Genomic DNA, 48,253 nt, shown 5'->3' with positions numbered 1-48,253 from the left:
CTTGTCGGTCTTCGGCCGGCCCGGCAGGTGCTTGACATCGCGAGCGTTGACCAGCCACACCTCGAACCCGGCCGCCTCCAACAAGTAGAACGGCGGCTTCCAGTACTCCGAGGTCGCCTCCATCACCACCCGGGTCACCCCCAGCCCGGCCAGCCACTCACCCAGCGCGATCAACGACCGGGTCATCGTCGGGTACGTCCTGACCTCCTGCGCCCGCCGTCCCGACCCGCTCGGGCTGGGCACCCGCACGCAACAGACCACCTCGGCCTTGCCGATATCCAACGCCGCGACCCGCTCAACGATCTCGTCACGGTCCCGCGTCTCTTCCAACATCACAGACCTCCCATCCCAGCCGACCGATACCAGGCCGGTCGCCCGCAGGAGCCGCAAGGGCGAAGCGAAGCTAATCCGCGTGCTCGAAGCAACAGTGAAGGGCCCAACAACGCGGCTCCCAGCATCCGACTAGACGACGGCCTCAACGGGGCCAAGGAGCAACGATGTCAACGAGCGACCGGACCCCCATTTTCAGCCCGGAACGGGCGCCCCAACCAGGGGAAACGTGACTAGACGCTCGAAAGCGCGTCGCCGGCCGCCGGATCGCAGTCGCGCAGGAACTGGGCGCACCGGGCCGCCTCGTCCGACTCGCCGATCTCGTCGGCCGCTCGGGAGAGGGTGTGCAGCGAGCGGAGGAAGCCACGGTTGGGCTCGTGCGACCACGGCACCGGGCCGTGCCCCTTCCAGCCGCTGCGGCGCAGCTGGTCGAGCCCTCGGTGGTAGCCGGTGCGGGCGTACGCGTACGCCGTCACGTACCGGCCCTCGGTCAGCGCCCGGGCCGCCAGCGTGGCCCAGGCCGCGCTGTACGTCGGGAAGTGGCCCGCCACATCGGCGTACGCCTCGTCGGTGTCGACCCGCTCCGCCTCGGCCAACGCCACCGCGGCTTTGTCGTCGGCGGGCAACAGCGTGGCGGGCGGTTCGGGCAACAGGTTCTGCATGGGCACATTCAACCCGCATCCTCGCTCATACAGTGCCTGAAAGGCTGAGGGATTCGTCACGCGAGCGGCCGGTGTGCGGGGCTCGTCACTGGACTACAAATGGAAGTCCGGAGCCTCCCCAGGACCCGGTAACGGGAGCCCGGTGGCTAGCGCCGCCGGGCTCTCTCTTGTGGTGATACGGCAGGATTGGCACGTGCCGTCCCTCGATGTCCTTCAGCCGTTTGACACCACGCCGGAAGAAGTGGAGTCCCGCGCCGAGCTAGACCTGCACCTCAAGGGCGGCAGCCTGGCCGGGCTCGCGGTCCAGGGCCTGCGCCTCGATGTCGAGCCGGTGCCCGACCTGGCGCACGTCGATGTCACCGGCACGCTCTTCATCGGCTGCCACTTCGCGTCGGTGGAGGCCGAGGCCGACGTAGTGCGGCGCGGCGCGCACGTGGTGCCGCCCTTCCGCGACCTGCCCTTCCCGACCCACCCCTCGCACCTCTACACTGCGGAGGAGCTGGCTGCGGGCTTCGCGACCGGCGGCTTCGCGGGTATGTACGACACGGTGGTGTACGAGCACTTCCTGGCGGCGGGCGGCGCGCTCCCGGCCGTACGCGAGGCGCTCGCCCAGCGGCTGCACGACCACGGCATCGACAACGCGCTCGCCGACTCGATGGTCTCCTGGCTGGCCGACCACGGACCGGCCTCGGTGATCGGCGTGATGGGCGGCCACGCGGTGCCCCGCGGCTCGTCGGCGTACCGGCTGGCGGCCGCACTCGGCTGGGAGCTCGCGCGGGCCGGCCGGCTCGTGGTGACCGGTGGCGGCCCGGGCGTGATGGAGGCGGCCAACCTCGGCGCCTACCTGTCGACCCACGACGCGGAAGACCTCACCACCGCGATCGACCTGCTCAGCGCCGCGCCGGACTTCCTGGACCACGACGCGTACACGGCGGCGGCGCTGGACGTGCGGGTCCGTTACGCGCCCACCGGCGACGAGGTCGACTGGCCGAGGCGCGGCGGGCTGGCGATCCCCACCTGGCTGTACGGGCACGAGCCCGCCAACCTCTTCGCCGGCCGGATCGCCAAGTACTTCTCCAACGCGATCCGCGAAGACACGATCCTGCGGCTCGCCCGTGGCGGCATCGTCTTCGCCGCCGGGCGGGCCGGCACGGTGCAGGAGGTCTTCCAGGCGGCGACCAAGACCTTCTACGGCACCGACGGCGCGAGCGGTGCGTACGTCTTCCTCGACCGTGCATTCTGGACGGAGACGCTGCCGGTCGAGTCGCTGCTCCGGCCGCTGCTGGCGCTCTCCCCGGCCGGCGACCTCTCCGGCACGATCCACGTGACCGACGACGTGCACGAGGCCGTTCGCGTCCTGACCGCCGAGCGGTAGGTCAGGCGATCGGCACGCGGCACCAGAAGCCGACCGGCAGGTCGACCTCGGTCTCGTCGGTGATGCCGTTCTCGTCCAGCGCGTTGTAGATCGCCAGTCGCGAGCCCTCGAAGAGGAACTCGACCGCGTGCAGGACGCGCGGGCGCCAGTGCGAGGGCATGATCCGCTCGATCACGTTGACCTCGCGCAGCCGCCGGCCGCGCGCGCCCAGCAGCGCCTGATGGGCGTCGGCGCGCCAGTCGAGCGTGAGGCCGGGCCAGTCCAGTGGCATGGACATGTCGACCTGGCCCCAGGTGATGCCGCATTCGTCGAACTTGCGGTGGGTCACCTCGACGTTCACGTCGCCGAAGCCGAGGATCACCGGACCGTCCGCGAACCACTGGCGGCGCTCCAGGTCCCACATCAGCCAGGCACCCTCCAACGTCCGCCCGACGATCCGGGAGAAGCGGGGACGGTGTACGGCTGCCAGCGTCTTCCCGCTGTGACACCACTGCGGCTCGTACCCTTCGATGCCGAGCACGACCGACCTCCAGGGGGCATTCAGATCGGACGATCGTACCGAAAAGCCGCCCATGACCACGGAACGGCACGCGGCCGGCCCCCAAACGGGGACCGGCCGCGGACCGACCAGAAGCTCTTGATCGTTACTTGGAGAGGGTGGTGCCGGTCGAGCGAAGGTGCTCGCACGCCTCGACCACGCGCTTGGCCATGCCCTCCTCGGCCGCCTTGCCCCAGGTGCGGGGGTCGTACGACTTCTTGTCGCCGACCTCGCCGTCGATCTTGAGTACGCCGTCGTACTTGGTGAGCATGTGCCCGGCGACCGGGCGGGTGAACGCGTACTGCGTGTCTGTGTCGATGTTCATCTTGACCACGCCGTAGTCGAGCGCGGCCCGGATCTCCGACAGCAGCGAGCCGGAGCCGCCGTGGAAGACCAGGTCGAGCGGCTTCTCCTTGCCGTACTTGGCGCCGAGCGCGTCCTGGATCTCCTTGAGGATCTCCGGCCGCAGCTTGACGTTGCCCGGCTTGTAGACGCCGTGCACGTTGCCGAAGGTGAGGGCGGCGATGTAGCGGCCCTTCTCGCCGAGGCCGAGCGCGGCGACCGTGGCGAGGCCGTCTTCGACGGTGGTGTACAGCTTCTCGTCGATCGCCCCGACGATGCCGTCTTCCTCGCCGCCGACCACGCCGACCTCGATCTCCAAGACCACGTGCGCGGCGGCCGCCTCGGCCAGCAGCTCCTCGGCGATCTGGAGGTTTTCGTCGAGCGGCACGGCCGAGCCGTCCCACATGTGCGACTGGAACAGCGGCCCCTCGCCCCGCGCGACCCGGTCCTTCGAGATCGCGAGCAGCGGGCGGACGAAGCCGTCGAGCTTGTTCTTCGGGCAGTGGTCGGTGTGCAGAGCGATGTTGACCGGGTACTTCTTGGCGACCTCCGCGGCGTACGCCGCGAACGCGACCGAGCCGGTGACCATGTCCTTCACGGTGGGGCCGGAGAGGTACTCGGCGCCGCCGGTGGAGACCTGGACGATACCGTCGCTTTCCGCCTCCGCGAAGCCGCGCAGCGCCGCGTTGAGCGTCTGCGACGACGTCACGTTGATCGCTGGGTACGCGAACGCGCCGGCCTTGGCGCGGTCGAGCATCTCGGAGTAGACCTCAGGGGAAGCGATAGGCATTCGAACGCTCCTAAGTATTCGGGCTTGAGTGCGCCGGACCGCGCTGTCCTCCAGCCGGAAGTATCGCGCAGGTCACCAGCGGCCAGGCCACCGGCCCACACGGTGTCCAGACTGGCCCGCCACGCTCGCCCACCGGAGGTGGCGGGACCTAATGCTTGCCCTCCCACCGGTCCGGGATCACGAGGCTGATCAGCCAGCTGACCACCGCCATCACGATCGCCCCCCAGAACGCGGGCCAGAAGCCGTCAATGTGGAACGGCAGGTCGAGCTGGCCGCTGATCCAGTCGGTGAGCAGGAAGAGGAGCGCGTTGACCACGAGCGCGAAGAGCCCCAGCGTGAGGATGTAGAACAGGCACCCCACGACGTGGATAATCGGCTTGAGGACGGCGTTGACCAGGCCAAATATCAGCGCGACGATGATCAGGGTGAGCGCGTTGCGACCGCTGGAACTGCCGGTCACCTCGATGTTGGGCACCACCAGCGTGGTGATCCACAACGCCACGGCGTTGATCGCCCAACGAACCAGAAAACCCACCACTCCATCCTGACACCCCAGCACCGGACCCGAGGCCGGTTTCCCCACCTTGATCAGCGGGCACCCTGCCCGCCATACCCCGGGAAGAGCGGAAGGAGGCCGTCATGGCCGACCCCGACGAAGACTTCGAGATGGAAACCCACGTCGCGGCGGAGGAACGCGACCTGGAGGCGCCGGCGGAAGACACAGTGGAGCAGGCGACGGTGGCCGACCCGGCCGAACAGGAGCCGGAGGTGCGCCGCGGCCTCGAGGTGAACGACTGGGACGCGCTGGAACAGGCCCGTGTCGTCAACCTGGACGACGACTACCGGTAGCGCCGTCAGCCTTCGCGAGGCGCGGCGCCGGATTTTCGGGAGCGTCACGTGGCGGTTGCCATCGCCGACGCGCCATGGTGCCGAGCCGGATGGAGCCGGCCGCACAGGGCGCCAGCCCTCCCAGGTTTGATCAAACCTTGGTAGCTACCGCCTGTGATGGGCGATGCCGCGCGCCAAGGGCACACGAGACATGAGGAAATCGCCCGACGTCACTGAAGCTGCTCAGCAATCTCGGTGCCGCCGGGCGATTCCGCGCTAACTCAGCGAGCCTTCTTGGTGGCCCGCTTACGCGGTGGAGTCAACAAGTCCGCGATCGTAGCGATCGCGGAAGGCACCAGCCGGTAGTAAGCCCACACACCGCGCTTCTCCCGCTCCAGCAAGCCGGCTTCGGTGAGGATTCGCAGGTGGTGGCTTACCGTCGGCTGCGAGAGGCCGAGCGGTGCGGTGAGGTCACAGACGCACGCCTCGCCCTCCGGGGCCGACTGGATGAGGCTCAAGAGCCGCAGTCGGGCCGGATCGGCGAGTGCTTTCAGGACCCCAGCGAGGCGCTCGGCATCAGCGCGCTCGATCGGCTCGCCGCCAAGCGGCGAGATCTGAGGCATGGTCGTTTCAGCCAACGCAGTTCCCACGTACTCCATCCTTCCACCTACACCATCGATCCGCCTGCATATCAGCAGGTCCGAATCGACAAACTTGTTAGACCTAAAGGCCGAGGTCGCCCAACGTGTAGGCAGCGCGGTACGGGAGTCCCACGTCCCGAACCACCTCGCCCGCACCCCGATCAACGATAACCGCGACACCCACAATCACGGCTCCGGCCTGTTTCAATGCCTCGACCGCGGTCAGCACACTGCTGCCCGTCGTCGAGGTGTCTTCCACCGCCACCACTCGGCGGCCCGCCACATCGGGACCTTCGATCCGCCGCTGCAACCCGTGCGTCTTCTCCGCCTTGCGCACCACGAAGGCGTCGAGCTGCCGCCCCGTGGCCGCCGCCGCGTGCAGCATCGCCGCAGCGACCGGATCCGCGCCCAGCGTCAGGCCACCAACCGCGTCGAACTCCCAGTCGGCGGTGAGGTCGAGCATGACCCGACCCACGAGCGGGGCTGCCGCGTGGTGCAACGTCACGCGGCGTAGATCGACATACCAATCGGCCTCGCGACCTGAGGACAGCACCACGCGGCCCCGGACAATGGCCAGTTCAGTGATGGATTTACGCAGGTCGTCATGGTCCCCCATGGCGCACAAGGGTACTTGCCGAATGCCCGGTTCGTACCGTCGACCCGGTCACATCGCTAATTACTGTTCGTCGCGACCGGTGCGTCCTCGCGTGTCGCGGGCGACCGCCTGCAACAGAGCGCGTGGCAGATGCCGCATGCCGAAGACCGCGACCTTGTACTTCCAGTCGGGCACGCTCACCACTTTGCCCCGGCGCAGGTCGCGCAACGCATCGACGACCACCCTGTCGGCCTGGAGCCACATCCACTCTGGAGTTTTGGACATGTCGATGCCAGCCCGGTCGTGAAACTCGGTGTGCGTGTAGCCAGGACAGAGGGCCATCACCCGCACTCCGTGGCGCCGCACGGAATGGGCCATGGACTCGCTGAAGTTGGTGACCCACGCCTTGCTCGCGGGGTATGTGGAGCCAGGCATCACGGCGGCGAAGCCGGCGACCGAGGAGACATTTATCACCTCACCCCGCCGGCGCTCGATCATGCCAGGCAGAGCCGCGTGCGTGAGCCGCATGACCGCGTGCACGTTGAGCCGCAGCAGTCGCGTCTGATCCTCCACGGTGGACCCGGTGAACGAGCGATTGAGGCTGATGCCCGCGTTGTTGACCAGCATGTCGACCGGGTCGGCGAGGCGCCGCTCCACGACCGCGCACCCCTCGTCGGTGGAGAGGTCGGCAGGGATGACCTCGGCCGCGACGCCGTGCCGGGACGACAGGTCGGCGGCCAGGTCGGCGAGCCGCCGCTCGTCGCGGGCGACCAGCACCAGGTCGTACCCCTCAGTCGCCAGCCGCTGGGCGAACGACGCCCCGAAGCCGCTGCTGGCACCGGTGATCACGGCCGTGCGGGAGGCTGCCAATCGGAGTTCCTCACTTCGGGGAACGGGGGCGGTGCGGTGGGCAGGGGCGGTGCGGTGGGCAGGGGCGGTGCGGGCGGAAGTGCCGCAGGGAGCTGTTGCCGGCGGAAGTACGGATGCGACGCGGGCAGCGCGAGCAGCAGAGCTACTACAAGGTAGCCCAACGCCTGGCCCGCGGTAACCACGCCGCTGAGACCGATCCACCAGCCCGGGTACGCGTCGGTCAGCGCCTGCGTGAGGTCTTCGGAGCGATCGTCGGTCGAGACGTTCCAGGAGAGGGCGCTCTGGCCGATCACGGCGAGGAAGCCGCAGCAGCCGCAGAAGAGGCCGAGGCCGCTCACGAACCAGGTGGCGATGCGGGCGCCGCTGCTGCCCCGGAGTACGCCCACGGCCAGCACGATCAGCAGGGCGGCGAGGATGACAGAGAGCACCGCTCCGGCGATCACCGTGCCCCAGGCGACCCCGGCCAGCCCGTCGATGTCAGAGCGACTGGCGCCGGTGGCTTCGGCCGCGTCGCGGAAGCGGTCGACAACTCCCCCGATGGCGGCCAGGCCGACGACCGCGTTCACCAGGCCGGCGACTCCCATGAAGATCATGATCGCTGCGGCGGCGGTGACGGTCGTCGGCCGTGGCCGGGCCGGCTCGGTGATCGAGACGTCGGTCATGCAGTTAGAACTACAGGACCGACGGCTTGATCACTGACCTGGGGGTTAATTCGGGTTGTCCTTACTTGTCCTCTGCCGGCGGTGCCGGAGGAGCAGCCGGAGGCGTGGCGGGCGGAGCGGCCTGAGGTGGCGGCGGAGCGGCCGGCGGGGCGCCGGTGCCCGGTGCCGGCGGTGCGCCCGGAGCCGGGGCCGCGGTCGCCGGCGGTGCGCCCGGAGCCGGGGCCGCCGGCGGGTACGCGGGGTACGCCGAGCCGGGCACCGGGGGCTCCCAGACCGGGGCGGGCTTGCGGAAGAACTCGTTCGACGGCGGGAGCGCCAGCAGGATGAGCGCCACCAGCAGCGCGAGCAGGCTGATCACGGAGATCGCGATGGTGGCCGGCGTGTACCAGCCCGGCAGCGCCGCCTCGAGCCGCTCCTGGATCTCGGCCGCATCCGGCACGTCGGTCTGGCCCGACTCGAAGCTCATCGAGCTGGTGACCGCCGAGCCGGCCAGCGAGATACCGGAGCAGCAGAGCGAGACGCCGCCCAGTACCCAGGTGACGATCCGGGACGCGTTCTTGCCCCGGTTATTGAAGATCGCCAGCACCACGAACGCGGCGGCGAAGAGCAGGCCGAGGACCGCCACGATGACCGACGTGACGGTCACGATTGCTTCGGTGCCCTCGGCGGACGTGCCCTCGTACGCCTCGCGGTACACGTCGGCGGTCTTGCCGATCACGGTGAGGCTGAGGATCACCCCGATGAGCCCGAGTGCGGCGTAAAGGTAGAGCAGGTAGCTGGAGACGGTGACGGTCCGCGGACGCGCGGGGGCGGCCGGGTTCGTGGGATCAGCCACGACGCTCCTTCCCTAGATCACGGTCAGTACGTACCAATACCCTGCCAGCCATTCGCCGGAAACGGCGCCCGTGGTCCACAGTGGCTTTTCGTGGCGCCCGGTCAGACGGCTGTCAGCTGGCCGGTGGCGTACTGCCCCAGCGTCGTGCGATCGATGATGCAGCCGTGGAAGGTCGTGAATTCGGCCGCCTCGTGGCTCAGGGCGCCCCACGCCGCGCGGGCGGCCTCAGGGTCGAAGACGGCGAGCAGCGTGGCGGCGTACGCCTTGCCGGCCGGCGAGCCGTTGGCCAGTAACCAGGCGAGGTGTGGGCGCACCTCGTCGGCGCGCTCGGGCAGCGCCTCCTCGATCGTCTGAAAGGCCTCGGTGACCGGGAGGATGCGGCCGGCCAGCCCCACGCCGCCGAAGGCGACGACCTCCGCGCTCGCCAGCTCCCGTACCGCTACGGCCACCGTTGCACTCATACCCGATTCTTACCCGCTCTGACCTGCACTTACTCGTAAACTTGACGATCAAGGGACCGGCCCCCGCCGGGACGGGGGCCGGTGTCGAGCGTGCCGCGAGACGGGCCGGTGCCTCAGCGGGCCGCGGAGACCGTGAGGCCCTCCTTGGAGTCGGCGAGGTCGACCCGCACGGTGTCGCCGTCGCGGATCTCGCCGGCCAGCAGCGCCTTGGCGAGCCGGTCGCCGATCGCCGACTGCACCAGCCGGCGCAGCGGCCGGGCGCCGTAGATCGGGTCGTATCCGTGCTCGGCCAGCCACGTCCGCGCGGCGTCGGCGACGTCGACGGTCAGCCGGCGGTCGGCGAGGCGCCGGCGCAGGCGGTCGAGCTGGATGTCCACGATGGACGTCAGCTCCGGCCCGGTCAGCGAGTGGAAGACCACGATGTCGTCGAGCCGGTTGAGGAACTCGGGCTTGAAGTGCGACCGCACCACGGACAGCACCGCCTCGCGCCGCTCGTCCTCGCTGAGCGTCGGGTCGGCGATCACCGAGGAGCCCAGGTTGGAGGTGAGCACCAGGATCGCGTTGCGGAAGTCGACCGTGCGCCCCTGGCCGTCGGTGAGCCGCCCGTCGTCGAGCACCTGGAGCAGCACGTCGAAGACGTCGGGATGGGCCTTTTCCACCTCGTCGAGCAGCACCACCGAGTACGGCCGGCGGCGCACCGCCTCGGTCAGCTGGCCGCCCTCCTCGTATCCGACGTAGCCGGGCGGGGCACCGACGAGCCGGGCCACGGAGTGCTTCTCCCCGTACTCGCTCATGTCGATGCGCACCATGGCCCGCTCGTCGTCGAAGAGGAACTCGGCGAGCGCCTTTGCCAGCTCGGTCTTGCCGACGCCGGTGGGGCCGAGGAAGAGGAACGAGCCGGTGGGCCGGTCGGGGTCGGCGACGCCCGCCCGGGCCCGGCGTACGGCGTCGGAGACCGCGCCGACCGCCTCGGCCTGCCCGATCACGCGGGAGCCCAGCGACTCCTCCATGCGCAGCAGCTTGGCGGTCTCGCCCTCCATCAGGCGGCCGGCCGGGATGCCGGTCCACGAGGCGACCACCGCGGCGATGTCGTCGGCGCCGACCTCCTCCTTGAGCATCGCGCCGTCGGCCTGGAGCACGGCCAGCTCCGCCTCGGCCCGGGCCAGCTCGCCCTGGAGCTGGGGGATGCGGCCGTAGCGCAGCTCGGCGGCCCGCTCCAGCTCGCTGTCGCGCTCGGCGCGGTCGGCCTCGCCGCCCAGCCGCTCCAGCTCCTCCTTGGCCGTGGAGATCTTGGTGATGTGCTCCTTCTCCAGGCGCCACCGCTCGGAGAGGGCGGTGAGCTGCTCACGCTTGTCGGCCAGCTCCCGCCGCAGCCGCTCCAGCCGCTGTGCCGAGGCCGGGTCGGGCTCCTTGGCGAGCGCCATCTCCTCGATCTCCAGCCGGCGCACGGCCCGCTCGATCTCGTCGACCTCGACCGGCCGCGAGTCGATCTCCATACGCAGCCGGGACGCCGACTCGTCGACCAGGTCGATCGCCTTGTCGGGGAGGAAGCGGTCGGTGATGTACCGGTCGGAGAGCGACGCGGCCGCGACCAGGGCGGCGTCGGTGATGCGCACGCCGTGGTGCACCTCGTAGCGCTCCTTGAGCCCACGCAGGATGCCGATCGTGTCCTCGATCGTCGGCTCGCCCACCAGCACCGGCTGGAAGCGCCGCTCCAGCGCCGGGTCCTTTTCGATGTGCTCACGGTACTCGTCGAGCGTGGTCGCGCCGACCATGCGCAGCTCACCCCGCGCCAGCATCGGCTTGAGCATGTTGCCGGCGTCCATCGAGCCCTCGCCCTTGCCCGCGCCGACGACGGTGTGCAGCTCGTCGATGAAGGTGATGACCTGGCCGTCGGAGTTTTTGATCTCCTCAAGCACCGACTTGAGGCGTTCCTCGAACTGCCCCCGGTACTGCGCGCCGGCCACCATCGCGCTCAGGTCGAGCGAGACCAGCCGCTTGTCGCGGAGCGACTCGGGCACGTCGCCGGCGACGATCCGCTGGGCGAGGCCCTCCACGATCGCGGTCTTGCCGACGCCGGGCTCGCCGATGAGCACCGGGTTGTTCTTGGTACGGCGGGAGAGCACCTGGATCACGCGCCGGATCTCCGAGTCGCGCCCGATCACCGGGTCGACCTTGCCGTCGCGGGCGCGCGTGGTCAGGTCGACGCCGTACTTCTCCAGCGCCTGGTAGGTCTGCTCGGGGTCGGCGGTGGTGACCCGGCGGTCGCCGCCCCGCACCGAGGGGAACGCGGCGATCAGGTTGTCTTCGGTGGCGCCGGCGGCCTTGAGTGTCTCGGCGACCTCGCCGCCAACCCGGGCGAGGCCGGCGAGAAGGTGCTCGGTCGACGTGTACTCATCGCCGAGCGGGCGGGCGATCTGCTCGGCGGCACCGATCGCGTTGACGAACTCGCGGGAGAGGCTGGGCTCCGCGACGCTCGATCCCCGCGCGGACGGCAGCGTCTCCACGGCACGGGCGGCGGCACGGCGGATGTCGGCCGGATTTGCCCCGACCGCGCGCAGCAGGCCGCCAGCGGTGGACCCGCCGGTGTCGAGCAGGGAGAGCAGCAGGTGCCACGGCTCGACGGTGGCGTGCCCGCGCTGGTTGGCGATGGCGACCGCGCCGGTGATGACCTCGCGGCTCTTGGTGGTCAAACGTTCGGCGTTCAAGCTGGCTCCCAGAGTTGAGCGTGGACCACTCAACTTTAGCGCGCCCTCCCGCCGATGGCTCGCCGGTTACCAGCGCCACCGCCAGAACCGGTACTGATGGCGCACGACCAGGTCGCCCATCCGCTGCCGCCCGGACACCACGAAGTGCGTGCTGCCGCCGTGCTCGCCGATCTGCTGGCGGATCTTGAGGCTACCGGCCATCGTGTGCACCTCGCTGGCATCGACCGAGGCCCCCGGCGGGAGCACGAGCACGGTCGTCCCAGCCAGCACGTCGAGGTGGATTTCCACCACCTGCTGGGTAATCAGCGCGTCGGTGAAGTCGAGCTTCACGCTGCCGGCCGAATTGCGCACCACCAGGCGGCGCGGGACGGTCCAGGCCCCCGACCGGTTGAGCGTGGACGCCATCGACTTGAGCTCGATGACATCGCGCACCGGTGGGCCGGCGGTCTGGGGCAGGTCGGCCACGTACGGTTCGATCTCGCCGAACGTGCGGGCCGCCAGCACACCGGCCACACGCTCCTCGAACTCGGCGAGCGTGATCCGGCCCTCCCCGACCGCGGCGTTTAGCCGCTGCACCACACGCTCCCGGTCGGTATCGGACATACGCAGCTCGCGACGCTGAGGGGAAAGCTCGCTCACAGCAGAAAGGTACCGTGTTCGGGTGCGAGTACGGGTGGAGCAGACCGCACTGCCGGGCATCGGCGTGCGTCACGACGTGGTGACCCAGTCGGGTCGGCGGATCGGTGTTGTCACGCATCGGACAGGGCGACGCGACCTCGTCCTCTACGACGAAGACGATCCGGATTCGTGCATCGCGTCGATACCACTCAATGACGACGAGGCGGAGGCCGTGGCCGACGTGCTCGGCGCGTCGCTGATGCTGGGTCAGCTCTCCGGCCTGCGCCAGCAGGCCGCCGGTCTGCTCACCGAGCAGATCTCGATCCCGGCCGGCTCACCGTTCGTGGGCCGTTGCCTCGGCGACACCAAGACCCGCACGCGCACCGGCTCGTCGATCGTCGCCGTGCTGCGCGACGGTCAGGTGATCGCCTCCCCGGGCCCCGAGTTCGTCTTCGAGGCGGGAGACGTGGTCGTGGTCGTCGGCACCCGGCAGGGGATCGACGGCGTCGGCCGCATCCTCGCCGAGGGCGACCCGGACGGCTGACGGGATGCACAACACCACCGTGCTGCTCATCGAGGTCGGTGCGCTGCTCTTCGGCCTCGGGCTGCTTGGCCGGCTCAGCCGGCGGATCGGCCTCTCGCCCATCCCTCTGTACCTGCTCGCGGGCCTCGCCTTCGGCCACGGCGGCGTGCTGCCGCTCTCGGCCAGCGAGGAGTTCTTCGCGGTCGGAGCCGAGATCGGCGTGATCCTGCTGCTCGTGATGCTTGGGCTGGAGTACTCCGCCCGCGAGCTGATCGGCAACCTCCGCACCAACGCCCCGGCAGGTGTGCTGGACGGGCTGCTCAACGCCCTCCCGGGGGCGGCGTTCGGCCTGCTGCTGGGCTGGGGGTGGGTCGCCGCGCTGGTACTCGCCGGCATCACCTGGGTCTCGTCGTCGGGCGTGATCGCCAAGGTGCTCGCCGACCTGGGCCGGCTGGGTAACCGGGAGACGCCGGTCATCCTCTCCGTACTGGTGATCGAAGACCTCGCGATGGCCCTCTACCTGCCACTGCTCACGGCGGTGCTGGCCGGCACCGGTCTGATCGGTGGCGCCAAGGCCCTCACGATCGCGGTCGCCACCGTCATCGTCGTACTGGTGGTCGCGCTCCGTTACGGCCAGGCCATCTCCGCGTTCATCTCCGCCCGCGACCCCGAGGCGCTCCTGCTCGGTGTGCTCGGACTCACACTCCTCGTCGCCGGGCTGGCCGCCGAGTTGCAGGTATCGGCGGCGGTCGGTGCCTTCCTGGTCGGCATCGCGCTCTCCGGGCCGGTCGCCCACCACGCCACCGAGCTGCTCTCACCGCTGCGCGACCTCTTCGCGGCGGTGTTCTTCGTCTTCTTCGGCCTGGCCACCAACCCGCGGGACATCCCACCGGTGCTGCTCCCCGCGCTGGCGCTCGCCGTGGTCACCATGAGCACAAAGATCATCACTGGGTACGTGGCCGCGAAGCGCGCCGGCATCGCCGTACCCGGTCGGGTCCGGGCCGGGCTGGGGCTGATGCCGCGGGGCGAGTTCTCGATCGTCATCGCGGGTCTGGCGGTGGCGACGCCGGGGATCGAGCCAAAGCTGGCGCCACTCGCGACCGCGTACGTCTTGATCACAGTTGTGAGCGGACCGATGCTCGCGCGCCTGCCCGACTTCGCCTGGTTCAAGAGAATTATCCGGCACGGACCACGCCCAGCACCCCGTCCGGAACCGTTACCCACGACAGACTGACAGGGGCCGCTTACGTAACGGGTTGGCGAATGGTGCTTACCGCCCCTTCCGTAAATACCTCGCCGCGCGTTACCGTGTCGCCGCAGAATCCTGGGGGTCGGGGCCCAGGATCGGCGGCGTTCTGCCCACGGCGTGCAGCGACGAGGGTGGATGGCGTTGACACGTGGCCCCTGCGCGAGCGCAGACCGACGGAGGACCCAGGGCTGCGGGGGCATGCTCGCGAGGGGAGTGGCGGGTGACCTTACAGCAGTCTTCGTTTCGGGGCTTCGCAAACGCTGTCGATCCCACGGCGGCTGAGCTGCGCGCCTGGGCCTACCAGCCCGACTCGGTGCCGTTACAGACCATGCCGCAGGACTGGGATCTCCTCGTCTCCGGTGACCGGCTGATCGGCACCCTCTTCGACCTCGCGATGGACCGCTCCTGCCCGGCTCGCCGCTTCGCGCTGCACTGCCTGTACATCTACGCGGCCGACGGCATCCGCACCAACTTCCGCGCCCACCCCAAGCGGCGGCTGCGCAAGCTGGTGGAGCAGGCCGAGGAGTACGGCGACGAGCTGATGGTCACCTGGGCGCACAACAGCCGCGTGCTGCTGGCCAAGCCCGAGCTGTTCAACTATCACGACTGGTGCGAGGGCGGACTGGTGCGCCAGTCCCGCCGCCTCGGCTGATCCGTCCGCTGCCTCGCCCGGCGCGGTGGTCTCGCCGTGCCGCCTGGTCCGTCCCGCTGCCAGGTCTGACGTGGCGCGCTTGTCCGACCCGCGCCTCGCATCGCCCGCGCGCTTGTCCGACCCGCGCCTCGTCAGCTCCCTCAACCCGCGGCCGTCGCGTCGCGCCCTGGTCGGCGCACGCAAAGACGGGCGGGGATCCCCCGTGGATCCCCGCCCGCCGCGCTGTCGCCATTCGCGCTGACGAACTCAGCGGTTCGAGTCGTCCCTGTCTACCCGGTCGATGTAGTCCGACGCGGCTGCCTGGCCCTTGTCGACGTGCCCGGCGTACTTGCCACCGGTCATGTCGTCAATCTTGTCGCCAGCCTTCTCCACGCCCTCTTTGGCGCGATCGCCACCGATCTTGTCGATGGCCTGCTCAGCCTTTTCCTTGAACGAATCGGCGATCCCCATTGACCCTCCTCAGCCTTACCTTTGGCCCGGAATGTGCGGTCCAGGCCAAACGTCAGGTTAGTCGACCGAGGCAGGCTGTGCTGCGAAAACACGGATCACACGATCAGGGTGAGCGGCGGGGGCGCCACACGACGAGCGCGTTGGAGGTGCGAGTGGTGGGGACAAGATCAGCACGACGCGGGTACGTACCGGACTCGTACTCAGCCAGGCGCTGGTAAGCCTCGCCGAGTGCCGCCTCCAGCTCGCTCACCCGCTCCTGGAGCTCGGCGACGAGCTGTTCGAGGCCGATGATGCGCTTGATGCCGGCGAGGTTGACGCCGTCTTCCTGGCTGAGCCGCTGCACCTCGCGCAGCAGTGCCACGTCACGGGCGCTGTATCGCCGCCCGCCACCGGTGGCCCGGCCAGCCTGCACGAGGCCGAGCCGGTCGTACTGACGCAGCGTCTGAGGGTGCATGCCCGCCAGCCGCGCCGCCACCGAAATGATCAACACTTTCGCGTCGGAGGCGGCTTCGACGGAAATCGTGAACTCCTCTTCCACCACGCTCACCTCCTACTCTCGTCAACCATATCGACGCACCCGAGCGTCTAGCTGTTCCCGCGAAGCGGGTGGGATTTCCCCGGCGAGCGTGTCGAGTGCGTCCCGGGCCTTGTCGGTAAGGTCTTTCGGCACCTCGATCTCGACCGTGACCAGCAGGTCACCGACCTTGCCGTCGCGCCGTGCGACGCCCTTGCCGCGGGCCCGGAGGGTGCGACCGCTAGGCGTGCCCGGGGGCACGCGCAGCGTCACCGCGCCGTCCATCGTCGGCACGCGCAGGTCGGTGCCGAGGATCGCCTCGGTGACCGTGATCGGCACGGTGAGCGTCAGGTCGTCGCCCGTCCGCCCGAACAGGTCGTCGCGGCGGACCTTGACCAGCACGTACAGGTCGCCGGAAGGGCCGCCCCGCTCGCCCGGCTCGCCCCGCCCGGCCAGCCGGATCCGCTGCCCGTCGGCCACGCCGGCCGGGAAGCGGACGTTGATGGTACGGGTCTTGGTTACCCCGCCCGTGCCCTGGCACTCGGGGCACTTCTCGTCGACGATCGAGCCGACGCCCTGGCACTCGCGGCACGGCTCGGAAAAGCTGAACGACCCCTGGTTGCGGGTCACCAGGCCGGACCCGAGGCACACCGGGCAGGCACGCGGCTGCGTACCAGGCTTGGCGCCGTTGCCGTGGCAGGTGTCGCAGACGCCTGGCGAGCGGAGCGAGAGCGGGAGCGTGATGCCGCGTACGGCGTCGCCAAACTCGAGCACCACCTCGGCCTCGACGTCGCGTCCACGCGCCGGCCCGCGGGTGCGGGTCGCGCCACCGCCGCCGCCCGAGAAGATCGAGCTGAAGATGTCGGAGAAACCGGCGCCGCCGAACCGCCGGTCGCCACCACCACCGCCGCCGCCCTGGAAGCCGCCGAACAGGTCGGACGGGTCGAAGCCGCCTCCGCGGGCGCTGCGCCGAAACTGGCCCGAGCCGAAGAGCGTGCGCATCTCGTCGTACTCTTTGCGCTTGCGGTCGTCGGAGAGCACCGCGTACGCCTCGGAAACCGCCTTGAAGCGGTCTTCGGAGTCGGTGTTGCCGGGGTTGTGGTCGGGGTGCAACTCGCGGGCGAGCTTGCGGTACGCCTTCTTGATCTCATCGGAGGAGGCGGACTTGGGCACCCCCAGGACGGCGTAAAAGTCCTTCTCCAGCCAGTCCTTTGAACTCACTCGCTCCTCCGTCTTTGCTGTCGATCAGGGAGTCGGTTCGGCGGGTCGCCGGACCAACTCCCTGATCGACTGAGGGGTGTTATTCGGGGTCGGCCACCGCTACGAGGGCCGCCCGGAGCAGGCGGTCCCCCAGCAGGTAACCGCGGCGCATGACCTCGACGCAGGTGGGCTCGGTGACCTCGGACGAGGTGCGGTGCGCGACCGCCTCGTGCCGGGTCGGGTCGAAGGGGTCGCCCTTTTCCCCGAACGCGGTAAGCCCGAACTTGCCCAGCGCCGCGATCAGTTGCTCGGCCACGGCGGCGAAGGGGCCCACCAGGTCGCCGTGCTCACGGGCGCGGTCGAGGTCGTCGAGTACGGGCAGCAGCGCGGTGATCACCAGCCCGGTGGCCTGCTCCGCCTGTACACCTCGGTCGCGGTCGACCCGCTTGCGGTAGTTGGCGTACTCGGCGGTGACCCGCTGGAGGTCGCGCGTGCGCTCCTCCAGGTCGGACCGCAGCGCCTCCAGCTCCGCGCCCAGCGGACCGGTGCCGGCCTCGACCGGCTCCTTCTCCACGGTGGACTCATCCTCTGTGGACTCGGCCGCCTCGGGCTCCGGCGCCGCGTGACTGGGCTTGCGCTCCTTCTTCGGCGTGGTCTCGGTGCTCTCCTTCGTGGCCTCGGTCGTCGCCGCCTCGGTCTTGTCCGACTCGGCGGCTTGGGCCTCCTTGGCCTTGCCGCCGGTCGGATCTATCTTCCGCTTGTCACGGATGACGACCCGCTCGGCAGCCTGGCCATCGTCTCGTGCAGGGCTCACTTCTTGTCGTCCTCGTCCACGATCTCGGCGTCGACCACATCATCCTGCTTGGCACCGCCGGCACTGCCAGCACCGGCCGCACCCGTCGCACCGGCGCCCGGGTTGGCACCAGCGTCACCGGGAGTCGGCTGCTCGGCCTGCTGCGCGTAGAGGAGCGAACCGGCCTGCTGCGAAACGGTGGCCAGCTTCTCATGCGCCGACTTGATCTTCTCCAGGTCGCTGCCGCCCAGCGCGCTGCGCAGCTCGCCGAGCGCGTCGTTGATCTGGTCCTTGGACTCCGCGGGCAGCTTGTCGCCGCTCTCGGCCAGGAACTTCTCGGTCTGCCACTGGAGCTGCTCGGCGAGGTTGCGGGTCTCCGCCTCTTCGCGGCGCCGCTTGTCGTCGTCGGCGTGCTCCTGCGCGTCGCGCATCATGCGGTCGATGTCGTCCTTCGGCAGCGCCGAGCCGCCGGTGATCGTCATCGACTGCTCCTTGCCGGTGCCCAGGTCCTTGGCGTTGACGTGGACGATGCCGTTGGCGTCGATGTCGAAGGTGACCTCGATCTGCGGCACGCCACGCGGCGCCGGCGGCAGGCCGGTCAGCTCGAAGGTGCCGAGCTTCTTGTTGTAGGCCGCGATCTCCCGCTCGCCCTGGAACACCTGGATCAGCACCGAGGGCTGGTTGTCGTCAGCCGTGGTGAAGACCTCGGAGCGCTTGGTCGGGATGGTGGTGTTGCGCTCGATCAGCTTGGTGAAGATGCCGCCCTTGGTCTCGATGCCCAGGCTGAGCGGCGTCACGTCGAGAAGCAGGACGTCCTTGACCTCGCCCTTGAGCACGCCGGCCTGAAGCGCGGCACCGACGGCCACGACCTCGTCCGGGTTGACGCCCTTGTTGGCCTCGCGGCCGGTGAGCTGCTTGACCAGGTCGGAGACGGCCGGCATACGGGTCGAGCCGCCGACCAGGATGACGTGGTCGACGTCGGCCACCTTCACGCCGGCGTCCTTGATCGCCTGCTCGAACGGGCCCTTGCAGCGGTCGAGCAGGTCCTGCGTCATGCGCTGGAACTCGGCGCGGGTGAGGGTCACGTCGAGGTGCAGCGGCGCGGACGGGCTGCCGTCGGAGCCAGCCGGCCCAGCCGTGATGTACGGCAGGTTGATGCTCGTCGTGGTGGCCGCGGACAGCTCGATCTTGGCCTTCTCGGCGGCTTCCTTGAGCCGCTGCATGGCCATCTTGTCCTGCGACAGGTCGACGCCGTGCTGGCCGCGGAAGGTCTTGACCAGGTGGTCGATGATCCGCTCGTCCCAGTCGTCGCCGCCGAGGTGGTTGTCACCGCTGGTGGACTTCACCTCGATGACGCCCTCGCCGAGCTCCAGCAGCGACACGTCGAACGTGCCACCACCGAGGTCGAAGACGAGGACGGTCTGCTCCTTGGTGCCCTTGTCCAGCCCGTACGCCAGGGCGGCCGCCGTGGGCTCGTTGACGATCCGGAGCACGTTGAAGCCCGCGATCTCGCCCGCCTCCTTGGTGGCGGTGCGCTGGCCGTCGTTGAAGTACGCCGGAACGGTGATCACCGCGTCGGTGATCCGCTCGCCCAGGTAGGACTCGGCGTCCCGCTTGAGCTTCATGAGCACCCGCGCGGAAATCTCCTGCGGGGTGTACTTTTTACCGTCGATGTCGATGGTCCAGTTGGAGCCCATCTCCCGCTTGACCGAACGGATCGTCCGGTCGGGGTTGGTCACCGCCTGGCGCTTCGCGACCTCACCAACGAGCACCTCACCGTTACGGGCGAACGCGACGATCGACGGCGTGGTGCGCGATCCCTCGGCGTTCGCGATGACGGTGGGCTCGCCGCCCTCGAGCACGCTTACGCATGAGTTCGTGGTGCCGAGGTCGATGCCGACCGCACGTGCCATGTTCGCTTCCCTCGCTTCTGACGTGAGTCTTTGTGTCAAGTTGAGTGGACCGGACTCAATAGTGCCACGGGACCAGCCAGCGTCAAGTCAGAAGTTGAGTCCATCACGCGCAAGGCTGGCGGAGGGCTAGATAATGATGAATCGACCGCGTGACACCGGGTCCCCCTGAAACGGGCAAAGGCGCGCGGAAGCCCCACGGTTCCTGTTGTCTGCGTTGCGTGGATCGGGCAGTCTTTACCCGTGACGTCGCACGGTGACATGCCGGCGGGCAGATCCGGCACGCCTACCGTGACTCCCGATGAGCCGCCGGCCAGCCCGAAACCGGGGCCTGACCAGGGCATCGGTGCTGCGACCGATGCTGACCCGGAGCCCTCGCCCGAGCCCTCGTCGCCACCAGGCGAGGAGATCGGGAAAGCGGAGGGTAAGGCTACGTCGGCCGATAAGGGCCACAAGGTGCCCGAAAAGGGGATAAATCCGGCGTCGGGCGATGAACCGGTATCAAGCGCCGCGATACCCGAGGCTGACCTCCCGCCAGCGACGGACCCGGAGACCTCAGCCGCAGGCACCGAGACCCGAACGGACGCGGACACCTCGGCAGAACCCGACGCCTCAGCGGGAAGCACCGGCGCCTCGGCGGGGAGCGCGGACGCCGTCACATCCGGAGCGGCGGCCGAGCCGGGACGATCCGAGATGGCCGCAGCCGACACCGCCGTCGCCGAGGAGACCACCACCGCAGGCAAGGGCATGGTCGAGGGAGCGGCAGCCGGCGCCACTCCGGCCAAGGGGACCACCACCGCAGGCGACCCGGCCGTGGCCTGGGAAGCCGAGGCAGAGCCCACGGTGACCGAAGAGGCCACAGTGGACACCGCAGCCGAAGCCACGGCGGCCACGGCTGGTACCTCGACCGCGGGCACCACCGACGCGGCCCAGCCGCCAACAGCTACTACCGGCGCGTCCCGCCCTACCGAAGCGACGCCGACCCGCGCCCGCGAGGAGGCCACCACCGTCGCCGCCCGGAGTCAGGCGGCCAGTGAGCCGGCCCTCCAGGTACCGCCCGCCGAGTGGCCGCCCCGGCCCGCACACGCGCGGCCCCCGGCCGACGAGGTGGACCCGGCCGACGACACCGCCGCGGAGATCGCGTCCGCGCTGCGGCGGCTGCGTTCGGCGATCGCCGGCTCGGCGTACCCGCTGGTGCTGGCCTCCGCCGAGGATGCCCGCCAGGTCAGCGCGGCCCTCCTCGCACAGCTTGACGACTACCTGCTCCCCCGCCTCGCGCGGCTGGACGCGCCGCTGCTGGTCGTGGTGGGCGGGTCGACCGGTGCGGGTAAGTCCACATTGGTCAACAGCTTCGTACGGGTACCGGTGAGCCCGGCCGGCGTGCTGCGCCCGACCACGCGCACACCGGTACTCGTCTGCAACCCCGCCGACATGCAGTGGTTTCGCCGCGGCGATCTGCTGCCGGGGCTGACCCGCACCGCCGAGGCGTCCGCCGACCCGCGCTCGCTGCAGATCGTCGCCGCGCCCGCGCTCGCGCCCGGGCTGGCGTTCCTGGACGCGCCCGACATCGACTCCGTTGTGGACGAGAACCGCACGCTCGCCGCCCAACTGCTGGCCGCGGCCGACCTGTGGCTCTTCGTCACCACCGCGTCCCGGTACGCCGACGCGGTGCCCTGGGAGTTGCTCCAGACGGCCCGCTTCCGGGGCACGGTGACCGCGCTGGTGCTCGACCGCGTGCCCCCCGAGGCGGCCGAGGAGGTCACCGCCCACCTCCTGGAGATGCTCTCCATCCACGGCCTGGGCACCGCGCCGCTCTTCGTACTCCCGGAGACCGAAGTGGACCGTCACGGTCTGCTGCCCGAGCTGGTGACGGCACCGCTGCGTGCGTGGTTCGCCCGGATCGCGACCGACGCGGCCACGCGCGCGGCCGTCGTACGGCAGACGCTCGACGGTGCGCTGGCCGCGCTCGTACCCGCGGTGGAGGGGTTGGCGGCCGCGGCGGATGAGCAGGTCACCACCGCCGACGCGCTCGACGACCGGGTACGCGCGGCGTACCGGGCCGGGCGCCGCACGGTCGCGCAGGGCGTACAGGACGGGCGGCTGCTGCGCGGCGAGGTGCTGGCGCGGTGGCAGGAGTTCATTGGCACCGGCGAGCTGCTGCGCACGCTGGAGGCGCGGGTGGGGCGGATGCGCGACCGGATCGTGGCCGCGTTCACCGGGCGCCCGCAGCCGGGACGCGAGCTGAGGTCGGCGATCGAGGCCAACCTGGTGACGCTGCTCCGGGGCGCGGCGGCGGACGCGGCCGAGGCGGCGTACACGGGCTGGCAGGCGCACCCCGCCGGCGCCGCCCTCCTCGAACCCTCGCTCGGCCGCCCCAGCCCCGACCTGCCCGAGCGGGCCGAGCGGCTGGTCCGCGACTGGCAGCGGGGCGTGCTGGAGCTGATTCGCCAGCAGGCCGGGCACAAGCGCGCGACGGCCCGGGGCGCGGCGTACGCGGTGAACGCCACCGGGCTGCTCGTCATGATCGGCGTCTTCGCCTCGACGGCGTTCATCCCGACGGGCGCGGAGGTGGCGGTGGCCGGTGGCACGACGGTCGCCGCGCAGAAGGTACTCGAAGCGGTCTTCGGTGACCAGGCCATCCGTACCCTGGCCACGAGGGCCCGCGAAGACCTGATCTCGCGCACCGACGCCCTGCTGGACGCGGAGGCCGCGCGCTACGCCGACCGCCTGATCGCCGCTGGCATCACCGCCGACCCGGGCAAGGACCTGCGCGACGCCGCCGCGCTGGTGGAGTACACGCGGGCGAAGGCGGAGCTGACCGGCGGCACCGGACTGACCCTCCCAGGGGTGAGCGAGTGAGCATCCTGAGCAGGTTGCGGGGCGAGGAGCGGATCGACGCCGACCGGCTCGCGGGGCGGGTCGAGGCGATCGACCGGTTCACCCGCGTGGTCGCCGGCCACCTGCCCGAGCAGCGGCTGATCGCGGCGCACACCGTGGTCGAGCGGGCCGGCGCCCGCCTCGCCCTCTCCCGCGACCACACTGTGGTGGCGCTGGCCGGCGCGACCGGCAGCGGCAAGTCCAGCCTCTTCAACGCGCTCGCCCGCCTCGACCTCTCGCCGGTTGGCGTACGCCGCCCGACGACCGGCATGGCACACGCCTGCGTGTGGGGCAACCTCCAGGGCGCCAACCGGCTGCTCGACTGGGTCGGCGTGCTGCCGAGGCACCGGTTCATCCGGGAGAGCGCGCTCGACGGCGACGACGAGGCGGCGCTGCACGGGCTGGTGCTGCTCGACCTGCCCGACTTCGACTCGGTCGAACGCTCGCACCGCCTGGAGGTCGACCGCCTCCTCGGCCTTGTCGACCTGGTCGTGTGGGTCGTCGACCCGCAGAAATACGCCGACCGTGTGGTGCACACGCGCTACCTCCAGGAGTTCCGCAACCACAAGGACGTCACGGTGGTCGTGCTCAACCAGGCCGACCGGCTACCCCGCGACGAGGTCGAGCGGGTCCTCGACGACCTCCGCAAGCTGCTCGACGCCGACGAGCTCGACGGCGTGCCGCTGCTGGCCACCACCGCGGTGCACCGGCCGGCCATCGCCGACCTGCGGGCTCTGCTTGAACGTACGGTCGCCGAGCGCCAGGCCTCGCTCCGGCGCCTCTCCGGCGACGTCGACACGGTGGTCGACCAACTGTCCGATGTGGTCGGACCAGCCGTGGCCGAAGACGAGATCGACCGCAAGACGGTACGCGAGCTGACCGACGCGCTGGCGGTGGCGGCGGGCGTACCAGCGGTGGCGGAGGCGACCGAGCGGGCCTACCAGCACCGCGCCGCGCAGGCCACCGGCTGGCCGGTCGTACGCGGTTGGCGGCGGCTGCGGGCCGACCCGCTGCGGCGGCTGCACCTGCCCGAGGGGCACGAGCCGGGCAGGCCGATCGGCGCCACCTCCGTCCCCGACCCCAACGCCGCCCAGCGCGCCGCGGTGAGCCTGGCCGTGCGTACGGTCGCCGACCGGGCCGCCTCGCCCCTGCCTCCGCCCTGGTCGACCGCCGTCAACACGGCCGCCCGCTCGCGCCTGCACGACGTGCCCGACGCGCTCGACAAAGCGGTGGCGAGCACCAGCGTGCACACGGAGTACCGGCCGGCCTGGTGGCGGGTCGTCGGGGCGTTGCAGTGGCTGGTCACGCTCGCCGCGATCGGCGGCCTGCTGTGGCTTGTCGTCGGGTACGCGCTGCGTGTGCTCGGGCTCCCGCCGCTCGACTACCCCAAGGTCGGCGTGGTGCCACTGCCCACCGTGCTGCTGGTCGGCGGGATTCTGGCCGGGGTACTGCTGGGCCTGCTCGTCCGCCCCCTCATCCGCCAAGCCTCGCGGCGAGCCCGCCGGCGGGCGGAAAACCGGCTGCGCGCGGCCGTGACCGAGGTGGCCCGCGACCATGTGGTCGCACCGGTGCGGGCGGTGCTGCACTCGTACGCCGAGGCGCGGGAGGCACTCCAGTCGGCCCGGTCATGAGGAAGAGGCTGGTCCGTGGCGGGCTTGCGCTGCTCGGCGTGCTGCACCTCTCCTGGGGCGTGCCGGCGACGCTCGCGCCACGGTGGTTCTTCGACAACTTCCCCGGACTCGGACACGCGTGGACGGCCGCCTACCCTCCGTACAACACACACCTGGTCACGGATCTGGGCGCCACGTTCATCACATTGGGCGTACTCCTGATGCTGGCGGCATGGCTCGCGGATCGCAAGGTGACCGCGGTGGTCCTGTGCGGGGTGCTGGTCTTCTCCTCCCTCCACCTGGCCTTTCACCTGCGCGACCACGGTGAGCTGACGGGGTTGGACCTGGCGGCGAGCCTCGGCGCGCTCGCGCTCGGCGTGGTTCTCCCGGCGACCCTTTTGGTATTCGATCGCCGCGAGCGGGCGTAGGGTCGGGCACATGGCCACGCCACAGACTCCCTACGAGGCGGTGCTCCGGGCCGCGCGGGACGTGACCAAGCTGGACTGCGCGCTCGACGCCGAGATGCTTGGCACCGCGCTGCTGGGCAGCGTCTACGCGATCGCGGAAGACGACCGGGCCTTCGCGGTGCGCGACTTCGTGAGCGCCTTCCTCTCGGCCACATCGCGCCGCCGCACCGCCGCCGCGACCACCATCCGCGAAATCTTCGCCACCCTCGTGCCCGAGGCGCCGGGCGCCGCCACCGTCAAACGCGGGGCGCAGGCGCCGTCGTGGGCCGACCAGCTCGGCCGTGTACGGGTGACCGGCACGTACGCGTACGGGGACGTGTGGGGCGACCAGACCTCCTACCTCGCCACCTTCGCCTACGACGACCGCGACTCGGGCGGGCCGGAGCACGCCGTGGTGGCGCTGGTCGACCACAACATCGGCATCACCAAAGACGTCTTCGTGGGCGGGCCGGCCGAGCGCATCCTCGGCCAGGTGCGCGAGATGTGCGCGGCCGACGAGCTGACCTGGTTTCGCGAGGAGGACCCCCGCCGGCTCCGCGGCGAGGTGGCCCGCCACCTGCGCATCACCGACGGGCTGACCGACCTGCCGGAGGAGGGGTCACTCGCCACCGACCGCGCGCTGGCCGGCGCCCGGCTGGCGCTGCTGCCCTCGCCCACGCTGAGCGTCGTGCCGAGCGAGCCCGAGCCGCCCACGTCCGACGAGCGCACGCAGTTGGTGCGGCACTTCCTCGGGTCGCCGGAGGCGGTCCACTTCGGGCTGCACGAGGTCTCCGAGGCGGAGCTGCCGTCGCTGCACTTCTGCCTCAGCCTGGTCTTCGACCACACGTCCACGTTTTCCGATCCCGACCCGATGCGGTGGAGCCCCGCGGTGGCCGGGCTCTTCCTGCTCGACTGGGTGCACCGGCGGGCCGTGCTCGACATGGACGACGCGGCGATGCTCCCACGCGTGGTGCGGGCCTGGGCCGCGTACGCCAACCGGCAGCGGGGCCTCCCGGCGCCGGCGGCCGAGCGCACCGACTCGGCGATCGAGGAGATGATCCCTGAGTTCGTCCGGCTCTACACGACCGGCGAGCGGCGCAGCCCCGCGACCGCGGCGGTGGCCCAGCTGATCGCGGAGGGCATCGACCCGAGCGACCCGGCAGCGCTCGACGCATGGATCGAGGCCAACCGCGACGACCTGCGCTGAGCCGCGCTGCGGCAGCGGGGCAGACCGCGGAGGGCGAGGCTGCGGGAGCAACGGTCCGGACCACGACGGACATCGCGGCAGCCCAAATCTGGCCTGGCGAAAGGTGTGGCCCTAGCTCACGCAGAACTCGTTGCCGTCGGGGTCGGCCAGGGTGACCCAGCCCTGCGGACCGACGGACGCCTCCCACAGGCGCCGCGCGCCCAGCTCGGTGAGCCGCTCGATCAGCTCGTCTTTCCGGTCGCCCGCGTGCAGGTCGAGGTGGAGGCGGTTTTTCGCGGCCTTGGGGGTCGGCTCGTCCTGGAAGAGCATCCGCCCGCCCCGCCCGGCACCGGAGTGCTCGTCGAACGGCCCCTCGGGGTCACGGATCGCCGCGTACTTACGCCAGCGCAGCCGCCCGTCGACGGTCTCCACGTCGTCTTCGCTGGTCGCGCCCTGATCGAGCAGCATCCTGATCAGGGCGGAGTGATCCTCCACCACATAGCCGACCGCCTCGGCGTAGAACGCCGCCAGCCCGTGCGGGTCGGCGGTCGAGAAGGTCACCTGGTAGTGAACGCTCATGGCCGCAAGCTACCGAAGGGGTCCGACAGGCAGGCGTCGAGATCCGGCCAGCAGGAGGGGAGGCCGGTCGGCGGGATGACGGGCGGCGTGGCGGAGGGCGGCAGCGGCACGTAAGGGAAGGACGGGAAGGACGGCCGCGGCGGCAGCGGGATGAGCGAGGGCCGCGGCGAGGGCGTCGGCGAGGGGGACGGCGAGGGCGCGGGGGATGGCGGGGCCGTCGGCTCGGTGGGCCTGGGCGGCCGGCTGGCCGGCGGCGGCGCGGGGACCGACTCGGTGTGGCGAGTCGGGGGCTTGGTGGTCTTTCTCGCCACGCGGCGCTGGCGGGGCTCCTTCTCCGGAGCGCCCGCGCGCAACTGCTCGGCCACGCCGGCGGGGAGCGGCACCTCGGCCGGCAACGCGGTGGGCGGAGGCGGAGGCACGACCACCGGCCCCTCCGAGGGCGGCGCGATGAACGGCGTGGTGCCAAGCGCGTCGACCGAATCGCCGACATCGGCCGAGCCGGTGCCGATCGCGGCGAGGATCGGCAGTGAGGACATGGTCGCGAGCATGACCACGATCACGGTGTATCGCCTGGTGGGGCCCGCCAGGCCGGTCGCTCGATGCACACCGGCGACCCGCCGGTCAGCGACGTGTGTGCCGCCCGACCGCCGATGGCGGACGAGCAGCGGCACCGGGCTGTCGCCGAATTGCGGCACGACCGAAGCTCCTTTGCGTCAAAGTCCTCACACAGGGTGGCGCAAGCCGACACACAGCGCCACCGCTAGCCAGCGTGTCAATGTGCCAACTTTCCGGCGCAATCCGACGAATCCGCCCACGCCGATGACCTTGATCCGCTATTGGCCTTCTTGATCGACAGGCCGGGCGCCCTCGCGACCACACCTTTGCCGGCAACGCCGCTACCAGGGACGCGACGAGAAGACGCCGCCGGATCTGAGGTGGCTCTATAGAGAGGCTCCTCACCTCTGCGAATATGGACCCGACGGCACCGCCACCGTAGTCTCCGCCAAGCCGCGGTGATCACGAGACGGGGGCCGCCGCAGTGCCACGCGGCAACCCACACCCGGGCTAGGCGTGGCATCCGAGCCACGCGGTCCGGGACACCCCCGGCAGCCGCACCGACGACAGGGAGAGACGGATGGCGAAGGGCGACCGCGGGGCTGCTGCCCGCGGCAGGGAGGTTGCCGGCGAACCAGCGCCGGATTTCGTCCAGTTACTCACCCCGGACGGGGAGCGGATCGAGAGGTCGGTCGGCGCCGACGGTGTCGAATACACGGTCGACTTCACCGACGAGGAATACCGAGGGCTCTACCGCGACCTGGTGGTGATCCGCCGCCTCGACGCCGAGGCGACCGCCCTCCAGCGCCAGGGCGAGTTGGGCATCTGGGCCAGCCTGCTGGGGCAGGAGGCGGCTCAGGTGGGCTCCGGCCGGGCGCTGCGGTCGCAGGACATGGCGTTCCCCACCTATCGCGAGCACGGCGTGCTCTACTGCCGGGGCATCGACCCGATCATGCCGCTCAGCCTTTTCCGCGGCGTCGACCAGGGCGCGTGGGACCCGGTTGAGTTCAAGGTAAACATGTACACGATCGTGATCGGCGCGCAGACGCTGCACGCGACCGGATACGCCATGGGCATCGCCAAGGACGGCAAGGTCGGCGGCGACGACGGCGAGGCCGTGATCTGCTACTTCGGCGACGGCGCCACCTCACAGGGCGACGTCAACGAGGCGTTCATCTGGTCGAGCGTCTTCCACGCCCCGATCGTCTTCTTCTGCCAGAACAACCAGTACGCCATCTCCGAGCCGATCGAGAAGCAGACCCGCATCCCGCTCTATCGCCGGGCGGACGGCTTCGGCTTCCCCGGCCTGCGGGTCGACGGCAACGACGTGCTAGCCACGTACGCGGTGACCCGGGCCGCGCTCGACAACGCCCGCCACGGGCAGGGCCCCACGATGATCGAGGCGTACACGTACCGGATGGGCGCCCACACCACCACCGACGACCCGACCCGCTACCGGGTCGCGAGCGAGGTCGAGGAGTGGCAGGCGAAGGACCCGATCGCCCGCGTACGCGCGTTCGTGGAAAAGCAGCAGATCGCCGACGCCGACTTCCTCGCCGAGGTCGACGAGCAGGCCAAGCAGGAGGCGCTGCACCTGCGCGAGCGCGTGCTCGCCATGCCCGACCCGCACCCGCTGACGCTCTTCGACCACGCCTACCCCAACGGCTCGCCGGTCGTCGACGCCCAGCGCGAGCGGTTCGCCGAGTACCTGGACTCGTTCGAGGGGAGTGCGCACTGATGGCCGAGAAGCTCACCATTGGCAAGGCGCTCAACGCCGGCCTCCGCGCCGCCCTCGAGAGTGACCCCAAGGTGCTCGTCATGGGCGAAGACGTGGGCAAGCTGGGCGGCGTCTTCCGGATCACCGACGGCCTCCAGAAGGACTTCGGCGAAGACCGGGTCATCGACACCCCACTGGCCGAGTCGGGCATCATCGGCACGGCCATCGGCCTCGCGATCCGCGGCTACCGCCCGGTGTGCGAGATCCAGTTCGACGGCTTCGTCTACCCCGCGTACGACCAGATCGTCTCCCAGGTCGCCAAGATGCACTTCCGGTCGCAGGGCAAGGTCAAGGTGCCCATGGTGATCCGGATCCCGTTCGGCGGGGGCATCGGGGCGGTCGAGCACCACTCCGAGTCGCCCGAGGCGTACTTCGCGCACACCGCCGGTCTCAAGGTCGTGGCGTGCAGCACGCCGCAAGACGCGTACACGATGATCCAGCAGGCCATCGCCTCCGACGACCCGATCGTGTTCCTCGAGCCGAAGCGGCGCTATCACGAGAAGGGCGAGGTCGACACCGAGGCCACCTACCCGCTGCACGCCTCGCGGCGGCTGCGGCCCGGCACCGACGTGACCGTGCTGGCGTACGGTCCGATGGTGCGTACCGCCCTCGACGCGGCGACCGCCGCCCAGGAGGACGGCCGCGACCTGGAGGTCTTCGATCTGCGCACGCTGTCGCCGCTCGACCTTGAGCCGGTGTACGAGTCGGTGCGCCGCACCGAGCGGTGCGTGGTGGTGCACGAGGCGCCGAGCAACGTCGGGCTGGGCGCGGAGATCGCCGCTCGGATCACCGAGGAATGCTTCTACTCGCTCGAGGCGCCGGTGCTGCGGGTGACCGGCTTCGACACGCCCTACCCGGCCGCGCGGCTGGAGGAGGACTACCTGCCCGACCTCGACCGAGTGCTCGACGCCGTCGACCGCACCTTCGGGTGGTGAGCGGCGTGTCGCGGATCAAGGAGTTCCCGCTCCCCGACCTCGGCGAGGGCCTGGTCGAGGGCGAGATCCTCAAGTGGCTCGTCGCGGTGGGCGACACCATCGAGCTCAACCAGCCGATCGTCGAGGTGGAGACCGCCAAGGCCGCGGTCGAGATCCCGGCGAAGTGGGCCGGCAAGGTGCACGCGATCCACCACCAGGAGGGCACGACCGTCGAGGTCGGCGTGCCGATCATCGCGATCGACACCGACCCCGGGGCCGGCGAGCCGGCCGAGGCCGAGCGCACCCCGGTCCTGGTGGGTTACGGTCCGCGGACGGCCGCGGCCTCCCGTCGACCCCGCAAAACCAATGGGAGTACGGCCAGTGTGGCCCCGCCTCCCGTGACCGTCACCCCCGCTCCCCCGCCGCCTCCGCCGGTCGTGGAGGCGCCAGCGCCTCCGGCGCGTGTGCTGGCCAAGCCGCCCGTACGCAAGCTCGCCCGCGACCTCGGCGTCGACCTCACCGGCCTGACCGGCACGGGCCCGCAGGGTTCGATCACGCGAGACGACGTGCAGGCGGCGGTGTCGGCTCCCTCCGCCGCCCCCGCCGTTTTCTCCGGTGAGCGCGAGCAGCGGATCCCGGTCAAGGGCGTGCGCAAGCTCACGGCGGAAAACATGGTGTCGTCGGCGTTCACGGCGCCGCACGTGACCGAGTTCCTCACGATCGACATGACACGCTCGATCAAGGCGCTCGACCGGCTGCGCGCCCTGCCGGAGTGGCGCGAGGTGCGCATCTCCCCGCTCCTGCTGGTGGCCAAGGCGGTGCTGCTCGCCGTCGGCCGCCATCCCCTGATCAACTCGACATGGGCGGGCGACGAGATCGTCGTCAAGCAGTACGTCAACCTCGGCATCGCGGCCGCCACCGACCGCGGCCTGATCGTCCCCAACATCAAGGACGCCGGACGGCTGTCACTGCGCGAGCTGGCCGACGCGATGACCGAGCTGGTGCAGACCGCCAAGTCCGGGCGCACCGCGCCGGCGGACATGAAGGGCGGCACCTTCACGATCACCAACGTTGGCGTCTTCGGCGTCGACACCGGCACGCCGATCCTGCCGCCCGGCGAGTCGGCGATCCTGGCCTTCGGCGCGGTGAAGGAGGCGCCGTGGGTCCACAAGGGCAAGATCCGTGTGCGGCAGGTCACCACGCTCGGACTCTCCTTCGACCACCGCATCATCGACGGCGAGCTGGGCTCGAAGTTCCTGCGTGACGTGGGGGCCTTCCTCACCGATCCGGAGGCGACCCTCCTGGCTTGGACTTAGTTTCTTAGGCGGGTGGCCGGCGTCACCTAATAATCGTTGGTCACCCGCCCCTCGCCCGCGCTCTAATGGAAGGGAGCTACAGGGGGAGGGACACAAAACCATGAAGATGCTCGACCGCTACCGCAGCCACCGCGAGGCCTCGCGTCGCGCCCGCGCCATCGAGCGCGCGCTTCGCCAGGCAAACTCGCCGGCCGTGCGCGACGAGATCCGCGTCATCGCGCAGCGCTACTACGGGTAGTTCCACCACGCAGATCCACGGCCCGTCCGGTTTCACCGGGCGGGTCGTTGGCATGTGTACAGGCCACTTGGGGCACTGACAGGTCCTGAGACCGGGATTCCTCATGGCTGCGAGCGCCCGGTACGGTTGGCGGGGTCGCCGCCCTCCGACCGCGTCCCTGCCGTCGTCGATCGACCATCGGTGGCAGCGGAGCCGGTGAGGACGGTGCACTGCCCGGCCGGCTTCGCCGGACCTCCGCGCGGAGGCGGCACGGCCGAGATGCGATGGAGGAGGCGCAACATGACGTCCGAGGGCCCGCAGCACCCCGGCCACGAGCCGGACGACGCTGCGCGGGGCGCCAGCGGACCCGCGCCGTTCGGCGGCCAGCCGGCGCACGACAGCGAGTGGGGTGCCCCCGCGTGGGGCGCACAGCCGCCAGGTGGCGCCGAGCCAGCTCCGCCCGCACCGGCCTTCCCCGCCGGCTGGTCCCCACAGCCCGGCGCCTATCCGCCGCCCCCGGCCGCATACCCGCCGCCCCCGGCCGCATACCCGCCGCCCCCCAACACCTCGCCGTCCACCGGTGCCAGCGGATCGGCTTCGGTGCCGGTGCGCGAGCCCGGTGGCGGCAGCGGTCGCGCCTCCGTACCGCAGGGCTCCGCCTCGGTGCCCCGGCCGGCCGCCGAGCCGGTCGGCCTGCCGCCCGAGGCGTGGTCGCCAGCGGGCGCCTGGCCACCGCCCCCCACCTCGTACCCGCCGCCGCCCTCAGGCCCCGCCTCCGGCTCGGCTTCGGTCTCCGGTTCGGCGTCGGTTTCCGGCGCCCCGGTGTCTGGTGCCTCTGTTTCCGGCGCGCCTGTATCGGGCGGGTCGAGCGCTCCGGTTTCGGGCGCTTCCGCTGCGGGTCCTCCTGCTTTCGGTCCTTCTGTTTCGGGCGCTGCTGTTCCGGGCGCTGCTGTTCCGGGGGCGCCGGAGGGGCACGGCTTCGGGCCTGGATATCAGCCTGGCCAGGGTTTTCCGCCGCCTGCCGACCCCGGACCCTTCGACTCTTCGGGAGCCGCCGGGCATGGCGGGCTCCCCAAGCGCGAGCCCGGCCGCTTCGAGCCACTTGAGCCGATGTCCCGCGACGCTGCCTTCGGCGGTGCCCACCCCCAGCCCGGCGGATTCGGCGGTGGCTTCGACCCGGACGGCGCCGCAGCCGGCGGACGCGACAGCTCCGGTGATGCCGCGCGCGGCGGCTTCGGGGCGGACGGCTTCGCAGACGGCAGGTTCGGCGCAGGCGGCGGTTTCGGCGCGGACGGCGGTGGCTTCGCCGGCGCACCGCCAGAGGCGCGTGCCTTCGAGGCGCGCGGTCCCGAGGGCGGCGGCTTCGGTGGAGGCGGCCGCGAGGGCTTCGGGGCGCGTGACGACGACTTCGATCCCGGCCGCGATGCCGGCCCAGGCCACGAATCCGGTGCCGGCGGCTCCGGTCGGGGCGACTTCGGGTCGGGCCCGCGCGACTTCGGAGCGCCTGCCCCTGGCGACCGTGGCGGCTTCGGCGCGGGCGGCTTCGGTGGCCGTGAAGGCTTCGGCGCCGCCGGGCACGGTGACTCCCCGCACGAGGGCTTCGGACACGACGGCCCTCGCGAAGGCTTCGGTCCCGCAGGGAGCGGCGACCCCCCACACGAAGGCTTCGGCCGCGACGGCTCTCGCGAAGGCTTCGGTCCCGCGGGGGGCGGCGACGCCCCGCACGAGGGCTTTGGGCGCGAGGGCTTCGGCCGCGACGGTTTTGGACCGGCCACAGGAGCCGGTCCGGGCCGGGAGGGCTTCGGGCCGGCCGGTCGAGACGGCTTCGGCCGCGAGGTCCACGAAAACCACGAGGGCCGCGAGGGCTTCGGTCAGGGCGAGCGCGGTCCGCGCGACGGTGAGCCGGATTCCGGCGCCTTCGGCCCTGGCGGGCAGGAGCCGGGCGGATTCGCGCTGAGCCGGCCGCAGGCTGACGGCCCCCCGCACGAGAGCGGCGGCTTCGACGCGGGTCGGCGGGAGCCCGCCGGCTTCGGGTCGGCCTGGCCGGGAGCCTTCGAGTCCAGCCGCCGCGAGCCTGGGCAGGCTGACGGCCCCGGGTCCGACGGTCCCGACCACGACCCGGCGCGCGCCGGCGACCGTGGTTTCGAGCCGCACCGAGCCTTCGGTGCCGGAGCGCCGAGCGAGCGCGGCTTCGAGGCGGGCCCGCCGTTCGGCGCCGGAGCGCCCAGCGAGCGCGACTTCGAGGCCGGCCAGCCGGAGGCCCGTGGCTTCGCGGCAGACCGGCCCTTCGGCGCCGGAGCGCCCAGCGAGCGCGACTTCGAGGCCGGCCAGCCGGACGCCCGTGGCTTCGCGGCAGACCGGCCCTTCGGCGCCGGAGCGCCCAGCGAGCGGGGCTTCGAGGCCGGACCGCCTGGCTTCGACCCCAACCGGGCCGACGACCAAGGCTTCGCGGCGGGACGGCCCTTCGGGGGCGGCGCTCCCGACCGTCCGGAGGCTGATGGCTTCGAGCCTGGTCGCCCGTTCGGCGCCGCGACGCCGGAAGGCCGCGGCTTCGAGCCCGGCCGCCCGTTCGGCGCCGCGACGCCCCCAGCCCGTGGCTTCGCACCTCACCAGCCCGGTGAGCCTGGCTTCGACCCCGACCGGGCAGATGACCACGGTTTCGGCGCCGGACCCGCGGATCGGGATGACGCGGAGCGGGTCCGCCCCGGCTTCGAGCGCAGCCCGTTCGACTCGGGCAACGCCGACTCGGGCGCACCTGGCGGCTTCGAGCGCGGCCCGTTTGGTGCGGGCGCCGGGCGCTTCGAGCCCGACGGCCATGACCGTGCCGACGCGGGCGGTGGCTTCGAGCCGGCGCGCTTCGACACCGGGCACCGCCAGCCGGAGCGGGAAGACACTCCGCCACCGCGGCCGTTCGAGGGGCAGGAGGTCCGGGTCCCGGGCGCGCACCTCGGCACGCCCCCACCAGACAAGCCGGGCCCTGGTCGCGGGCTCTTCGGAGCAGGCGACGATGCGCCACGGCCCGCCGGGGCCGCCTCGGTGCCGGTCGCCGGGCCATTCGGCTCAAATGGTCACGAGTTCGGCCCGCCGCACGCGGACGGGCCGCCGCCCGTACCGCAGCCGCGCACGCCCGGCGCTGACAAGCCGGTATCGGCCAGTGCCTCCGTGCCCGTGGCGAGCCGCATCACGCCGCCGACCGAGCAGCCGATGCCGCCGCAGGCGTCGAGCCCGCAGCCGCGCGTCTACGGCCGTCCAGCGCCCGCCGACCCCGAAGACGACGCCCCGCCACCACCACCGCCGCCGCCCCGCCAGGGCAGCGTGTCGGCGAGCGCACGGGTCGCACCGCCGCCGCCCAGCGCGCCTCCGGGAGCGCCTGCCTCGCCGGCCGGGCCGTACTCCGAGCCGACCGGCGTCTTCACCAGCGCACCGGGGCCGGGCAGTCCGGCGGCACCGGCCAGCCCGGCGGGGTTCGGCGCGGCGCCGGCCCCCGCGCCCTTGCCGCCGTACCCGCCCCCGCCCGGGGGCTACGAGCCGCCGCAGGGGCCGCCTGGCGGGTTCGAGCCGCACCAGGGGCCGCCCGGGTTCGGGCAGCCGCAGGGGCCGCCCGACGGCTTCGGACCGCATGACCCGCCTGGGCCGCCGATGGCATACCAGCCGCCGCAGGGGTTCCAGCCGCCGCAGGGGTTCCAGCCGCCGCAGGGGTTCCAGCCGCCGCAGGGGTTCCAGCCACCGCACGGGCCGCCCGGCGGATTCGAGCCGCACCAGGGGCCGCCGCACGGCACTGCCACCTTCCCCGCCGCCGCCGGCATGCCGCCGGGACTGCCGCAAAACGGTGCACCGGGCTGGGGCGTGCAGCCGGAGGGCGATCAGGAGCAGGACCGCTTCAACGCGTTCCAGCCCGAGCCGACCGCCGCCTCCGACGCCGCGCAGCCGGACGAGGCGCCGCCGCAGCAGCAGGAGCGCAACCTGCGCGTCTTCCTACTCGTCATGGTCGCCGCCGCCCTGGTGGTGATCGTGCCGCTCGGCATCGTGTGGCTGCTCACGCTGCGCGGCTCTGACAGCGCCTTCAGCCCGGAGGTTGGCAGCTGCGTCAAGCAGTCCGGCACCAGCGGCGCGGTCAAGGCCCAGTGCGGTGAGGCCAACGCGTTCACGGTCGTGTCCAAGGAGGACAGTCCGGACAAGTGCGCCGACAAGAGCCAGCCACACATCGTGCTCGCTGGTGACGGCGGCAAGGACCAGGTGCTCTGCCTCAAGCCGGCGGCCAGTGGCTGACCCGGAGGCGGCCGCCGCCGAGCCGCCGCCGACGGGTCGCCATGCCCGCGTACGCGCGCCCGAGCTGCGTGGGCGGGGATGGCTCAACACCGGTGGCCGGGAGCTGAAGCTCGCCGACCTGCGCGGCAAGATCGTCCTGCTCGACTTCTGGACGTTCTGCTGCATCAACTGCCTGCACGTACTCGACGAGCTGCGGCCACTCGAGGAGGCGTACGGCGACGTGCTCGTGATCATCGGCGTGCACTCGCCGAAGTTCGAGCACGAGCGGGACGCCGACGCGCTCGCGGCAGCCGTCGAGCGGTACGGCGTCGCGCATCCCGTGCTCGACGACCCACGGATGGAGACCTGGGAGCAGTACGCGGCCAAGGCGTGGCCGACGCTCTCCGTGGTCGATCCCGAGGGGTACGTGGTGGCCTCGATGGCGGGCGAGGGGCACGCCGAAGGGCTGAGCCTGCTGGTCGAGGAGCTGATCCTCGAACACGAGGCCAAGGGCACGCTGCACCGCGGCGACGGGCCGTACGTGCCGCCCGCCGAGCCGGTGACCACGCTCCGCTTCCCCGGCAAGGCGCTCGTACTGCCCAGCGGCAACCTGCTCGTCTCCGACTCGGCCCACCACTCGCTGGTCGAGCTCGCCCCCGACGGCGAGACTGTCGTTCGCCGGATCGGTTCGGGCGAGCGCGGGCGGACCGACGGCGCACCAGAGGTCGCGGCCTTCTCCGAGCCGCAAGGGCTGTGCCTGCTCCCGGAGCACGAGGCGGGCGTGGCCGGATACGACGTGGTGGTCGCCGACACGGTCAACCACCTGCTCCGCGGTGTACGCCTGGAGACCGGCGAGGTCACCACGGTCGCCGGCAGCGGGCGACCCTGGCGTTCCACGGTGGACGGCTATGCGCACGACGCCCGCGCGACCGACCTCTCCTCGCCGTGGGATGTCGCCTGGTACGGCGACCGCGTGATCGTCGCCATGGCCGGGATACACCAGCTGTGGTGGTTTGACCCGGTGAAGCGGACCACCGGCGTCTACGCGGGCACGACCGTCGAGGCGCTCCGCGACGGTGCCCTCCCCGACGTGTGGCTCGCGCAGCCGTCCGGGCTGAGCGCGCACGGTGTGCGGCTGTGGCTCGCCGACAGCGAGACCTCCGCCCTCCGCTACGTGCAGGACGGCGGGCTGCACACGGCGGTTGGGCAAGGGCTCTTCGACTTCGGCCACGTCGACGGGCCGGCGGGCGAGGCGCTGCTCCAGCATCCGCTCGGCGTGTGCGCCCTGCCGGACGGCTCGGTGCTGGTGGCCGACACCTACAACGGCGCCGTACGCCACTACGACCCCGCCACCGACACCGTGTCCACTGTGGCCACCGACCTCGCCGAGCCGAGCGACGTGGTGCTCACGGCCGACGGCGGTGTACTCGTCGTCGAATCGGCGGCGCACCGGATCGTACGGCTCGCACCGGGCGCGATACCGCGGGCGGCCACGATCGCCGGCGCCCGCCACCGCACCGAGCGACCGCCCACCGACCTGGCTCCGGGCGAGGTCACGCTCGACGTCATCTTCACGCCGGCGCCGGGGCAGAAGCTGGACGAGTCATTCGGCCCGCCGACCCGGTTGGAGGTCTCCGCCTCCCCGCCCGAGCTGCTGCTCGACGGTGGCGGGGAGACGACCGACCTGTCCCGGCGGCTGGTGCTCAATCCGGCCGTACCGAAGGGGGTCCTACAGGTGGTGGCGCAGGCCGCGACCTGCGACGCGGAGGCCGAGCACGCCGCCTGCCACCTCACGCGCCAGGACTGGGGCGTGCCCGTCAACGTGACCGGGGCCGGCGCGGCCCGGCTACCGCTCATCCTGCGGGGCCTGGACGAAGGGGCCTAGCACCACACCGGCCCGCTCCAGCTCCGCCCGCACGCCGCGCGCCAGCGCCACGGCACCTGGCGTGTCCCCGTGTACGCAGATCGACTCCACCGGCAGCCGCAACTCGACCCCGTCGACGGCCCGCACCGACGACTCGACCGCCATCCGCACCGCCCGCGCGGCCACCTCGTCCGGCGACTTCACGAGCGCGCCCGGCGACGTACGCGGTACGAGCGCGCCGCTCGCCTGGTATCCCCGGTCGGCGAAGCCCTCGGCCACCGCCCGCAGCCCCGCGCCGGTCGCGAGCCGGGCGAGCACCGAGCCGGGCGGGCAGAGCACCGGCAGCGAGCGGTCGTAGTCGACCACGGCCGCCACCACCGCCGCCGCCTGCGCCTCGTCGGCCGCGGCGGTGTTGTAGAGGGCGCCGTGCGGCTTGACGTACCGCACACGCGTGCCGGCCACGCGGCAGAAGCCGTCCAGCGCGCCGATCTGGTAGAGCACGTCGTCGCGCAGGTCCTCGAAGGCGTACTCGATCCGCCGCCGCCCGAAGCCCGCCAGATCGCGGTAGCCGACCTGCGCGCCCACCGCGACGCCCCGCTCCGCCGCGCCCGCGCACACGCGCCGCATCGTGGTCGGGTCGCCGGCGTGGAAGCCGCACGCCACGTTCGCCGAAGTGATCACGTCGAGCAGCGCGTCGTCGTCGCCCAAGCGCCAGGCGCCAAACCCCTCGGCCAGGTCAGCGTTCAGGTCCATGGAAGGTCACGGTAGTACCGGGCACCGCCTGCGCGAGCGGTGTGACGTCGTCGACCACGCCGATCACCGGGTAGCCGCCGGTGGTGGGGTGGTCGGCCAGGAAGATCAACGGCTGCCCGTTGGCCGGCACCTGCACCGCGCCGAGCACGATGCCCTCGCTGGGCAGCTCCCCGGCCACCGCGCGGGGCAGGGCCGCGCCGGCCAGTCGCGCGCCGACGCGGTTGCTGACCGGGCTGACGGTGTACGCCGTGCCGAGCAGCGCCGCCACCGCCTCGGCCGTAAACCAGTCCGCCCTCGGCCCCAGCCTGATCCGGAGCGCCAGCGACAAGGGCGGCGGCCGCCACGGCACGAAGTCCACAGTGGATGGGCTGACGTACGCGCCCACCGGCAGCCGGTCACCGTCGCGCAGCGGCGCCGGTCCCAGCCCGGAGAGCGTGTCCGCCGAACGGCTGCCGAGCACCGGCTCGACCGCGATCCCGCCGCCCACAGCCAGGTACGACCGCACGCCGTGCACCGCCCGCCCCACCGTGACGACGGCACCGGCCGGTACGGGCACGGGCAGGGCGAAAGCAGCCGGCCGCCCGCCCACGGAGAGCGGCGCGAACGCCCCGGTCAACGCCACCGTCCCGGCCGTGGCCAGCCGCAGCGAGCAACCGCCCGCGGTCACCTCCAGCGCCGCCGCGCCCTCGGGATTGCCGGCGAGACGGTTGGCCAGCCGCAGCGCCGGGCCGTCGAGCGCGCCCGCACGTGGCACGCCGAGGTGGGCGAAGCCGGGCCGCCCGAGATCCTGCACGGTGGTGAGCGGTCCGGCGCGGAGCACCTCGATCATGCGGCCCTCCCGCTCCGCTTCGCGCCTCATGCGGCCCTCCCGCCAACAGACCGCGGAACATTCGCGCTCCGCTTCGCTCCGCGACTCATGCCGCGGGTAGCCGTACGCGCGCGCCCGGCACCAGCAGCGCGGGCGGGTCTCGCCGCACGTCGAAGAGGACCGCGTCGGTGCGCCCCACGAGCCGCCAGCCGCCGGGCGAGGCGGTGGGGTAGATCCCGGCGTACTCCCCCGCCAGCGCCACCGAGCCGGCCGGCACGCGGGGTCGCGGCGAGTCGAGTCGAGGCACCGGCCACGGCAGCCCGGTCAGGTATGCGAAGCCGGGCGCGAAGCCGCAGAACGCGACCCGCAGCTCGGTGCCGGCGATGCGCGCCACCGCCTCCTCCACCGGTACCCCCCAATGCGCGGCGACGTCGGGGATGTCGCTGCCGTCGTACCAGACGGTGATCTCGATGAGCGGACCCGGCGCGGTGGCGGCGGGCGGCGGCGGTGCCCAGCCCGCGACCAGGCCGGCCGTCTCTTGGGGGTCGGTGAGGCCGTCGAGGAGGACGGTGCGCGCGCCTGGCACGACCTCGGCGGCGGCCAGCTCACCGCGCTCGCGGCGGCGCCACAGCTCGGCCCGCCACGCCTCCACCTCGCCCTCGTCCGCGCACTCGATCAGCAGGGCGGCGGCTCCGGCGCGGCGGATGTGCATGACGTCATCGTGCCCGATGCCTCGCATCTACTTGCAAGTAACCTACGGTGCCGTAACCTGGAGCGGTGACCACTGAGGCACCTGTCCGGCTCCGCCCGGTCGACGTGGGCAAGCCGCGGATGCGCGGCTGGCTGCACGCGTACGCGTTCTTCGTGGCCGCGGTCTGCGGCATCGTGCTCTGCTCGCTGGCCGCGACCCGGCCGGGCGTCGCACCGATCGTGAGCTGCGTGATCTACAGCCTCACGGTGTGCGGCCTCTTCGGCACGAGCGCGCTCTACCACCGGCGCGTGTGGTCACCGCGTGGCTTCCAGATCATGCGGCGGCTCGACCACTCCATGATCTTCATCTTCATCGCGGGCACGTACACGCCGTTCTGTGTGCTCCTGCTCCCGACCAAGCCGGCCACCATCCTGCTCGCGATCGTGTGGACGGGAGCGGTGGGCGGGGTGGCACTCAAGCTGGTGTGGCCGCACGCGCCAAGGTGGGCGTCGGCGCCGCTGTACGTCGGGCTGGGCTGGGTCGCGATCGCCGTACTCCCCGACATCGGTCGCCACGGCGGGCCTGCCGCGCTGGTGCTGCTGATCGTGGGCGGCGTGGCGTACACGGTCGGTGCCGTCTTCTACGCGCTACGCCGCCCCAACCCGTGGCCGACGGTCTTCGGCCACCATGAGTTCTTTCATGCCTGCACGCTGGTGGCCGCGCTCTGCCACCACATCGCGATCTACTTCGCGCTCTACTCGTAGACTCGGCCGCTCGGGCGCCGCACCTCTCGGCGCTCCTCGATCCGCTCGGTCTGCACGGGCACCACTCGCTCGGTCGGCTCGACCACCGTGGTCGCAGCACGGCGCCGGTTCTGCCAGAACCACAGGGTGAGCACGAGACCGGCGAACCCAGCGACCATCAGCACCCAGCCGACGACGTTGATGTCGAGCCAACCGAGGTCGAACTCGACCGCGAACGCGAGAATCGCACCCAAGGCGATCAGGAAAATGCTTCCACCGATACCCATGTGGGTTCCATACCCAGGTGTTTCCTCCCTCAATCAGGCAAGCTGTCACACATGACGGAACGCACCATCGTGCTGTTGCGCCACGCGAAGGCCGAACGCCCCGCGGGCACCGCCGACATCGACCGTCCGCTCACCGCGCGCGGACACGCCGACGCGGCCGCCGTCGGCGCCTGGCTCGCCCGCCGCGAGCTGCTGCCCGCCGAGGTCATCTGCTCGCCCGCGAAGCGGACCCGCCAGACGTGGCACGGGGTCGCCGTGGGACTGCGAGGCTCCGGGCCCGAGGTCCGCTATGAGCCCATGGTGTACGGAGGGGTGGCGAGCGATCTGCTCGATCTCATCCGCGCCACGGCCGACGGCAGCGCGGCGGTGCTGGTGATCGGCCACAACCCGACCATCTCCGACCTGTCGGGCCTGCTCGACCCGACCGCGGCTCGCGATTCGGACGGCCTTCGCACGAGCGGCATCGCGGTACATACCTTCGAGGGTGCGTGGGCCGACTGCATGCCCGGCAAGGTGCCGCTCGCGGAGATTTACACCGCACGCGGCTGATGCGCCCACCCTGCCCGGCCCGGTCGTCGTCCGGGCCGGGCTTGCCCCTGACGGAGCAGGCCCTAGCCGGACGGAGACGGTGGGGGCGGCGCGTCGGGCGGGATCGGGGGCTTCGTACCGCCATCGCCTCGTTGGTGGGAGAGGCGATTCTCCTCGACCCACGAACGGATGACGCGTCGCCGCCGGTCGTGCCAGTACCACAGCGTCACGAACAGCACGCCCGCACCGGCGAGGATGAGCACCACGCCGACCGTGTTGATGTCGATCCACCACGGATCCACGCGGATCGCGAACGCCAGTACGGCGCCCAGCGCGATCAGGAAAATCCCGCCGCCGATGCCCATCCGCCCATTACAGCGTCCGTTATGGGCGATGCGCAGCGAAATGCCGGGCGGTGGCATGAAACCACCGCCCGGCATCGTTCTGGGCGCCCGCGCCGCTGGTCGTCGTCCGGCCCTCGGACGTCATGTCCGCGTCTCGGCCTCGCCTCGGCGAACGGCGAGCGCGTGCTGGTTAGAAGGCTTCCTCGGGCAGGTCCATCAGGTCGAGGTTGGTGGACTCGATGATCCGGCGGTCGGCACCGATGCGCGGCAGCACCTCGTGCGCGAAGAACCGGGCCGCCGCCACCTTGCCCTCGTAGAAGGACTTGTCGGCGGCCGAGGGCTCACCGGCGAGCGCGCGCAGTGCCACGTCGGCCTGCCGCTGGAGCAGCCACGCGAGGATCAGGTCGCCGAGCGCGAGCAGCAGGCGGCGGGAGTTGAGGCCCACCTTGTACAGCGCGCGCGGCTCGCCGCCCTGCGCCTCGCCGAGCCATCCGGTCATCGTGCCGAGGATCGACTGCACCTCGGCGAGCGCCTTGCCCAGCGCCAGCCGCTCCTCCTTGAGCTGGCCGTTGCCCGCCTCGGTCTCCAGGAACGCCTGGATCTCGCCGGCCACGGTCATCAGCGCCTTGCCACCGTCCTTGACCACCTTGCGGAAGAAGAGGTCGAGGCTCTGGATGGCAGTGGTGCCCTCGTACAGAGTGTCGATCTTGGAGTCGCGGACGTACTGCTCCAGCGGGTAGTCCTGGAGGTAGCCGGAGCCGCCGAAGGTCTGGAGCGCCTCGTGGCCCAGCATCTCGTACGCCCGCTCCGAGCCGACGCCCTTGACCAGCGGGAGCAGCAGGTCGTTGATCCGCTTGGCGACCTTCGCCGCCCGCTCGTCGCCGGCCGCCTCGGCGATGTTGATGCGGTCCTGCCAGGTCGCCGTGTACATGACCAGCGCCCGCAGGCCCTCCGCGTACGACTTCTGCATCATCAGCGACCGCCGCACGTCCGGGTGATGCGTGATCGTCACGCGCGGGGCGGTCTTGTCGCCGGTCTGAAGCAGGTCGGCGCCCTGCACGCGCTCCTTGGCGTACTCCAGAGCGTTGAGGTAGCCGGTAGACAGGGTCGCGATCGCCTTGGTGCCGACCATCATCCGGGCGTACTCGATGATCAGGAACATCTGCCGGATGCCCTCGTGCACGTCGCCGAGGAGCCAGCCCTTGGCCGGTGTGCCGTGCTCGCCGAAGGTCAGCTCGCACGTCGTGGAGACCTTGAGGCCCATCTTGTGCTCGACGTTGGTGGCGAAGACGCCGTTGCGCTCGCCCAGCTCGCCGGTGGCCGGGTCGAAGTGGTACTTCGGCACGACGAAGAGTGAGAGCCCCTTGGTGCCCGGGCCGCCGGCGCCCTCGACGCCGACCGGGCGGGCCAGCACGTAGTGGATGATGTTGTCCGCCAAGTCGTGCTCGCCGCTCGTGATGAAGCGCTTCACGCCCTCGATGTGGTAGCTGCCGTCGGGCTGCGGGATCGCGCGCGTGCGCCCGGCGCCCACATCCGAGCCGGCGTCCGGCTCGGTGAGCACCATGGTCGACGCCCAGCGCTTCTCCACGAAGAGCTTCGCCCACTCCTTCTGCTCGGGCGTGCCCTCGCGGTACAGCGTGGTGGCGAAGGAGGGGCCGGAGGCGTACATCCAGACCGGCGCGTTCGAGCCGAGCACCATGTCGGCGAGCGCCCACCAGAAGACCCGTGGCGCCGGCGTGCCGCCGATCACCTCGGGCAGGTCGAGCCGCCAGAACTCCGCCTTCATGAAGGCGTCGTACGACCTGCGGAACTCCTCCGGCATGGCGACCGAGTGCGTGGCCGGGTCGAAGACGGGCGGTGTGCGGTCACCGGCGGAGAAGCCGGCCGCGAGGTCTTCGCGCGCCAGGCGGTCCATCTCGGCGATGATGCTGCGGGCGGTGTCCCCGTCGATATCCGAGTACGGCGGCTGCCCGAACACCTGCCCTTCGGCGCCGAAGACCTCGAAGAGGTTGAACTCGAGGTCCCGGATGTTGCTCTTGTAGTGCGTCATGCTCGTTGGCCCCCGCTCCCGGGCTGTGGTTACCGGTCAGTAAGTTCGATTTTATTACCGGCCAGTAAGAACCGACAAGGAGACGGCGAAAGTGACCGTCGCCACAGCGTGATGTTTTGTCCCATTAGCGGCGATTGGCCCCGTAAGCAAGTCGGCACGCCGACAATATCGTCACGGCGAGTCGATGTGCCTCGTTAGTTCGGATACCCGCCATCTGAAGGCGGACGGCACCGGGGAGGTAGCCATGATCGCCAAGTTTCTGACCCTGCTCGCCGACCCCAACCTGCGGCGCCGCTACGTGGGCCGGCACCGCGCCCGCTGAGCCCAGCTCTCTGACGCCCGGCTCCTTGGCGCTTGGCTGACTGGCGCCGGCTTTTTGGGCGCGTTGGCTGCGCGGCGCTCTGGCTGGTTCTGGCGCTCAGCTCTCTGGCGCGCCGCCTTTCCCAGCGCGGCATGTCGCGCTTCGGCTGTCTGGCGCTCAGCTTTCTGGCGCGCCTACTTCCCAGCTCGGCACCGCGGCAGCGGTGACGGGGCGGGCTCCCGCGTACTCCATCAGCACCAGCGCGATGTCGTCGTCGAGGCGGCCGTGCACCCACTCGACCAGGGCCGTCTCCAGCGAGGCGAGGCCATCGCCCACCGTGCCGTGGCCGAGCAGCCGCCATGCCCGGTCGGCGGTGGGGAAGAACTCGCCATCCCGCCGCGCCTCGCCCAGCCCGTCGGTGAAGAGCAGCAGCCGATCGCCGGGCTCGAGGCGCTCGACCCGCGGGCGGACGACTGGCATGAAGCCGAGCGGCGGCGCCGGCGCGGGCGGCTCCAGCGGGATCACCTCGCCCCGTCGCAGCAGCAGCGGAGCCGGATGGCCGCAGTTGACGATCGTGAGCGTGCCGCCCCGCTCCTCCACGAGCGCCGCGGTCACGAAGTCTTCGTCGCCGACGCTGCGGGCCACCGCCCGGTCCAGGTCGGCGACGATCGCGCGCAGGTCGGCCCGCTCGTACGCCACGTGGCGGTAGGAGCCGAGCACGATACTGGCCAGGCGTACCGCGTCGAGGCCCTTGCCCCGCACATCCCCGATGATCATGCGGACGCCGTACGGCGTGTCGAGCGCCTCGTACAGGTCGCCGCCGATGTCCGCCGCCGCGGTCGCCGAGATGTAGCGCCCCGACACCGCCAGCGTGCCGACCTGGGGACCGAGCGGCCGCAGCACCGCCTGCTGCGCTACCGAGGCGAGTCGGGACAGCTCGGCGATGCGCTCGGCCTGCCGTTCCCGGATGAAGGCCACCGCGGCCGCGATGGCCGTCGCGAGGCCGATACCCACGACGATGGTCGCGTTGGCCAGCCGGTTTTCGTGGCCCGCCAGGGCAAACGCCCCGCCCACCGCGGTCGCCAGCACGCCCACGCCCAACACCACGCGCCACGAGGCGAACGCCGCGGCCAGGAAGGGAGCCGCCACGATCAGCCCGATGTAGCGCGCCTCGGAGCCGTCGGCGAGCTCGATCGCGGACACGAGTGCGAGCAGCACAAGGGCCGCGCCGAGGCCGGCGCGGGAACCAGAACTCATCGGGCGTCGACCCGGCGGTAACAAACGCATAGGTACGCCGAACAGCATGCCTGATCGACGGGCGCGACTGAACGAAGTTGGCCCCTCGTCCGATGGGGTTTTGGCCACCTGGTGCAAAGTTCCGGATCGGCTTGGCCGGGGGTTGCCGCTCACCTGGTCATTTCAGAATCTCGTAGCGCACATCGATGTGCCCCAGGTCGAGCGAGGCGATTGCCCGAAACGCCGCCCGGGAGAGATCGATGCAACGCCCGTCGATGTACGGCCCGCGGTCGTTGATCCGCACGATGACCGACTTGCCGTTGTCCGGGTTGGTCACTCGCACACGCGTGTTGAACGCCCAGGTCTTGTGCGCGGCGGTCAGCGCCTCGGGGTCGAACTGCTCGCCGTTCGCGGTCGGCTGCGGCTCGTGGTAGAAGGAGGCTCCGCAGCTCCCGGTGGCGGTAACCTGCTCGCTGCGCGGCTTGGGGCTGCTGGTTGCCCTGGGCGCCTCGGTCCTGCTCGGCGTCGGGCTGGGCTCAGCGGCACGCGCGTTGCCACGCGAGGCCCGCTGCTCCGTGGTGGATGGTGTGGGCGTCGGCGCCGCGCTGGTGGCCGCCAGCGTCGGCGTGGTGGCCGGCGGTGTGGTCTCCACGTTCGTCTCGGGGCTGCGGGCGCCGACCAACTGGACCGCGCCGACCCCGCCGCCGACGAGCAGCGCCCCGACCACGGCCGCCGAGGCCACGACACTCGCCCGACTCGCCTTCGACCTGCGGTGATGCTTTCCCGTCACCGCCGGACCGTAGCCAGCGGCCCGCTTCCACTGTCAAAGTGATCTATGGCTTTCGTACGGCTTTGCGATGAAACGTTCAGCCAATCGAACGAGGGGCTGTGGGTCGCTTGTCCCACTGGCGGAAGATGGTCTCCGTGGGCGACCTCGCAAAAAGCCTGATCAGCGCCTTCAGGTGGATCGATCCCGGCCCGGAGAGCAGCCATCTGGTCAGCGACATGTCCGGCTGGTGGCGCGACCCGGAGATCCTCGCCGCCCTGGGCCCGGCACTGGCCGACCTGTTCCGCGCCGACCGCCCCACGGTGGTGGTCTCGCCCGAGGTGACCGGCTACCTGCTCGGCCCGCTCACGGCCGCCGCGCTGGGCACCGGCTTCGTGCCCGGCCTCAAGGAGGGCGCCGACCGCCAGATCGCCGAGCCGGTGACCTGGGCCCGCACGGCACCGGACTACCGGAGGCGCACACTGGGGCTCGGCGTGCGCAGCCGGCACATCGGCCCGGGCGACCGCGTACTGGTGGTCGACGACTGGGTGACGACGGGCGCCCAGGTCCGCGCGCTGTACGAGGTGGTCCACACGCTGGGCGCCACGGCCGTAGGCTGCGCCGCGGTGGTCGACGACTGCGGCGCGAAGGTGGCGGCGAAGCTGGGGGTCAGATCGCTGCTGACCTCAGACGCTCTCGCCCCCGACTGACGCCGGCATCCATCCGACCGGGTAGCGCCGGGCGGAGTCGGCCAGCTTGGCCCGGGCGACGTCCACCAGGTCGAGGCCGAGCACGTCCGCCAGCCGGATCAGGTAGATCATCACGTCGCCCATTTCCGCCGCGACCCGGCCGCCCGCCTGCTGGTCGGCCATCACCCGCGCCGACTCCTCCGGCGTGAGCCACTGCAACTCCGCGAGCAACTCGCCCACCTCGCCGGCGAGGGCCATGGCCAGGTTCTTCGGCGTATGAAACTGCTGCCAGTCACGCGCATCGGCGAAGTCACGCACTTCCCGCTGGAACTCATTCAGACGGTCGTCCATGCCGACGAGTAAACCCCCAAGCCATACTTTGCCGTCAAAATCCTCAAGGCGGAGGTGACCGTGGAGGACCAGTCCGCATAACGGGGGCAGCCGTCTGGCGGCGGCCAGCCCACCGCCCAGCGGCTCTTCCGGCTGCACGCGTCGTAGTCCCGAGTCGCCGTGAATATACCCCTTTGGGCGTCTGGCACCAGGCGCCAGCGGTGAGAAGATAGGACGAGCGTCGAGCGGAGGAGGTGAGCGCCATGACGTCGAGCAACGCAGAGTGGCTGCCCGAGCGGCCGGCCGGCGACGAGCACGTGCCGGTGGAGGAGCAGGCGCGCCAGCAGGGCGTCCGTCCGCTCGCCTCGGCGGACGAGCTGGTCGTGCCCGGCATGTTCGAGTCAGATGAAGAGCTGGACGAGTTCCTCGCCGATTTGTACGCGTCCCGCCGGGCCGGCATGGCGTGAGCTTCGTCGTACTCGATACCGACGTCGCCTCCGCGAGCTTCCTGGGCCGCCTTCCCGATCGCCTCCACACCTGGTTGGCGACCAAGACACCCTGCATGACGTTCGTGACGCTGGGGGAGCTGACCAAGTGGACCGCGATCCGGAGCTGGGGACCGCAGCGACGCGCCGCGCTCGCGACCTGGCGGCAGCACGTCACCGTGCTGAAGTACGACGAGCGCGTGGCGACGACCTGGGGCGACCTCCAGGCACGCGCGCAACTCCGCGGGCGTCCCCGGCCGGTCAACGACACCTGGATCGCGGCCTGCTGCCTGGCTGAGGGCCTGCCGCTGGCCACCTTCAACACCAAGGACTTCGCCGATTTCGCGACCTACGACGGGCTCCAGCTCGTTGACGTGACCTAACAGGTCACACGCCTTCCCGCCTGTCCGCCCCGTATGCCGTCGACCCACCCACCGGGGAGCAGACCGGCGTCGACGTCGAGGTGACCGGGATTGTCGGCATCTATTCCGACCCGGGGCACATCGTGGCGTACACCGACGGTGAGGTGCGGCAGGAGTACGAGGTGACCCTGCTCGCCCGACCGGTAGGCGGCGCTCCGGCGGCCAACGACGAGGCAAGCGACGTTGGCTGGTTCGCGCCGGGCGAGCTGGATGGGCTAGATATCCACCCGACCATGCGCCGACAGATCGCGGACTACCTGGCGGGCCGGATGCCCCATGTGGACTGAGGCGAGCTAGCACATTGAATTATCAGGGTCCGGAGTCACAGGATTTGGGTGATTTGCCGCAAGCAAAGAGCATAATCACCGGACGCACCTTCCGCGGTCGCAGGAGCAGCCCGGCCCGCACGCCCGCGGAGCCGACCTCGCCGCATCGAGGTGGGCAACGCGGACCACGATCCCTGTGAGAGCCTGTCCCGATGTCGGGTGCTCGCCTGGCGCTGAACGCCGGGGTGATCCTGTTCGTCGCCTCATGCGTGCTGTCGTCCCTGGCGTTCCTGGATCTAGTCCCTGTCGCCTCTGGCGGGCGGCCCGTTCCGGGCTGAAAATCGGTGTTGGTCGCTCGCTGGCGTCGTTGGTTCTTTGGTTCGTTCGAGGTCGTGATCTAGTCGGACGCGGGCAGCCGT

51 protein-coding genes are annotated in these 48,253 nt (G+C 71.3%); 22 read left to right on the top strand and 29 right to left on the bottom strand.

Annotated elements, in window-relative coordinates; all coding sequences use genetic code 11:
* Positions 1-333, bottom strand: a 333-nt coding sequence (locus ACFFIA_RS22245; RefSeq protein ID WP_377253547.1) for an IS110 family transposase, incomplete at its 3' end; no start/stop codon positions are given.
* A gap of 230 nt (positions 334-563) precedes the next feature.
* A complete protein-coding gene (locus ACFFIA_RS22240; protein ID WP_377253546.1) occupies positions 564-992 on the bottom strand; it encodes a DUF3151 domain-containing protein in 429 nt (142 codons plus the stop codon).
* 193 nt (positions 993-1,185) lie between these two features.
* On the opposite strand from ACFFIA_RS22240, the gene ACFFIA_RS22235 reads away from it, so the two are divergent.
* Complete coding sequence (locus ACFFIA_RS22235; RefSeq protein WP_377253545.1) at positions 1,186-2,367, top strand: LOG family protein; 1,182 nt, start codon at positions 1,186-1,188, stop codon at positions 2,365-2,367.
* Between the two features lies 1 nt (position 2,368).
* Here the strand turns inward: ACFFIA_RS22235 and ACFFIA_RS22230 are convergent, their stop codons facing one another.
* The 3 genes from ACFFIA_RS22230 to ACFFIA_RS22220 form a co-directional block, all read right to left on the bottom strand.
* Positions 2,369-2,887 carry a hypothetical protein gene (locus tag ACFFIA_RS22230; protein ID WP_377253544.1) on the bottom strand — a complete coding sequence of 173 codons (519 nt, stop codon included), beginning with the start codon at positions 2,885-2,887 and terminating at the stop codon, positions 2,369-2,371.
* A 124-nt stretch (positions 2,888-3,011) separates the two neighbouring features.
* On the bottom strand, positions 3,012-4,055 hold the full coding sequence (gene fbaA, locus ACFFIA_RS22225) for a class II fructose-bisphosphate aldolase (RefSeq protein WP_377253551.1): 1,044 nt from the start codon (positions 4,053-4,055) through the stop codon (positions 3,012-3,014).
* Between the two features lie 130 nt (positions 4,056-4,185).
* Entirely contained in the window at positions 4,186-4,572 is a 387-nt protein-coding gene (locus tag ACFFIA_RS22220) for a phage holin family protein (RefSeq protein ID WP_377253543.1), read from the bottom strand.
* Between the two features lie 104 nt (positions 4,573-4,676).
* Between ACFFIA_RS22220 and ACFFIA_RS22215 the strand changes: the two genes are divergently transcribed.
* Positions 4,677-4,886: a hypothetical protein gene (locus tag ACFFIA_RS22215; RefSeq protein ID WP_377253542.1), complete on the top strand. Its 210-nt coding sequence runs from the start codon at positions 4,677-4,679 to the stop codon at positions 4,884-4,886.
* 260 nt (positions 4,887-5,146) lie between these two features.
* Here the strand turns inward: ACFFIA_RS22215 and ACFFIA_RS22210 are convergent, their stop codons facing one another.
* The 8 genes from ACFFIA_RS22210 to ACFFIA_RS22175 form a co-directional block, all read right to left on the bottom strand.
* Positions 5,147-5,524, bottom strand: a complete 378-nt coding sequence (locus tag ACFFIA_RS22210; RefSeq protein WP_377253541.1) for an ArsR/SmtB family transcription factor — start codon at positions 5,522-5,524, stop codon at positions 5,147-5,149.
* Positions 5,525-5,588: 64 nt separating this feature from the next.
* Positions 5,589-6,122: an orotate phosphoribosyltransferase gene (pyrE, locus tag ACFFIA_RS22205; protein ID WP_377253540.1), complete on the bottom strand. Its 534-nt coding sequence runs from the start codon at positions 6,120-6,122 to the stop codon at positions 5,589-5,591.
* Between the two features lie 60 nt (positions 6,123-6,182).
* A complete protein-coding gene (locus ACFFIA_RS22200) occupies positions 6,183-6,971 on the bottom strand; it encodes an SDR family NAD(P)-dependent oxidoreductase (RefSeq protein WP_377253539.1) in 789 nt (262 codons plus the stop codon).
* A complete protein-coding gene (locus tag ACFFIA_RS22195) occupies positions 6,947-7,633 on the bottom strand; it encodes a hypothetical protein (RefSeq protein WP_377253538.1) in 687 nt (228 codons plus the stop codon). The genes ACFFIA_RS22200 and ACFFIA_RS22195 overlap by 25 nt, the downstream gene beginning before the upstream one ends.
* Before the next feature lie 61 nt (positions 7,634-7,694).
* Positions 7,695-8,468 (bottom strand): hypothetical protein, encoded by a 774-nt coding sequence (locus ACFFIA_RS22190; RefSeq protein ID WP_377253537.1) that lies wholly within the window; start codon positions 8,466-8,468, stop codon positions 7,695-7,697.
* A gap of 101 nt (positions 8,469-8,569) precedes the next feature.
* Entirely contained in the window at positions 8,570-8,929 is a 360-nt protein-coding gene (locus ACFFIA_RS22185) for a hypothetical protein (RefSeq protein WP_377253536.1), read from the bottom strand.
* A gap of 113 nt (positions 8,930-9,042) precedes the next feature.
* Positions 9,043-11,637, bottom strand: coding sequence for an ATP-dependent chaperone ClpB (clpB, locus tag ACFFIA_RS22180; protein ID WP_377253535.1), 2,595 nt, complete (start codon positions 11,635-11,637; stop codon positions 9,043-9,045).
* A 66-nt stretch (positions 11,638-11,703) separates the two neighbouring features.
* Positions 11,704-12,276, bottom strand: a complete 573-nt coding sequence (locus ACFFIA_RS22175; RefSeq protein WP_377253534.1) for a DUF1707 SHOCT-like domain-containing protein — start codon at positions 12,274-12,276, stop codon at positions 11,704-11,706.
* A 22-nt stretch (positions 12,277-12,298) separates the two neighbouring features.
* Between ACFFIA_RS22175 and ACFFIA_RS22170 the strand changes: the two genes are divergently transcribed.
* The 3 genes from ACFFIA_RS22170 to ACFFIA_RS22160 all read left to right on the top strand — a co-directional run bounded on the left by ACFFIA_RS22170 (position 12,299) and on the right by ACFFIA_RS22160 (position 14,679).
* Entirely contained in the window at positions 12,299-12,799 is a 501-nt protein-coding gene (locus ACFFIA_RS22170; RefSeq protein WP_377253533.1) for a cation:proton antiporter regulatory subunit, read from the top strand.
* 4 nt (positions 12,800-12,803) lie between these two features.
* Positions 12,804-14,012, top strand: a complete 1,209-nt coding sequence (locus ACFFIA_RS22165) for a cation:proton antiporter (RefSeq protein ID WP_377253532.1) — start codon at positions 12,804-12,806, stop codon at positions 14,010-14,012.
* 235 nt (positions 14,013-14,247) lie between these two features.
* A complete protein-coding gene (locus tag ACFFIA_RS22160) occupies positions 14,248-14,679 on the top strand; it encodes a hypothetical protein (protein ID WP_377253531.1) in 432 nt (143 codons plus the stop codon).
* A gap of 246 nt (positions 14,680-14,925) precedes the next feature.
* On the opposite strand, the gene ACFFIA_RS22155 is transcribed toward ACFFIA_RS22160, so the two are convergent.
* From ACFFIA_RS22155 to dnaK, 5 genes are all read right to left on the bottom strand, one after another.
* Entirely contained in the window at positions 14,926-15,129 is a 204-nt protein-coding gene (locus tag ACFFIA_RS22155) for an antitoxin (protein ID WP_377253530.1), read from the bottom strand.
* Positions 15,130-15,232: 103 nt separating this feature from the next.
* The gene (locus ACFFIA_RS22150; RefSeq protein ID WP_377253550.1) at positions 15,233-15,667 is read right to left on the bottom strand and encodes a heat shock protein transcriptional repressor HspR; all 435 of its coding nucleotides are present in this window, start codon (positions 15,665-15,667) and stop codon (positions 15,233-15,235) included.
* Between the two features lie 21 nt (positions 15,668-15,688).
* Positions 15,689-16,864: a molecular chaperone DnaJ gene (gene dnaJ, locus ACFFIA_RS22145; RefSeq protein WP_377253529.1), complete on the bottom strand. Its 1,176-nt coding sequence runs from the start codon at positions 16,862-16,864 to the stop codon at positions 15,689-15,691.
* Between the two features lie 79 nt (positions 16,865-16,943).
* Positions 16,944-17,657: a nucleotide exchange factor GrpE gene (grpE, locus tag ACFFIA_RS22140; RefSeq protein WP_377253528.1), complete on the bottom strand. Its 714-nt coding sequence runs from the start codon at positions 17,655-17,657 to the stop codon at positions 16,944-16,946.
* Positions 17,654-19,549: a molecular chaperone DnaK gene (gene dnaK, locus ACFFIA_RS22135; RefSeq protein ID WP_377253527.1), complete on the bottom strand. Its 1,896-nt coding sequence runs from the start codon at positions 19,547-19,549 to the stop codon at positions 17,654-17,656. The genes grpE and dnaK overlap by 4 nt, the downstream gene beginning before the upstream one ends.
* A 690-nt stretch (positions 19,550-20,239) precedes the next feature.
* On the opposite strand from dnaK, the gene ACFFIA_RS22130 reads away from it, so the two are divergent.
* The 4 genes from ACFFIA_RS22130 to ACFFIA_RS22115 are packed head-to-tail and all read left to right on the top strand — an operon-like array spanning position 20,240 to position 25,686.
* Positions 20,240-22,405 (top strand): ABC transporter, encoded by a 2,166-nt coding sequence (locus ACFFIA_RS22130; RefSeq protein ID WP_377253526.1) that lies wholly within the window; start codon positions 20,240-20,242, stop codon positions 22,403-22,405.
* Positions 22,402-24,054: a GTPase gene (locus tag ACFFIA_RS22125; protein ID WP_377253525.1), complete on the top strand. Its 1,653-nt coding sequence runs from the start codon at positions 22,402-22,404 to the stop codon at positions 24,052-24,054. The genes ACFFIA_RS22130 and ACFFIA_RS22125 overlap by 4 nt, the downstream gene beginning before the upstream one ends.
* Positions 24,051-24,461 (top strand): hypothetical protein, encoded by a 411-nt coding sequence (locus ACFFIA_RS22120; protein WP_377253524.1) that lies wholly within the window; start codon positions 24,051-24,053, stop codon positions 24,459-24,461. The genes ACFFIA_RS22125 and ACFFIA_RS22120 overlap by 4 nt, the downstream gene beginning before the upstream one ends.
* A gap of 10 nt (positions 24,462-24,471) precedes the next feature.
* Complete coding sequence (locus ACFFIA_RS22115; protein WP_377253523.1) at positions 24,472-25,686, top strand: hypothetical protein; 1,215 nt, start codon at positions 24,472-24,474, stop codon at positions 25,684-25,686.
* Between the two features lie 111 nt (positions 25,687-25,797).
* On the opposite strand, the gene ACFFIA_RS22110 is transcribed toward ACFFIA_RS22115, so the two are convergent.
* Positions 25,798-26,244, bottom strand: a complete 447-nt coding sequence (locus tag ACFFIA_RS22110; RefSeq protein ID WP_377253522.1) for a VOC family protein — start codon at positions 26,242-26,244, stop codon at positions 25,798-25,800.
* Positions 26,241-26,939: a hypothetical protein gene (locus ACFFIA_RS22105; protein WP_377253521.1), complete on the bottom strand. Its 699-nt coding sequence runs from the start codon at positions 26,937-26,939 to the stop codon at positions 26,241-26,243. Before ACFFIA_RS22105 ends, ACFFIA_RS22110 begins: the two co-directional genes overlap by 4 nt.
* Before the next feature lie 440 nt (positions 26,940-27,379).
* Here ACFFIA_RS22105 and pdhA point away from each other — a divergent pair, with 440 nt between their 5' ends.
* From pdhA to ACFFIA_RS22075, 6 genes are all read left to right on the top strand, one after another.
* Positions 27,380-28,537, top strand: a complete 1,158-nt coding sequence (gene pdhA, locus ACFFIA_RS22100) for a pyruvate dehydrogenase (acetyl-transferring) E1 component subunit alpha (protein WP_377253520.1) — start codon at positions 27,380-27,382, stop codon at positions 28,535-28,537.
* Positions 28,534-29,511, top strand: a complete 978-nt coding sequence (locus tag ACFFIA_RS22095; protein ID WP_377253549.1) for an alpha-ketoacid dehydrogenase subunit beta — start codon at positions 28,534-28,536, stop codon at positions 29,509-29,511. The genes pdhA and ACFFIA_RS22095 overlap by 4 nt, the downstream gene beginning before the upstream one ends.
* Positions 29,512-29,516: 5 nt before the next feature.
* Positions 29,517-30,806, top strand: a complete 1,290-nt coding sequence (locus tag ACFFIA_RS22090; protein ID WP_377253548.1) for a dihydrolipoamide acetyltransferase family protein — start codon at positions 29,517-29,519, stop codon at positions 30,804-30,806.
* Positions 30,807-30,906: 100 nt separating this feature from the next.
* Positions 30,907-31,044 (top strand): hypothetical protein, encoded by a 138-nt coding sequence (locus ACFFIA_RS22085; protein WP_377253519.1) that lies wholly within the window; start codon positions 30,907-30,909, stop codon positions 31,042-31,044.
* Between the two features lie 1,089 nt (positions 31,045-32,133).
* Entirely contained in the window at positions 32,134-35,292 is a 3,159-nt protein-coding gene (locus ACFFIA_RS22080) for an LppU/SCO3897 family protein (RefSeq protein WP_377253518.1), read from the top strand.
* On the top strand, positions 35,285-37,156 hold the full coding sequence (locus tag ACFFIA_RS22075; protein WP_377253517.1) for an NHL domain-containing thioredoxin family protein: 1,872 nt from the start codon (positions 35,285-35,287) through the stop codon (positions 37,154-37,156). The genes ACFFIA_RS22080 and ACFFIA_RS22075 overlap by 8 nt, the downstream gene beginning before the upstream one ends.
* Here the strand turns inward: ACFFIA_RS22075 and ACFFIA_RS22070 are convergent.
* Genes ACFFIA_RS22070 through ACFFIA_RS22060 form a run of 3 tightly spaced genes read right to left on the bottom strand, consistent with a single transcriptional unit; the run spans position 37,118 to position 39,408 of the window.
* A complete protein-coding gene (locus tag ACFFIA_RS22070) occupies positions 37,118-37,888 on the bottom strand; it encodes a LamB/YcsF family protein (protein ID WP_377253516.1) in 771 nt (256 codons plus the stop codon). The two genes, ACFFIA_RS22075 and ACFFIA_RS22070, sit on opposite strands and share 39 nt — an antisense overlap.
* Positions 37,872-38,747, bottom strand: a complete 876-nt coding sequence (locus tag ACFFIA_RS22065; protein WP_377253515.1) for a 5-oxoprolinase subunit C family protein — start codon at positions 38,745-38,747, stop codon at positions 37,872-37,874. Before ACFFIA_RS22065 ends, ACFFIA_RS22070 begins: the two co-directional genes overlap by 17 nt.
* Before the next feature lie 55 nt (positions 38,748-38,802).
* A complete protein-coding gene (locus ACFFIA_RS22060; RefSeq protein ID WP_377253514.1) occupies positions 38,803-39,408 on the bottom strand; it encodes a 5-oxoprolinase subunit B family protein in 606 nt (201 codons plus the stop codon).
* Between the two features lie 65 nt (positions 39,409-39,473).
* Between ACFFIA_RS22060 and trhA the strand changes: the two genes are divergently transcribed.
* Positions 39,474-40,151 carry a PAQR family membrane homeostasis protein TrhA gene (trhA, locus tag ACFFIA_RS22055; protein ID WP_377253513.1) on the top strand — a complete coding sequence of 226 codons (678 nt, stop codon included), beginning with the start codon at positions 39,474-39,476 and terminating at the stop codon, positions 40,149-40,151.
* Here the strand turns inward: trhA and ACFFIA_RS22050 are convergent.
* Positions 40,142-40,417: a DUF6458 family protein gene (locus tag ACFFIA_RS22050; RefSeq protein ID WP_377253512.1), complete on the bottom strand. Its 276-nt coding sequence runs from the start codon at positions 40,415-40,417 to the stop codon at positions 40,142-40,144. The genes trhA and ACFFIA_RS22050 overlap by 10 nt on opposite strands.
* A gap of 51 nt (positions 40,418-40,468) precedes the next feature.
* On the opposite strand from ACFFIA_RS22050, the gene ACFFIA_RS22045 reads away from it, so the two are divergent.
* Positions 40,469-40,966 carry a SixA phosphatase family protein gene (locus tag ACFFIA_RS22045; RefSeq protein WP_377253511.1) on the top strand — a complete coding sequence of 166 codons (498 nt, stop codon included), beginning with the start codon at positions 40,469-40,471 and terminating at the stop codon, positions 40,964-40,966.
* A gap of 62 nt (positions 40,967-41,028) precedes the next feature.
* On the opposite strand, the gene ACFFIA_RS22040 is transcribed toward ACFFIA_RS22045, so the two are convergent.
* Both ACFFIA_RS22040 and ACFFIA_RS22035 read right to left on the bottom strand, forming a co-directional pair.
* A complete protein-coding gene (locus ACFFIA_RS22040; RefSeq protein WP_377253510.1) occupies positions 41,029-41,310 on the bottom strand; it encodes a DUF6458 family protein in 282 nt (93 codons plus the stop codon).
* Between the two features lie 169 nt (positions 41,311-41,479).
* Complete coding sequence (locus tag ACFFIA_RS22035) at positions 41,480-43,339, bottom strand: acyl-CoA dehydrogenase (RefSeq protein ID WP_377253509.1); 1,860 nt, start codon at positions 43,337-43,339, stop codon at positions 41,480-41,482.
* Positions 43,340-43,523: 184 nt separating this feature from the next.
* Between ACFFIA_RS22035 and ACFFIA_RS22030 the strand changes: the two genes are divergently transcribed.
* Positions 43,524-43,661: a hypothetical protein gene (locus ACFFIA_RS22030; protein WP_377253508.1), complete on the top strand. Its 138-nt coding sequence runs from the start codon at positions 43,524-43,526 to the stop codon at positions 43,659-43,661.
* Between the two features lie 156 nt (positions 43,662-43,817).
* Here ACFFIA_RS22030 and ACFFIA_RS22025 read toward each other — a convergent pair whose 3' ends face one another.
* Both ACFFIA_RS22025 and ACFFIA_RS22020 read right to left on the bottom strand, forming a co-directional pair.
* Positions 43,818-44,945 (bottom strand): PP2C family protein-serine/threonine phosphatase, encoded by a 1,128-nt coding sequence (locus ACFFIA_RS22025; RefSeq protein ID WP_377253507.1) that lies wholly within the window; start codon positions 44,943-44,945, stop codon positions 43,818-43,820.
* Between the two features lie 109 nt (positions 44,946-45,054).
* Entirely contained in the window at positions 45,055-45,666 is a 612-nt protein-coding gene (locus ACFFIA_RS22020; RefSeq protein WP_377253506.1) for a septal ring lytic transglycosylase RlpA family protein, read from the bottom strand.
* Between the two features lie 134 nt (positions 45,667-45,800).
* On the opposite strand from ACFFIA_RS22020, the gene ACFFIA_RS22015 reads away from it, so the two are divergent.
* Positions 45,801-46,352, top strand: coding sequence for a phosphoribosyltransferase family protein (locus ACFFIA_RS22015; protein ID WP_377253505.1), 552 nt, complete (start codon positions 45,801-45,803; stop codon positions 46,350-46,352).
* Here the strand turns inward: ACFFIA_RS22015 and ACFFIA_RS22010 are convergent.
* Positions 46,329-46,682 carry a nucleotide pyrophosphohydrolase gene (locus ACFFIA_RS22010; RefSeq protein WP_377253504.1) on the bottom strand — a complete coding sequence of 118 codons (354 nt, stop codon included), beginning with the start codon at positions 46,680-46,682 and terminating at the stop codon, positions 46,329-46,331. The genes ACFFIA_RS22015 and ACFFIA_RS22010 overlap by 24 nt on opposite strands.
* Before the next feature lie 242 nt (positions 46,683-46,924).
* Here ACFFIA_RS22010 and ACFFIA_RS22005 point away from each other — a divergent pair, with 242 nt between their 5' ends.
* From ACFFIA_RS22005 to ACFFIA_RS21995, 3 genes are all read left to right on the top strand, one after another.
* A complete protein-coding gene (locus tag ACFFIA_RS22005; protein WP_377253503.1) occupies positions 46,925-47,128 on the top strand; it encodes a hypothetical protein in 204 nt (67 codons plus the stop codon).
* The gene (locus ACFFIA_RS22000) at positions 47,125-47,529 is read left to right on the top strand and encodes a type II toxin-antitoxin system VapC family toxin (RefSeq protein WP_377253502.1); all 405 of its coding nucleotides are present in this window, start codon (positions 47,125-47,127) and stop codon (positions 47,527-47,529) included. The genes ACFFIA_RS22005 and ACFFIA_RS22000 overlap by 4 nt, the downstream gene beginning before the upstream one ends.
* An 80-nt stretch (positions 47,530-47,609) precedes the next feature.
* The gene (locus ACFFIA_RS21995) at positions 47,610-47,855 is read left to right on the top strand and encodes an NUDIX hydrolase (RefSeq protein WP_377253501.1); all 246 of its coding nucleotides are present in this window, start codon (positions 47,610-47,612) and stop codon (positions 47,853-47,855) included.
* Positions 47,856-48,253: the final 398 nt, after the last annotated feature.

It is taken from the genome of Phytohabitans kaempferiae, assembly GCF_042433955.1.
In the GTDB taxonomy this organism is placed as follows: domain Bacteria; phylum Actinomycetota; class Actinomycetes; order Mycobacteriales; family Micromonosporaceae; genus Phytohabitans; species Phytohabitans kaempferiae.
This window is presented reverse-complemented; position numbering and strand designations above follow the sequence as displayed.

Bases quoted from the DNA above. Each gene is read 5' to 3' on its own strand.
- ACFFIA_RS22240 (WP_377253546.1), bottom strand. From the start codon at position 992: ATGCAGAACCTGTTGCCCGAACCGCCCGCCACGCTGTTGCCCGCCGAC.
- ACFFIA_RS22215 (WP_377253542.1), top strand. From the start codon at position 4,677: ATGGCCGACCCCGACGAAGACTTCGAGATGGAAACCCACGTCGCGGCG.
- ACFFIA_RS22210 (WP_377253541.1), bottom strand. From the start codon at position 5,524: ATGGAGTACGTGGGAACTGCGTTGGCTGAAACGACCATGCCTCAGATC.
- pyrE (WP_377253540.1), bottom strand. From the start codon at position 6,122: ATGGGGGACCATGACGACCTGCGTAAATCCATCACTGAACTGGCCATT.
- ACFFIA_RS22195 (WP_377253538.1), bottom strand. From the start codon at position 7,633: ATGACCGACGTCTCGATCACCGAGCCGGCCCGGCCACGGCCGACGACC.
- ACFFIA_RS22185 (WP_377253536.1), bottom strand. From the start codon at position 8,929: ATGAGTGCAACGGTGGCCGTAGCGGTACGGGAGCTGGCGAGCGCGGAG.
- ACFFIA_RS22165 (WP_377253532.1), top strand. From the start codon at position 12,804: ATGCACAACACCACCGTGCTGCTCATCGAGGTCGGTGCGCTGCTCTTC.
- ACFFIA_RS22155 (WP_377253530.1), bottom strand. From the start codon at position 15,129: ATGGGGATCGCCGATTCGTTCAAGGAAAAGGCTGAGCAGGCCATCGAC.
- dnaK (WP_377253527.1), bottom strand. From the start codon at position 19,549: ATGGCACGTGCGGTCGGCATCGACCTCGGCACCACGAACTCATGCGTA.
- ACFFIA_RS22130 (WP_377253526.1), top strand. From the start codon at position 20,240: ATGGCCGCAGCCGACACCGCCGTCGCCGAGGAGACCACCACCGCAGGC.
- ACFFIA_RS22120 (WP_377253524.1), top strand. From the start codon at position 24,051: ATGAGGAAGAGGCTGGTCCGTGGCGGGCTTGCGCTGCTCGGCGTGCTG.
- ACFFIA_RS22115 (WP_377253523.1), top strand. From the start codon at position 24,472: ATGGCCACGCCACAGACTCCCTACGAGGCGGTGCTCCGGGCCGCGCGG.
- ACFFIA_RS22110 (WP_377253522.1), bottom strand. From the start codon at position 26,244: ATGAGCGTTCACTACCAGGTGACCTTCTCGACCGCCGACCCGCACGGG.
- pdhA (WP_377253520.1), top strand. From the start codon at position 27,380: ATGGCGAAGGGCGACCGCGGGGCTGCTGCCCGCGGCAGGGAGGTTGCC.
- ACFFIA_RS22085 (WP_377253519.1), top strand. From the start codon at position 30,907: ATGAAGATGCTCGACCGCTACCGCAGCCACCGCGAGGCCTCGCGTCGC.
- ACFFIA_RS22080 (WP_377253518.1), top strand. From the start codon at position 32,134: ATGTCCCGCGACGCTGCCTTCGGCGGTGCCCACCCCCAGCCCGGCGGA.
- ACFFIA_RS22070 (WP_377253516.1), bottom strand. From the start codon at position 37,888: ATGGACCTGAACGCTGACCTGGCCGAGGGGTTTGGCGCCTGGCGCTTG.
- ACFFIA_RS22065 (WP_377253515.1), bottom strand. From the start codon at position 38,747: ATGAGGCGCGAAGCGGAGCGGGAGGGCCGCATGATCGAGGTGCTCCGC.
- ACFFIA_RS22060 (WP_377253514.1), bottom strand. From the start codon at position 39,408: ATGCACATCCGCCGCGCCGGAGCCGCCGCCCTGCTGATCGAGTGCGCG.
- ACFFIA_RS22050 (WP_377253512.1), bottom strand. From the start codon at position 40,417: ATGGGTATCGGTGGAAGCATTTTCCTGATCGCCTTGGGTGCGATTCTC.
- ACFFIA_RS22045 (WP_377253511.1), top strand. From the start codon at position 40,469: ATGACGGAACGCACCATCGTGCTGTTGCGCCACGCGAAGGCCGAACGC.
- ACFFIA_RS22040 (WP_377253510.1), bottom strand. From the start codon at position 41,310: ATGGGCATCGGCGGCGGGATTTTCCTGATCGCGCTGGGCGCCGTACTG.
- ACFFIA_RS22035 (WP_377253509.1), bottom strand. From the start codon at position 43,339: ATGACGCACTACAAGAGCAACATCCGGGACCTCGAGTTCAACCTCTTC.
- ACFFIA_RS22030 (WP_377253508.1), top strand. From the start codon at position 43,524: ATGTGCCTCGTTAGTTCGGATACCCGCCATCTGAAGGCGGACGGCACC.
- ACFFIA_RS22025 (WP_377253507.1), bottom strand. From the start codon at position 44,945: ATGCTGTTCGGCGTACCTATGCGTTTGTTACCGCCGGGTCGACGCCCG.
- ACFFIA_RS22010 (WP_377253504.1), bottom strand. From the start codon at position 46,682: ATGGACGACCGTCTGAATGAGTTCCAGCGGGAAGTGCGTGACTTCGCC.
- ACFFIA_RS22005 (WP_377253503.1), top strand. From the start codon at position 46,925: ATGACGTCGAGCAACGCAGAGTGGCTGCCCGAGCGGCCGGCCGGCGAC.